The 57,671-nt window shown below is 54.1% G+C and carries 42 protein-coding genes and 1 pseudogene (1 of these 43 running past the window's edge); 21 read left to right on the top strand and 22 right to left on the bottom strand.

Features of this window, described 5'->3' with window-relative positions; translation table 11 throughout:
* The 6 genes from WKK33_RS05950 to WKK33_RS05925 all read right to left on the bottom strand — a co-directional run.
* Nucleotides 1–1,036, bottom strand: partial view of a M28 family peptidase gene (locus tag WKK33_RS05950; RefSeq protein WP_337468679.1) — the 5' portion only. 38 nt of this gene lie to the left of the window's left edge; only the first 1,036 of its 1,074 coding nucleotides appear in the window; its start codon is at nt 1,034–1,036; its stop codon lies beyond the left edge, outside the window.
* 2 nt (nt 1,037–1,038) lie between these two features.
* On the bottom strand, nt 1,039–2,937 hold the full coding sequence (locus WKK33_RS05945; protein WP_337932926.1) for a membrane dipeptidase: 1,899 nt from the start codon (nt 2,935–2,937) through the stop codon (nt 1,039–1,041).
* Between the two features lie 19 nt (nt 2,938–2,956).
* A complete protein-coding gene (locus WKK33_RS05940) occupies nt 2,957–3,421 on the bottom strand; it encodes an Lrp/AsnC ligand binding domain-containing protein (protein ID WP_215759286.1) in 465 nt (154 codons plus the stop codon).
* 128 nt (nt 3,422–3,549) lie between these two features.
* Nucleotides 3,550–4,551 (bottom strand): FKBP-type peptidyl-prolyl cis-trans isomerase, encoded by a 1,002-nt coding sequence (locus tag WKK33_RS05935; protein ID WP_337468677.1) that lies wholly within the window; start codon nt 4,549–4,551, stop codon nt 3,550–3,552.
* Nucleotides 4,552–4,570: 19 nt separating this feature from the next.
* The gene (locus WKK33_RS05930) at nt 4,571–5,449 is read right to left on the bottom strand and encodes an FKBP-type peptidyl-prolyl cis-trans isomerase (RefSeq protein ID WP_337468676.1); all 879 of its coding nucleotides are present in this window, start codon (nt 5,447–5,449) and stop codon (nt 4,571–4,573) included.
* 65 nt (nt 5,450–5,514) lie between these two features.
* A complete protein-coding gene (locus WKK33_RS05925) occupies nt 5,515–6,096 on the bottom strand; it encodes an FKBP-type peptidyl-prolyl cis-trans isomerase (protein WP_287769825.1) in 582 nt (193 codons plus the stop codon).
* 121 nt (nt 6,097–6,217) lie between these two features.
* Here WKK33_RS05925 and WKK33_RS05920 point away from each other — a divergent pair, with 121 nt between their 5' ends.
* The 9 genes and pseudogenes from WKK33_RS05920 to WKK33_RS05880 all read left to right on the top strand — a co-directional run.
* The gene (locus WKK33_RS05920; RefSeq protein WP_337468675.1) at nt 6,218–6,919 is read left to right on the top strand and encodes a Sir2 family NAD-dependent protein deacetylase; all 702 of its coding nucleotides are present in this window, start codon (nt 6,218–6,220) and stop codon (nt 6,917–6,919) included.
* Between the two features lie 794 nt (nt 6,920–7,713).
* Nucleotides 7,714–9,789, top strand: a complete 2,076-nt coding sequence (locus tag WKK33_RS05915; protein ID WP_337932922.1) for a S9 family peptidase — start codon at nt 7,714–7,716, stop codon at nt 9,787–9,789.
* A 95-nt stretch (nt 9,790–9,884) separates the two neighbouring features.
* Nucleotides 9,885–10,538: a hypothetical protein gene (locus tag WKK33_RS05910; RefSeq protein WP_337469493.1), complete on the top strand. Its 654-nt coding sequence runs from the start codon at nt 9,885–9,887 to the stop codon at nt 10,536–10,538.
* 3 nt (nt 10,539–10,541) lie between these two features.
* Nucleotides 10,542–12,113: an RNA polymerase factor sigma-54 gene (gene rpoN, locus WKK33_RS05905; protein ID WP_337469492.1), complete on the top strand. Its 1,572-nt coding sequence runs from the start codon at nt 10,542–10,544 to the stop codon at nt 12,111–12,113.
* Nucleotides 12,114–12,147: 34 nt separating this feature from the next.
* Nucleotides 12,148–12,759, top strand: coding sequence for a phosphatase PAP2 family protein (locus WKK33_RS05900; RefSeq protein WP_337469491.1), 612 nt, complete (start codon nt 12,148–12,150; stop codon nt 12,757–12,759).
* Between the two features lie 126 nt (nt 12,760–12,885).
* Nucleotides 12,886–13,392 (top strand): 5-(carboxyamino)imidazole ribonucleotide mutase, encoded by a 507-nt coding sequence (gene purE / locus WKK33_RS05895; RefSeq protein WP_330001672.1) that lies wholly within the window; start codon nt 12,886–12,888, stop codon nt 13,390–13,392.
* A gap of 16 nt (nt 13,393–13,408) precedes the next feature.
* Complete coding sequence (locus tag WKK33_RS05890) at nt 13,409–15,313, top strand: 4-hydroxy-3-methylbut-2-en-1-yl diphosphate synthase (protein WP_337932921.1); 1,905 nt, start codon at nt 13,409–13,411, stop codon at nt 15,311–15,313.
* Nucleotides 15,314–15,544: 231 nt separating this feature from the next.
* On the top strand, nt 15,545–16,561 hold the full coding sequence (locus WKK33_RS05885; protein WP_337932919.1) for an aldo/keto reductase: 1,017 nt from the start codon (nt 15,545–15,547) through the stop codon (nt 16,559–16,561).
* Between the two features lie 107 nt (nt 16,562–16,668).
* Nucleotides 16,669–16,884, top strand: a pseudogene (locus WKK33_RS05880) (transposase); the annotation flags it as partial.
* A gap of 386 nt (nt 16,885–17,270) precedes the next feature.
* Here the strand turns inward: WKK33_RS05880 and WKK33_RS05875 are convergent.
* From WKK33_RS05875 to WKK33_RS05865, 3 genes are all read right to left on the bottom strand, one after another.
* Nucleotides 17,271–17,834: a TrmH family RNA methyltransferase gene (locus WKK33_RS05875; RefSeq protein WP_337932917.1), complete on the bottom strand. Its 564-nt coding sequence runs from the start codon at nt 17,832–17,834 to the stop codon at nt 17,271–17,273.
* Between the two features lie 39 nt (nt 17,835–17,873).
* Nucleotides 17,874–18,299, bottom strand: a complete 426-nt coding sequence (locus tag WKK33_RS05870; RefSeq protein ID WP_215759300.1) for a SufE family protein — start codon at nt 18,297–18,299, stop codon at nt 17,874–17,876.
* Nucleotides 18,300–18,363: 64 nt separating this feature from the next.
* Nucleotides 18,364–19,611, bottom strand: a complete 1,248-nt coding sequence (locus tag WKK33_RS05865) for a peptidase U32 family protein (protein ID WP_337932915.1) — start codon at nt 19,609–19,611, stop codon at nt 18,364–18,366.
* Nucleotides 19,612–19,728: 117 nt separating this feature from the next.
* Between WKK33_RS05865 and WKK33_RS05860 the strand changes: the two genes are divergently transcribed.
* Nucleotides 19,729–20,787: a C1 family peptidase gene (locus WKK33_RS05860; RefSeq protein ID WP_337932914.1), complete on the top strand. Its 1,059-nt coding sequence runs from the start codon at nt 19,729–19,731 to the stop codon at nt 20,785–20,787.
* Nucleotides 20,788–21,200: 413 nt separating this feature from the next.
* Nucleotides 21,201–22,289 carry a tryptophan--tRNA ligase gene (trpS, locus tag WKK33_RS05855; protein ID WP_337932912.1) on the top strand — a complete coding sequence of 363 codons (1,089 nt, stop codon included), beginning with the start codon at nt 21,201–21,203 and terminating at the stop codon, nt 22,287–22,289.
* Between the two features lie 1,101 nt (nt 22,290–23,390).
* Here trpS and WKK33_RS05850 read toward each other — a convergent pair.
* Both WKK33_RS05850 and WKK33_RS05845 read right to left on the bottom strand, forming a co-directional pair.
* The gene (locus WKK33_RS05850; protein WP_337469516.1) at nt 23,391–24,902 is read right to left on the bottom strand and encodes an acetyl-CoA hydrolase/transferase C-terminal domain-containing protein; all 1,512 of its coding nucleotides are present in this window, start codon (nt 24,900–24,902) and stop codon (nt 23,391–23,393) included.
* A gap of 91 nt (nt 24,903–24,993) precedes the next feature.
* The gene (locus WKK33_RS05845) at nt 24,994–25,374 is read right to left on the bottom strand and encodes a helix-turn-helix domain-containing protein (RefSeq protein ID WP_337932911.1); all 381 of its coding nucleotides are present in this window, start codon (nt 25,372–25,374) and stop codon (nt 24,994–24,996) included.
* Between the two features lie 219 nt (nt 25,375–25,593).
* Here WKK33_RS05845 and WKK33_RS05840 point away from each other — a divergent pair, with 219 nt between their 5' ends.
* The 4 genes from WKK33_RS05840 (at nt 25,594) to WKK33_RS05825 (ending at nt 29,638) form a co-directional block, all read left to right on the top strand.
* Nucleotides 25,594–26,043 (top strand): cupin domain-containing protein, encoded by a 450-nt coding sequence (locus tag WKK33_RS05840; RefSeq protein ID WP_337932910.1) that lies wholly within the window; start codon nt 25,594–25,596, stop codon nt 26,041–26,043.
* Between the two features lie 120 nt (nt 26,044–26,163).
* Nucleotides 26,164–27,651, top strand: a complete 1,488-nt coding sequence (cysS, locus tag WKK33_RS05835) for a cysteine--tRNA ligase (protein ID WP_215759307.1) — start codon at nt 26,164–26,166, stop codon at nt 27,649–27,651.
* Nucleotides 27,652–27,784: 133 nt separating this feature from the next.
* On the top strand, nt 27,785–27,931 hold the full coding sequence (locus WKK33_RS05830) for a hypothetical protein (protein WP_337932909.1): 147 nt from the start codon (nt 27,785–27,787) through the stop codon (nt 27,929–27,931).
* Between the two features lie 729 nt (nt 27,932–28,660).
* Nucleotides 28,661–29,638 carry a DUF5030 domain-containing protein gene (locus WKK33_RS05825; protein ID WP_337932908.1) on the top strand — a complete coding sequence of 326 codons (978 nt, stop codon included), beginning with the start codon at nt 28,661–28,663 and terminating at the stop codon, nt 29,636–29,638.
* A gap of 156 nt (nt 29,639–29,794) precedes the next feature.
* On the opposite strand, the gene WKK33_RS05820 is transcribed toward WKK33_RS05825, so the two are convergent.
* Nucleotides 29,795–32,659 carry a family 43 glycosylhydrolase gene (locus WKK33_RS05820; protein ID WP_337932906.1) on the bottom strand — a complete coding sequence of 955 codons (2,865 nt, stop codon included), beginning with the start codon at nt 32,657–32,659 and terminating at the stop codon, nt 29,795–29,797.
* A gap of 241 nt (nt 32,660–32,900) precedes the next feature.
* Here WKK33_RS05820 and WKK33_RS05815 point away from each other — a divergent pair, with 241 nt between their 5' ends.
* The 3 genes from WKK33_RS05815 (at nt 32,901) to WKK33_RS05805 (ending at nt 37,330) form a co-directional block, all read left to right on the top strand.
* Nucleotides 32,901–34,412, top strand: a complete 1,512-nt coding sequence (locus WKK33_RS05815; protein ID WP_215759311.1) for a GH3 auxin-responsive promoter family protein — start codon at nt 32,901–32,903, stop codon at nt 34,410–34,412.
* A 150-nt stretch (nt 34,413–34,562) separates the two neighbouring features.
* Nucleotides 34,563–36,503, top strand: coding sequence for an Ig-like domain-containing protein (locus WKK33_RS05810; RefSeq protein ID WP_337932929.1), 1,941 nt, complete (start codon nt 34,563–34,565; stop codon nt 36,501–36,503).
* Nucleotides 36,504–36,514: 11 nt separating this feature from the next.
* Complete coding sequence (locus tag WKK33_RS05805) at nt 36,515–37,330, top strand: DUF3108 domain-containing protein (RefSeq protein WP_337569350.1); 816 nt, start codon at nt 36,515–36,517, stop codon at nt 37,328–37,330.
* A 677-nt stretch (nt 37,331–38,007) separates the two neighbouring features.
* Here the strand turns inward: WKK33_RS05805 and rnc are convergent.
* From rnc to WKK33_RS05790, 3 genes are all read right to left on the bottom strand, one after another.
* On the bottom strand, nt 38,008–39,117 hold the full coding sequence (rnc, locus tag WKK33_RS05800) for a ribonuclease III (RefSeq protein ID WP_337932905.1): 1,110 nt from the start codon (nt 39,115–39,117) through the stop codon (nt 38,008–38,010).
* Nucleotides 39,117–40,379, bottom strand: coding sequence for a beta-ketoacyl-ACP synthase II (fabF, locus tag WKK33_RS05795; RefSeq protein ID WP_337469281.1), 1,263 nt, complete (start codon nt 40,377–40,379; stop codon nt 39,117–39,119). The genes rnc and fabF overlap by 1 nt, the downstream gene beginning before the upstream one ends.
* Before the next feature lie 88 nt (nt 40,380–40,467).
* Nucleotides 40,468–40,704, bottom strand: coding sequence for an acyl carrier protein (locus WKK33_RS05790; RefSeq protein ID WP_215759316.1), 237 nt, complete (start codon nt 40,702–40,704; stop codon nt 40,468–40,470).
* Between the two features lie 220 nt (nt 40,705–40,924).
* Here WKK33_RS05790 and WKK33_RS05785 point away from each other — a divergent pair, with 220 nt between their 5' ends.
* The 3 genes from WKK33_RS05785 to nadA all read left to right on the top strand — a co-directional run bounded on the left by WKK33_RS05785 (nt 40,925) and on the right by nadA (nt 44,110).
* Complete coding sequence (locus WKK33_RS05785) at nt 40,925–41,533, top strand: DUF4254 domain-containing protein (RefSeq protein ID WP_215759317.1); 609 nt, start codon at nt 40,925–40,927, stop codon at nt 41,531–41,533.
* A complete protein-coding gene (locus WKK33_RS05780; RefSeq protein WP_337469279.1) occupies nt 41,530–42,573 on the top strand; it encodes a glycosyltransferase family 9 protein in 1,044 nt (347 codons plus the stop codon). Before WKK33_RS05785 ends, WKK33_RS05780 begins: the two co-directional genes overlap by 4 nt.
* Before the next feature lie 544 nt (nt 42,574–43,117).
* Nucleotides 43,118–44,110 (top strand): quinolinate synthase NadA, encoded by a 993-nt coding sequence (nadA, locus tag WKK33_RS05775; RefSeq protein WP_337932904.1) that lies wholly within the window; start codon nt 43,118–43,120, stop codon nt 44,108–44,110.
* On the opposite strand, the gene WKK33_RS05770 is transcribed toward nadA, so the two are convergent.
* The 7 genes from WKK33_RS05770 to WKK33_RS05740 form a co-directional block, all read right to left on the bottom strand.
* Nucleotides 44,107–45,069: an acyltransferase family protein gene (locus WKK33_RS05770; protein WP_337932903.1), complete on the bottom strand. Its 963-nt coding sequence runs from the start codon at nt 45,067–45,069 to the stop codon at nt 44,107–44,109. The two genes, nadA and WKK33_RS05770, sit on opposite strands and share 4 nt — an antisense overlap.
* Nucleotides 45,066–46,475, bottom strand: a complete 1,410-nt coding sequence (locus tag WKK33_RS05765) for a hypothetical protein (RefSeq protein WP_337932901.1) — start codon at nt 46,473–46,475, stop codon at nt 45,066–45,068. Before WKK33_RS05765 ends, WKK33_RS05770 begins: the two co-directional genes overlap by 4 nt.
* Before the next feature lie 8 nt (nt 46,476–46,483).
* On the bottom strand, nt 46,484–48,556 hold the full coding sequence (locus tag WKK33_RS05760) for a two-component regulator propeller domain-containing protein (RefSeq protein WP_337932900.1): 2,073 nt from the start codon (nt 48,554–48,556) through the stop codon (nt 46,484–46,486).
* 132 nt (nt 48,557–48,688) lie between these two features.
* Nucleotides 48,689–49,291 (bottom strand): non-canonical purine NTP diphosphatase, encoded by a 603-nt coding sequence (locus tag WKK33_RS05755; RefSeq protein ID WP_287768967.1) that lies wholly within the window; start codon nt 49,289–49,291, stop codon nt 48,689–48,691.
* Complete coding sequence (locus tag WKK33_RS05750) at nt 49,288–50,241, bottom strand: YitT family protein (protein ID WP_337469275.1); 954 nt, start codon at nt 50,239–50,241, stop codon at nt 49,288–49,290. Before WKK33_RS05750 ends, WKK33_RS05755 begins: the two co-directional genes overlap by 4 nt.
* Entirely contained in the window at nt 50,242–53,100 is a 2,859-nt protein-coding gene (gene leuS / locus WKK33_RS05745; protein WP_337932898.1) for a leucine--tRNA ligase, read from the bottom strand. It abuts the gene before it with no gap.
* A gap of 1,018 nt (nt 53,101–54,118) precedes the next feature.
* The gene (locus WKK33_RS05740; protein ID WP_337932896.1) at nt 54,119–57,001 is read right to left on the bottom strand and encodes an outer membrane beta-barrel protein; all 2,883 of its coding nucleotides are present in this window, start codon (nt 56,999–57,001) and stop codon (nt 54,119–54,121) included.
* Nucleotides 57,002–57,671 lie beyond the last annotated feature (670 nt).

Here is a 57,671-nt window from a genome sequence, read left to right as displayed (position 1 = left end):
CTACGGCCTTGAGCGTGGCGGGATCGATGTGCTCCATGTTGTCGTCCAAGGTGTGCCAGGTGGGTCCAAACGAGCTCTGCTCACAGTCGGGATAATAAGGTATGATGTCGATGCAGGGTATGTTAGCCACCTGATTGACCGGGATATGGTCGTCGGTGATCATGCCTCCACTACTCTTGGGGAAGTAAGAGCCGTAGCCTGCCTGTCGGGCGGCGCGCCAAACCTTCGCAACGATGTCGGAGGCAAACTGCAAAGACATGCCCTCTTGGTAGAACTTAGCGCCCTGGCCACCCACCATATCGAGCAAGATGCCATAGCGTGGCGCATAGTCGCCCGGCTTGTTCTTGGCCCAATGCTGTGCGCCAAGAGCCCATGAGTCGCCGTCGTCGGCCTGGTCGCTCCACTGCGGTATGCCCCAATCCTCGGCGTCGAAGCACACAAAGTCGATGCCCAACGACCGGGTCGCCATCAGCGTCTGTGCGGCGTCAGCGTCCGACGTTACCGCTGCGTCAGGGAGCTGGTTCAGCAAACGGGCCAGCTCCAGCATCACAGCCACACCACTTGCGGCATCGTTGGCGGCAAGGATAGGCTTGTGCCAGTTGGTGCTGTCGGGGTCGTTGTCGGCCCAGGGACGCGTGTCCCAATGGGCACAAAGCATGATACGCGTGGTGGCCTTGGGGTTCCAGTGGGCAATGATGTTGGTGCTCTTGAGCGTTGTGCCGTCGTATCCCTTCAGGTCGGCTTTCTGCGTGTTCACCTCGCAGCCATATTCCTTAAACTTGGCGATGATCCATTCGGCACACTTGTCGTGCCCCACGGAGTTCATGTCGCGCGGTCCGAAGTCGCATTGGGCCTTGGTGAAGGCGTAGGCCGAGTCGGCATTGAACGCCGGTCCGACAGGTTTCAGGCGCTCCATGGCGTCGGCCTCGTCGGCCTCAGCCGCCTTCGTGGCAGACAAAGGACCTGCCAGGAAGAGCCACGCCACAACGGCACAGGCAATAGCTATCACGATAATCAGAATTGTTTTCTTCTTCATTGTTACATGTTTTTAGCGGCTTGCACCTGCGCCATGACGCGCAACCAGTTGCCGCCCCAGATCTTTGCGATGTCGCGCTCGCTGTAACGGCGCTTCAAGAGATGACGGGTGAAGTTAATTAGCTCCGACGCATCGGCGCATCCTCGTACCGTTCCGTCGCCGTCGAAGTCGGTTCCGATGCCCACATGGTCGATGCCCATCACCTGGATAGCGTGCTCCAGGTGGTCGATGGCGTCGAGGATGGTGGCCTCAGGCGTGTCGACACGCAGGAAACCATGGTAGAGGGTGATGTGGGCCACACCACCTTTCTGCGCCAAGGCACGCATCTGGTCGTCGGTGAGATTGCGCGGCACGTCGCACAGCGCGCGCGAGTTGCTATGCGAACAAACGATGGGCGTACTGCTGATGTCCAACGCATCGTAGAACGATTTCTCGGCTGCGTGACTGAGATCCACCATGATTCCCTCCTCGTTCATGCGGCGAATGACCTTCTCTCCAAACGACGACACACCGTTATGGGTGTTGCATCCGCGCGCGCTGTCGCAGATATCGTTGTCGCCATTGTGGCAAAGGGTGATGTAAACCACACCACGCTGAGCGAAGTGGCGCACATAAGCCAAGTCGTGGTTGAGCGCCAACCCGTTCTCGATACCAAACATAATGGAGTGTCGCCCCATGCGTTTGTCCTCGTAAAGGTCGGCCGGCGTGCGTGCGATACTGACGTAATCGCTGTAATGGGCTACAATGTGCTCGAGCTTATCGAAGATCATATCAGCATACTGGGCGGGCGATAGTTGGGTTCCCAACGAAGCCAGCTCAGGGTTATGGCGTATGATTCCGGCGATGTCGACCTTCTGGGAGAACTGCTCTCCCATCTTGGGCTGGGGCAGATAGGCGGCCATAATGACAGCGTCCTGCCGTCCGTCGGTCATTTTGTGGAGGTCGTAGAGAATGCGATCGTCGCGCTGCCCAAACTGCACACCTTGCGGAAAGAACATCGGCGTGTCGCAATGGGTGTCGAGGGTCAACGTGCGCTCATGCACCTTCTTGGCCTTCCAGAAGAGGTTGGCCTGCTCAACAAGCCAGCGGAAGAGGGGCAATCCGTCGTCGCCCAACCACTCGGGATGCCACTGCACGCCCAAGATGGGCTTCATCTCGGTGCTCTCCAACGCCTCAATGACGCCGTCGGGCGCCCAGGCTGTGGCCTTGAAACGAGGACCGCCATGGCTCACCGCTTGGTGATGGAAACTGTTAACACAGAGCGTATTGGCCTCTTTACCATCGGCTGCGTAGATCGACGCCAACATCGATTGTGGCGACAGGCTGACCGAATGGGTAGCCAACGAGCGGTCGGCGTCCTGCGAATGTTTGATGGTTCGCACCACACCGCGCTGCGCCAATGCCGCACCGGCCTCGCCCACCGTGCCTTCTGTGGCCTCGGAAGGTACCGCCCCATGCTCCAACTCACTGATATCCTGGGCCACACCGCCCCCTAAGGCCAGCGCCAGCGTTTGCAAACCGCGGCAGATGCCCAACATAGGGATCTGGCGATTGAAGGCCAACCGCGTGATGAGCAACTCGGGCAGGTCGCGCGTGGCGTTGATACTGTGAAGAAGAGGCGACGGCTCCTGACCAAACCAAAGCGGGTTATGGTCGCCGCCACCGGTAAGCAAGAGGGCGTCGATGTGGTCGAGGGTGTTGACGATCACATCCTTATCGTCCACCGGCGGAATAATAACAGGAATGCCACCGGCTCGCACCACCTGTGAATAATAACGGTCGCGCAAGGTGGCGTCACCGTCAACGTAATTGGCCGTGATGCCAATGACGGGGCGGTGACCCGACTCAGGATAGGTCGCATACACCTCACGGAGATGCGACTCTATATGAAATGTCTCCATGATGAATGCCTTTCGACAATTAGTCGTCTAACGGAACGGGAATCTCACGCTTAATGCTTTGCTCCAGTGAGATGAGCGTCTCGGTCGACACCACTCCCGGAATGGTCTGCAATTGGTTGTTAAGCAAGTCCATGAGCTGTTCGTTATCGCGGGCGTAGAGCTTCACCAGCATGGTGTATGAGCCCGTTGTGAAATGGCATTCCACCACCTCAGGTATCTTGTCCAATCGCTTCACGACATCCTTATACATAGAACCGCGCTCAAGGTTGAGCCCCACATAGGTGCAGGTGCTGTAGCCAAGGCTCTTAGCATTGACGTCGAAGCCACTGCCCGTGATGACACCGCCTTCCACGAGATGTTGCACGCGCTGATGGATGGCCGCGCGAGAGACGCCACACTCTGCTGCCACGTCCTTAAAAGGAATGCGGGCATTCTTAGAGAGTATCGAAAGGATTTTCTTGTCTAAGTTGTCAATCTTATCCATTATCGTTAGCTTTCATAATATTAATATCACTGAGCAAAAGTAACGAAATTAAACGATACCAACAACAAAAATGCACGATTATTTTGCAATAACCGTGCATTTTGTCATAAAACGAGCGTTAGAAGGTGTTATTTCTTGCGCTTTACTGTCTTTTTGGTTGTGCCAGCAGCCTTTTTGGTTGCAGGGGTCTTGGCGGCGTTGGCGGCGGGAGCGGCCTTCTCCTCAGCCTCGATTCCCACCAGTTCAACGGTGAAGATCAGTGTTGAGTAGGGCTTGATCTGTCCGGCCTGACGCTCTCCGTAAGCCAGCTCCTGGGGGATATAGATCTCCCACTTGCTGCCTACGTTCATGCTTGTCAGGGCCTCTGTCCATCCCTTGATGACCTGGTCGCAACGGAACTTATCCGACTTGGCACCATTGTGGCGCTCGGTAGCGTCAAAGACCGTGCCGTCGATGGTCTTGCCTTCATACACCACCTCAACGGTCTGCATCTTCTCAGGCTTGGCACCCGTGCCGGTCTTGATGACCTTGTACTGCAGGCCAGAGGGCATAACCACGACACCCGGCTTGGTGGCATTGTTCTTCAGCCACACGGCGTTGAGCTCCTTGTAGGCAGCGTTCTTCTCGTCCTGAATGGCCTTGACACGCTTCTGCACGAAGTTGCCCACCGTTTTGATATTAAAATAGGTGGTGTCGGCCATCACGCCAGCCAAGAATCCCTCGTGGAAGAGGCCGGGAGTGATAGAGTCGTTGCTGCCCTCGAGTGTGCGCGACACGCCCGGCAGGATCTGCTTGTTGGCCTGCTCGGCGATGGTTGCGCCGGCGCTATAAGCTACGAAAGCTGGGTCGCCAGCCTTGGCGATGGCCTCACGATAGCCACGAACAAACTCGGCGATGTAAGCCGTGTCGACGTGCAGCTGGTGCTGCAAATAGCTCAGCAAGCCCTGTGTGGCGGCATAACCCGAAGCGTAGCTCATCGTATCGGATGACGTGATCAGCGACACGGGCTTAGCGCTCACCGCAACGGTGTCGGCTTGTACCTTTTTCTTCTTGTCTTTCTTGCCAGCCACTGCCGTGCTGAAGGTAGCTCCAGCGAGGAAGAGCATGGCGAACAATAACAGTTTCTTCATGTTGCTTCAGTCCTTTCTATTACTTGCCCACCTTGACAAGCTCAATCTTAAAGATCAGCGTAGAGAAAGGCTTGATCTGGCCAGCCTGGCGCTCCTTGTAACCCAGGTTCTGGGGAATGTAAACCTCCCACACTGAACCCTGGGGCATGTGGGTCAGAGCCTCGGTCCAACCGGGGATGAACTGCTTGGGCTGGATGGTCACAGGGCCACTGCCGTTCTCGTAAGAGTTCTCGAAGACCTTGCCGTCGATGGTGCGGCCCACGTAGTTGACAGTAACGGTTGTGGTGTCGGTGGGGATAGGACCATTGCCTTCCTTGATTACCTTATACTGCAAGCCTGAGGGCAGTGTGACCACTCCGGGCTTCTTCTTGTTGGCTGCCAGGAACTTCTCGCCAGCTGCCTTGTTAGGACCAAACTCCTTCATCATTGTGGCGGTCTTGATGGCCTCCATCTTGGTCTGGGCCACTTCCTGGGCCGTCTCGGGAGTCATCAGTCCGGGTTTGCCATACACACCTGTGACGAAAGCTGCGAGCAGGTTCTTCAGTGAGATGGTCTTGGTAGAATCGGAACCGAAGGCCTCATGGTTCACACTCTTTACAAGCTGAGAAGAGAGACCCTGACCGATCTGAAGGCCCATGATGTAAGCGGCCTTCTTCTTGTCGTCGCCGGCGTTGGCGCCCTCAATGATACCCTTCACCACCTCGTCGATGTAAGCGGTATCGATACCGGCCTGGCCCGACTGAATGACCTGGCGGATATACTGTGACTGGAGTGTACCGATGGCGTAGCTCATTGAGTCGACATCGGTTTTCAGGTCTGCCTTAGGGGTTGAGTTGCCACATGACGAGAGAGCGGCTGCGGCGATAGCCACGAGGGCTAATGATTTTAAGTTTTTCATTGTTTGATATTTGTTTTTTCTTAAATCTCTATGATTTGTGTTGGGGTAACTACTGCTGGCGGCTATTACTTCACCTTCACGAGCTCCACATCAAAGATGAGGGTGGCGAAGGGAGGAATGCTCTGGCCGGCACCACGCTCACCGTAGGCGAGGTGGTAAGGAATGAAGAAGCGATACTTGGCGCCTTCCTGCATGAGCTGCAAGCCCTCGGTCCATCCGGCAATCACCTGGTTGAGGCCGAATGTGGCGGTCTGGCCACGCTGGTAGCTGCTGTCGAACACCTGTCCGTTGATGAGCGTACCCTCGTAGTGGCACTCCACCTGGTCGGTAGCGGCGGGCTTGCGGCCATCGCCCTCGCGCAACACCTGATACTGCAATCCTGAAGGCAGGCTCACCACGCCCTCCTTCTTGGCGTTCTCGGCCAGGAAGGCTTCTCCCTCAGCCTTGGCGGCACCAGCCTGCTCCTCAGCCTTGCGCTGGAAGAAATCCTGCACGGCCTGCTGGGCCTCACTGTCGGTAAGGCTGGTCTTCGACGCAAACACATCCTTGATGGCCTGTGCAAAATCATCAACGTTCACTTCGGCGGCGTTCATCTGTTGCAGCTGACGGCCAATGCTCATACCAAGAGCATAACTTACTTTATCCATTCTTCTGATAATAAATTTTAATTTTATGCGCAAAGGTACTATTTTTAATTGTTTGCCGAACCATTCTATTCGAAAAATTACTATTTTTGTGCAATAATAACCTTTAATAACCCGTATAACAATGAAGAAGAAAGTGGTTTTCCTCACCGGCGCCGGCATGTCGGTGGAAAGCGGATTCAAAACCTTCCGAGGCAACGACGGCCTGTGGGAGAATTATCCGGTGGAGCAAGTGGCGTCGCACGAGGGGTGGGAGGCCGACCCCACGCTGGTCAACAACTTCTACAATATGATGCGGCGAAAGCTGTGGAACGCCCAGCCCAACGAGGGGCACCGACTGGTGGCCGAGCTCGAAAACACGTTTGACGTGAGCGTGCTCACACAGAACGTCGACGACCTGCACGAGCGGGCGGGCAGCTCACACGTCATCCACCTGCATGGCGAGCTCACCAAGGTTTGCTCGAGCCGCGACCCCTACGACGAGCGTTACATCCAACAACTCACGCCCGAGACCAACGACGTGAAGCCGGGCGCGCTGGCTGGCGACGGATCGCTGCTACGCCCCTTCATCGTATTCTTCGGTGAGAGCGTGCCCATGCTCGACGCCGCAGCACGCGAAGCGGCCGAGGCCGACGTGTTCGTCATCATCGGCTCATCGCTCAATGTGTACCCCGCCGCCGGCCTGGTGCGTTACACCCCGGCCCACTGCCCCATCTTCCTCATCGACCCCAACGCCGTGAGCATGGGCCAATACAGCAACATTACGCATATCGAGAAAGGGGCGTCGGAGGGCATGCGCGAACTCGTGAAACTGCTGAAGCCGTAGGCCAAGGGGGTGTAAAAAACGCAACAAAACGCCCCACAACCTTTCCAAGTATTTTCAATCACGAAAATATTTGGCCGAAATACGCGATTCTCAGCGATTTTACATAATCTTCTAACAATCAAACAGTTACAGGATTTAAGGCTCGTTCAACGCTTCAAATTCCACTTTTCACGTTGCGAAACATGCCTAACCGGGGTGCGAAACAGGGTCTTTCGAGATGCGAAACATGGCTAACCGCGCCTCGGTTAGGCATGTTCCGCAACTCAATACATGCCTAACGCCGAACGGCTCGCTCCTTTTCGGTGATCCGATCGCACAAAAAGGGCTTTTTCGCTCGCTAGATGACATGAGAATCCTGACAAACTTTTCGGATAGAAAACACAACAAAACGACAAGGCGATTGAAAGGACCGAAAACAAAGGTCGCAGCACTCTATTAATTGCTACCTAATCGCCCATTTTGCGATGCGCCACAAAAGGGCCCCAAACAGCATTTTGGAAGCCTTACGGAAGCTTAAAACGGCCCAAATCGCCAGATAAAAACCAGAGCGCTCTTCCACACTGCAAAATGGGGCGTTTTAAGGCGCCGCAAAAAGGAAAAATGCCGTTTTTCATACCCCCAAACGCCTTCAGGGTAAGAAAAGTGCCCTTAACCCCACGATTTGTAAAGTCAGAGTTATCACTTTTTTGTCGCACTTTGCGGTTTCTTGATATAGAAACCAACATTTATCCTACGGATAACCAACAATTCAACAGATTTTCGCTATCTTTGCATCTAAACTAATACAAATTGGCATGAAAAAGACACTTATAACGGCAATAGCCCTCACGGTAGGCCTCACAGCCACAGCCCAGAAGCGCGCTTTCACCATCGAAGACGTGTATCGCGTGCAAAGCGTATCATCGCCCACGGTGGCCAAGGACGGCACACTCGCCTACTCCACCAGCAGCTCGGATCTGAAGACACAGAAATCCACCAGCAACATCTGGGTGATGAACAAGAGCGGCAAGGGCCAACCCACCGCCATCACCACCAACGGAAAGAGCTACGAACCCATGTGGTCGCAGGATGGCAAAAGCCTCTACTTTTGTTCGTCGGTAGACGGCGCTGTCCAACTGTTTAAATACAGCGACGGAACAACCACCCAAATCACCGATTATGCGCTCGGCGTGCAGGGTGCGCAGGTGTCGCCCGACGGTCGCTACGTGGCCTTCGCAGCCGAGGTGTACCCCGAGATTGGCGGTGCCGACGGCAAGGCCAACAAGGCAGCGCTCGACAAACGCGCCAAGAACCCCATCCAGGCACATGTGGCCGACGCCCTGCTCTATCGCCACTGGACCGAGTATAGCGATGGGCGCTACTGGCACATCATCGTCTACAACACCGAGACCAAGACCTACAAGGACATCACGCCGGGACGATTCCACAGTCCGGTGTTCTCACCCAGCGGCCCTTCAGGCTTCGTCTTCTCGCCCGACTCGAAGGAGATATGCTACCTGAGCAACCACGACGACCATCCCGAGGCTTCCACCAACTGCGACCTCTGGACCGTGAGCGTCGAGGGAGGCGAGGCGCGCAACCTCACCGCCGAAAACAAGGCGTGGGACGGCAGTCCACAGTATAGCCCCGACGGACAGTGGATCGCTTACCGCTTCCAGCGCACACCGAGCTACGAGAGCGACCGTTTCGTGCTCGCCCTCATCAACCGCAAGACCGGAGAGAAGCGTGTGCTTACCGAGAATTACGACAACTGGGTGGACGAGTACAAGTGGGCCGCCAACTCAAAGAGCATCTATTTCCTCGGCGAGGAGCGCGGCTACCAGCCCCTCTACCAAGTGAGCATCAAGGACGGACGCCTCAACAAGCTCGTGGCCGACCGCGCCATTGGCGCCTTTGAGCCCGACGGCAAGGGCGGGTTCTACTACACCTACTCCACCACAGGCAAGCCCGTGGCCCTCTATCACACCGCCACTGCCGGCAAGCGCGGCAACCGATTCGCCGAGAAACAGCTCACACACCTCAACGACCAACTGGAGGCAGAGGTCGACATCCGGCCCTCTGAGGCCCACTGGGTGATCGGAGCCGACGGCGACAGCGTGCAGTATTTCATCGTGAAGCCACACGGCTTCGACCCCAACAAGCGCTACCCGCTCGTCATCAACGTGCACGGCGGACCACAGATGCAGTGGATGGACTCGTTCCGACCCGACTGGCAGGTGTTCCCCGGAGCGGGATACGTGGTGGCATACCCCAACCCACACGGATCGACGGGATACGGACAGAAGTTCTGCCGAGCCATCAGCGGCTCATGGGGCGGACGACCCTATGAGGACGTCATGAAGGTGACCGACCAACTGGCACAGCTCAGCTACGTCGACTCCACACGCATGGGAGCCATGGGGTGGTCGTATGGAGGCTACTTCATGAACTGGCTGCAGGGACAAACCAAGCGCTTCCGCTGCCTCGCCTCAATGATGGGTCTCTACGACCTCAACTCCATGTGGGGCACTACCGAGGAGCTCTGGTTCCCCAATTTCGAACTCGAAGGACAGCCCTGGAACTCGAAGCTCTATAAGAAATGGAGCCCGTCGGAATATGTGAAGAACTTCGCAACACCAACACTCATCATCACCGGAGAGCGCGACTACCGCGTGTCGTACACCCAGTCGCTGCAATACTTCAACACACTGCAGACACTCGGCATACCATCGCGACTCATCGTGTTTACCAACGACGGACACTGGCCCTCAGGACTCCGCTCCATGCCCCTCTACTACAACGCCCACCTCGAGTGGTTCCACAAGTACCTGGGCGGCGCACCAGCACCCTGGAACAGCGAGAAAATGGCCGACCAGGGCATAGAATGGTGACAAATCGCACCTAAATAGGGAAAAAGACGCGAAAAAAGAAAGCCGCGTCGGATAATTGATGTAACTTTGCGTAACACCGATCAAGTCTGATAAATATGGCTAAATACCCTTCTTGGCAAGACGAATACTGGCTCATGCTCATGCAGCTTTACCTGAAACGGCCGCAGGGCATGAAGCCGCTCTACAGCCGGGGCCTCGTAGACCTCGCACTGGAACTGCATTTCCCACCCGAATACCTGTATCGGAAGATGTTCAAGTTGAGGCAAATCGACACGCCCAACCTGCAACGATTGTGGGACACCTACGCCGACAACCCACGACGGCTGACGCGCGAGGTGAAGCTGCTCAAACGCATGAACGGCTTCGGAAACGCCAGCGAGTTCTACGCAGGAGTGGCGGTCAACGAGTCGTGGGAGAAAGACTTCAAGCCCCTGGAGGGAGTGGAGCCAGAAGGACTCACGCCTGTCATGCTTATCATGATTCTCGACCTCTACTTCCGTCTCACGCCCAACACCATGGTGGTGGAGACGCCCGAGGTGGTGAGCCTGGCCAAAAGCATCAAGACGAAGCCCGAGGAGGTGGTAGGAATCATGCAGGCATATCAGGTGTGCGACCCCTACCTCAACAACCAACACCCCGTGGCCCCCACCCTGCTCGACGCGTGCCAGCAGGTGTGGAAGCGCTTCGGAAACGAAGATCCCGAAAAAATAGCCGCACTGGCGGCACAACTCAAAGATTACTGGAAATAAGGAATGTCACAGAAACTCATTCAAACACAAACGCTGAGTCAGACCCAACAACAACGACTCTCACAGCAACAAATGCTGCAAGTGAAGTTGTTGGAGATGCCATTGGCAGAGCTGGAGCAAAACATCGATGTGGAACTCGACGACAACCCAGCCCTGGAGGCCACGCGCGACGATCTTGATGACATCCAAACGGACAACGCATCACACGACAACGAACCGCACGACGCAGCCGACAACGACGCGCAAGACAGCGCCAACGACGACAGCATGGAGACTGCCATGGCCGACGACAACTACGAAAGGAAAAGTGAGCGAGAGGAGCGCGAAGAGGCGCTCGACAACGCTCTGGCCAACCTGGGAAGCGACGACGAGATGCCACAAGCCTCCCCATACGCACAGTCGGACAACAACGACAACGCCGATTATGAGGAAACGGTGTGGGGCGACACCACGTCGTTCTACGACAACCTCAAGGAACAGATGGGAATGCTCGAACTGACCGACCAACAGCAGGAAGTCATGGAGTATCTCATCGGATCGCTCGACGACGACGGGATATTGCGTAAACCATTGGACGATATAACCGACGAGTTGGCCATCTACTACGGAATCGACGTCGCCGAGGCGGAGGTGGAGAACCTATTGCACAAGCTACAGACGTTCGAGCCGGCGGGAATCGGCGCCCGTTCGCTGCAGGAGTGCCTGCTATTGCAGGTGCAACGCAGGCCGGCAGGCAAGCTCAAGGACCTCATGACACGCGTGCTGAACGAGCAATACGAGGAGTTTACCAAGAAACACTGGGACAAGATTGCCGCCGCGCTCAACCTGACAAGTGAGCAGGCGCAAGCCGTACACCAGGAAATACTCAGGCTAAACCCCAAGCCGGGAGCAGCCCTGGGCGAGACCATGGGCCGCAACACCCAGCAAATCACCCCCGACTTCATCGTCGACACCGACGACGAGGGACACATCAGCTTCACCATCAACCATGGGCGCGTGCCCGACCTGAGGGTATCGGCCGACTTCGCCAACATGGTGGACCACTACAAGAACCACAAGCAGGCTATGACGCGCACCGACAAGGAGGCGCTGCTCTACGCCAAGGAGAAGGTGGAGAAAGCGCAAGGCTACATCGAAGCCATACGCCAGCGACACCACACCCTGTACGTAACGATGAAGGCCATCATCAATTGGCAGAAGAAATTCTTCCAAGATGGCGACGAGGCCGACCTCAAGCCGATGGTCCTCAAGGACATTGCCGAGAAGACAGGGCTCGACATCACCACCATCAGCAGGGTCAGCAACCAGAAGTATGCGCAAACACGCTGGGGCACATTCCGCCTCCGATTCTTCTTCACCGACAAATACATCACCAAGGATGGCGAGGAAATGTCGACGCGAAAGATCAAGCTCGCCCTCAAGGAACTCATCGACAACGAGGACAAGAAGAAGCCGCTCTCAGACGATGTACTGGCTCAGGAGATGAAGAAAAAAGGGTTCCCCGTGGCGCGCCGAACCATCGCCAAGTATCGCGAGCAGCTACATCTGCCCGTGGCACGTCTGCGCAAGGCATAGCGAAGGGCGCACTTCGATTCTTAGCAAAGCACAAATGAAAGAAAAAAACATCATATTGGCCGCACGAGTGATGAGCATGGTGTTCACCCCGTTCTACCTGCCCATCGTCGGACTGCTGGCCTTGTTTATCTTCAGTTACATGAGCTTGTTGCCCACAACCTACAAGCTCACGGTGCTCACCATGGTGTATCTTTTCACCATCCTGCTGCCCACGATGTTTATCCACGTCTATAGGCGCTACCAAGGATGGACCTCTTCAGAGATGGCGCAAAAGGAACGCCGAATGGTTCCCTATGTCATCACCATCCTCTGCTACTTCACCTGTTACTACCTGATGAGCCTGCTGCGCATCCCACAGTTCATGTCCAACATCCTCGTGGCGGCCTTGCTCATACAGATAGCGTGTGCCATCATCAACGTGTGGTGGAAAATCTCCACCCACAGCGCGGCCATAGGCGGCTTCGAGGGGGCACTGGTGGCCTTCTCCATCCTTTTCGCCTTCAACCCCATGGGGTGGTTCTGCACCATCCTCATCATTGCGGGCATGGTGGGAACGAGCCGCATGATACTGCGACAGCACAGCCTCTCGCAAATCATCGCCGGCTTTCTCGTGGGCATGGTGCTCGGCTTTTGGGCCATCATCTAACCCATAACCGAGGAGCCAACGGAAAGAAACATAGGAACAAGCAACGCAAATCGACAGGCGCAACGCCTGTATAACATCCGCCTGGGGCGGCAAAACATAACGACATACAACAAAACAACACATAGTATGAAACCATTAGTCAGCATCATTATGGGTTCGACAAGCGACCTTCCTGTCATGGAGAAAGCTTGCAAGTGGTTGGAAGAGCAAGAAATTCCGTTTGAGATGAACGCCCTCTCGGCGCATCGCACACCCGACGCAGTGGAGCAATTTGCCAAAGGTGCCAAGGCACGCGGCGTGAAGGTCATCATCGCCGCAGCAGGCATGGCTGCCGCATTGCCCGGCGTCATTGCAGCCTCTACCCCACTGCCCGTCATCGGAGTACCCATCAAGGGCATGCTCGACGGTCTCGACGCCATGCTTTCCATCATTCAGATGCCGCCGGGAATCCCCGTGGCTACGGTTGGTGTGAACGGCGCACAGAACGCCGCCATCCTCGCAGCGGAGATGATCGCCCTCGGCGATGAGGCCATTGCAAACAAGGTAGACGCGTGGAAGGCCAGCCTGGGAAAGAAGATCGAGAAGGCCAACAAGGACCTGGCCGAGATCAAGGACTACAAGTTCAAGTGCTAATTATCAAACGATCGACATGGATTTATTCAATTACCATAGGCGCGAAACGACCGTGGCGCATGTGGGTTCGCTCAACATGGGTGGCGACAACCCCATTCGCATCCAGTCGATGACGACAACCAACACCGACGACACCGAAGGATCGGCAGCCCAATCGGAGCGCATCATCAAGGCCGGAGGCGAGTTGGTGCGCCTCACCACACAAGGCATACGCGAGGCGGAGAACCTGAAGAACATCCAGGAAGCCATCCGACGCGACGGTTTCAACACGCCTCTATGCGCCGACATCCACTTCACCCCCAACGTGGCCGACGTGGCGGCGCGCATCGCCGAGAAGGTTCGCATCAATCCTGGCAACTACGTAGACCCGGCACGGAAGTTCGTCAAACACGAATATACCGATGAGGAGTATGCACAAGAACTGCAAAAAATCGACGAGCGCTTTGTGCCATTCCTCAACATTTGCAAGGAGCACCACACCGCCGTACGCATCGGTGTGAACCACGGATCGCTCTCCGACCGCATCCGCAACCGCTACGGCGACACGCCGGAAGGCATCGTGGAGAGCTGCATGGAGTTTCTGCGCATCTGCAAACGTGAGCATTTCGACGATGTGGTCATCTCCATCAAGTCGAGCAACACGGTGGTCATGGTGCGCTCAGTGCGCCTGCTGGTCGACACCATGGCCAAGGAAGGCATGAGCTACCCACTCCATCTCGGCGTCACCGAGGCTGGCGAGGGCGAGGACGGACGCATCAAGAGTGCCGTGGGCATTGGCGCCTTGCTGGCCGACGGCATTGGCGACACCATCCGCGTGTCGCTCTCCGAGGAGCCAGAGGCTGAGATTCCCGTGGCGCGCCACTTGGTCGACTACATTAGTCGCAAGGCGGGCCATATCCTCATTCCGGGCGAGGCTTACAGCGGTTTCGACTGGCTGCACCCCACCCGCCGCGCCACCGTAGCCGTGGGCAACATAGGAGGCGACCACGTGCCAGTGGTCATCGCCTCGCGCAACAGCGCCCAACAGGGTGCGACCGCTGCACCTTCGGCCAACCAAAAGGCCAAGGCCGACTATATCTACACGGGGTCGGAAGCGCCGACGGATACGCTCAACAACTATATCATAGACTATAACGTGTACGCCGAGCTCACCAACAACGGCACCCTACCCTATGAGCCGCAGGGCAAGGGCACAGGCGCCGCCACGCTCTACCCCATCTTCCCTGTCACCGCCATGCCTTTCATCGGCTTGATCAAGGCTCCCGTGAAGTTCCTTGTGTTGCAATTTGGTACACCGAGCGAGGAGTATTTGGCTTGCCTGAAGGCGCATCCCGAGATTGTAGTGATAGGAACAAGCCACCACCAGAACCGCTTGGGCGACCAGCGTGCGCTGGTGCATGAGATGATGAGGGCAGGCCTGACCAACCCCGTGGTCTTCGCGCAGATGTACAAGCTCAACGACAAGGAGGAGTTCCAACTGCAATCGGCAGCCGATATGGGCGCCCTGATGATGGATGGTCTGACCGACGGTGTGTGGTTGATGAACGACGGCAACATCGCCCAGGACGACATCGACGACACGGCATTCGGCATTCTGCAAGCCGCACGTCTGCGCACCTCGAAGACCGAGTACATCTCGTGCCCAGGATGCGGACGCACGCTCTACGACCTGCGTGAGACCATCGCGAAGATTCGCAAAGCCACGCAAGACATGAAGGGGCTGAAGATTGGCATCATGGGATGCATCGTGAACGGTCCAGGCGAGATGGCCGACGCCGACTACGGATACGTGGGCGCAGGCCCCAAGCGCGTGTCGCTCTATCGCAAACAAGTGTGTGTGGAGAAGAATATTCCCGAGGAAGAGGCTGTGGAACACCTGCTGGCGCTCATCCATAAGGACCAACGGGCAACGGGCGCATAACGCTGCCGCCACCCCACTCAACAGCTTACATAACCGCCAAGCCCATCGCTCGCATCGCCTAAACCCTGCGAAAGTGATGGGCTTGACTGCTTTCTGAACCTAACGACAATGGTTATTAACCCAAACCGGGCAACGGATAGCAGAGACGGTCCGCTCATATTGGCATCAATAACACACTGATAACCTTCCCATTTCGGTCTAAGAACCGATTGGGGATAGAACCCAACACGGATGGAAACACAAACTACAAAAGAAAAGGAACTGCCGAACCACTACACGGCGTCGGACAACCGCTACGACGACTCAGCCGACCTGTATCGGCGATGCGGCCGGTCGGGCGTGCTGCTCCCCAAGGTGAGCCTCGGCTTTTGGCACAATTTCGGAGGCGTAGACAGCTACGACCGAGCACGCGCCATTGCCCGTTGCGCCTTCGACAACGGCATCACCCATTTTGATTTGGCCAACAACTATGGCCCTCCCTATGGCTCGGCAGAGCAGACGCTGGGCAAACTGATGGACGATGACTTCCGCCCTTATCGCGACGAACTGTTCATTGCCACGAAGGCTGGCTATGACATGTGGCCCGGTCCCTACGGCAACTGGGGATCGCGCAAATATCTCTTCGCCAGTCTGGAGCAGAGTTTGAAGCGCATGAGGCTCGACTATGTCGACCTCTTCTATAGTCACCGCTACGACACCAAGACGCCGTTGGAGGAGACGTTACAGGCATTGGTCGACATCGTCAGGCAGGGCAAGGCGCTCTATATCGGCATATCGCGCTGGCCGCTTGAGGCACTTCGCGTGGCCCACGATTACCTAAAGGCCCACGATGTGCCCATGCTCATCTATCAAGGCCGCATCAACCTGCTCGACCGTGAGCCCATCAACGAGGGCATACTCGACTATTGCCAACGTCAAGGCATCGGCTTCATCAGCTTCTCGCCCCTGGCACAGGGATTGCTCACCGACCGTTACCTGCACGGAGTGCCCGACGATTCGCGCATGGCACGCAATCATTTCCTGAAGAAAGAACGGCTCACGCCCGAACTGCTCAACTACCTGCAGCGGCTCAACGCCACGGCAACGGAGCGCGGAGAGAGTTTGGCCGAGATGGCGTTGTCGTGGGTGCTGCATCAGCAAGGCATCACCAGCGTGTTGGTGGGGGCCAGCAATCCCGAACAGTTACAAAAGAACCTGCGCAGCGTTCACGCCCAACCATTCGACGAGAACATAGGGACGATAGTGTAGAAAGCCTACCAAGAGGCGACCTTTCTAACACAAAGACAAAGCGTAAACGCCCCTATCGCCTTCCTCCACGGCAAGGGGCATGAGTGTAATCGTCCTGAAAAAGAATAGTGTCGGGTAAAAAGGGAAGGGTGGAGACTTATTATGCGAACAAGAAACCGGTTGTGCTATTGACCAACAACTTTGACTTCACGGTTGAGGACATTGCTGAAATGTACCGCTTAAGATGGGCTATCGAGTCGTTATACAAACAACTTAAACAGAACTTCACGCTTCATTTCTTCTATGGGGACAGCGTCAACGCCATACAAATACAGACATGGGTTGTTCTGATAGCCAATCTGCTGATAACGGTTCTGTCGAGAAGCATCAAGAGGCATTGTGCATTCTCGCAAGTTGTTACCATGATACGGCTTATGCTTATGTGCTACGTCGATTTTATCGCATTTATGGAAAATCCCGAAAAACTTGGAATGATTTCCTTGCAAAGGAGATGCAAAAAGCACCGCCAGAACCAAGTCTTTTCGATTAGGGGGCTTACTTTTGAAAAATATACCCCGAAGTCCTATTTTACGGGACTTCGGGGAGGGTATTTATGCTCTTTGGAGTTTTACCGGACAGCAATACTAAATAATATAGCTTTAACCCATCGAAGCCTATTATCTCACAACTACCATTCTTCCCATTACGGAAGAATGGGGAACGCAGTAGGTCATTCTGTGAGGAAAGCTTTGGCGAACTCCCAGATCACAATGCCTGCCGTGGTGCTCACGTTCAGGCTGTGCTTGGTGCCAAACTGGGGTATTTCCAAGCATCCGTCGCTCATGTCGACAACGGTTTGCTTCACGCCTTTCACCTCGTTTCCCAAGATGATGGCGTAGCCTTCGTGAGCATGGGCATCGTCGGTGCTCATCTGGCTGAGCACCGATTGTATGTTCTGCAACTTGATGGAGTGCTCCACCTGCTCCACGCTCCACACAAAGAAGCCCTTGTCATGGAGCTCACGCACCGCGTCCTCGGTGTTCTCGAAGTAACGCCAGTCGACGCTGTCCTCGCCTCCAAGCGCCGTCTTGTGTATCTCCGCGTTGGGCGGGCAGGCCGTGATGCCACAAAGGTAGACGCCCTCAACACGGAAAGCGTCGCCGCAACGGAACACACTGCCTACGTTATAGAGCGACCTGACATCGTCGAGCACCACGATGAGCGGCAGCTTGTGGGCTTCCTTGAACTGCTCCACCGACAGGCGGTGCATCTCTATGGTTCTGAGTTTGCGCATAACTAATGGGGTTGGTGGATGGCCTATGGCACCCACGGGTTATTGTTTCACGCTGTATGCCAACGCGTAAGCCTTGATTTGCTTGATCATGGCGAGCAAACCGTTGGAGCGGGTGGGGGAGAGATGCTCGCGCAAACCAATGCGGTCGATGAAATAAAGGTCGGCGTCGAGAATGTCCTTAGGTGTCTGTCCGCTGAGCACTCGTACCAACAGGGCGATGATTCCCTTCACGATGAGGGCATCGCTGTCGGCCGTAAACACCAACTTTCCGTCAACATCGTCGCACTGTAGCCACACACGGCTCTGGCAACCGTCGATGAGGTTCTGCTCGGTTTTATACTTCTCGTCGAGCGGTTCGAGATCATTGCCCAGGTCGATGAGCATCTGGTATTTGTCCATCCAGTCGTCGAAGTCGCTAAACTCCTCAATGACTGCGTCTTGTAATTCGTTGATTGTTTGTGCCATAATACTTGAATCCTTATATGTTTATAAGCCTAAGCTGCTATTTCAAACGCCTGTTGCCACACGGTTAGGCGTCGGTATCGATGCGGAAAACCTTGTCGTTGGGACGCACCTTGTCGGGAACGGGCACGCTGACGAGCGTGTGTTGCGGAGCCTCGGGTATAACCCCGTTGTCGCCGTGAATCTCCGTGGCATGAAGATACATGGCTCCAGTGGTGTTGCCCGTGATGAGAAGCTTGTCGCCTTGCTTGAAGGTCGACGCCTGAACGGCAATCTCTCCCACGCCGAGACGGCTGAAATACTTGGTCACCTTGCCCACGAGCACCTTGCGCTCTGTGGCCAACGACCCATAGCTGTCGTTCCATTCGCCCATCGTCTGGCCCTGGTAATAACCATCCCAAAAACCGCGGTTGAACACGGTAGCCAGTCTTTCGTCCCACGCATCCTTACGTTCCTCTGTGAAAGAGCCGTCGAGCACGGCACGAATGGCCTCCTTATAACACGACACCACGGTGTAAACATACTCGGGACCACGTGCACGGCCCTCAATCTTAAACACCCTCACACCAGCGTCCATCATCTTATCGATGAAGCGAATGGTCTTCAGGTCCTTGGGGCTCATCACGTATTTGTTGTCGATCTCAAGCTGATGGCCCGTCTCATTGTCGGTCACGGTGTAGCTGCGGCGGCACACCTGCACACACTGTCCGCGGTTGGCGGAGCGGTTGGCAGCGTCGAGGCTCATGTAACACTTGCCCGACACGGCCATGCAAAGGGCTCCATGGCAGAACATCTCGATCCGAATGGGGTCGCCATTGGGGCCTACGATATGCTGGGCCTCTATCTGTTCGTGGATATGTTTCACCTGGGGCATCGTAAGCTCTCGGGCCAACACGCTAACGTCGGCAAACTGGGCGTAGAACTTCAGGGCCTCCACGTTAGATATGTTGAGCTGGGTAGACAGATGCACCTCCACGCCCACCTGACGGCAGTAGGCCATAACGGCCACGTCGGAAGCGATGACAGCACTGACGCCTGCCGTGCGAGCGGCATCAATGATCTGTCGCATGGTATCGAGGTCGTTATCGTAAATGATGGTGTTGACCGTCAGATAAGTCTTCATGTTGTGCTCCTGGCAGATGGCAACAATGTCGTGCAAATCATCGAGCGTGAAGTGATTGGCGCTGTGCGACCGCATGTTGAGTTGCCCCACACCGAAGTATACCGAGTCGGCACCTGCCTGAATGGCGGCCGCCAAACTCTCGCGCGACCCCACAGGGGCCATGATCTCAAAGTCTTCTATTCGTGCGTTCATGCTGCAAAGGTACTAAGTTTTTCTTACATAGCGTTTCTTCCACCCCCAGGATAATGAAAATAAGTTTATGCTTCTGCCCGCATGGTTCTTCTCTTTTCTTAGTAACTTTGCAGCGATATGAAGAAAATGTGGACCTGGCTGCTCATCATCGGCCTGATGACAGCCTGCTGCCGACCGGCGCCCAAGACGTCCGAGGCGACCCCAAACGAGTTTACCGACGAGGTGGTGCTCAAGACAACGCCCGTTCGCAACCAAGGGCACAGCGACCTCTGCTGGGCCTATGCCATGCTGACCACCATCGAAACCGACCGCCTGATGGTGGGCGACTCCATAACGCTCTCCACCGATTATGTGGCGCGATGCCTGTTGCAGGAAGAGGCGCGACGTTATTTCCTGTCGAAAGGAGGCACGAACATTTCGCTGCGGGGCATGTCGTCGACCCTGCTCAACTTGCTGGAGCGATCGGGAGCGCTGCCCTTCGACTCCTATTATCAGAACCAAGGAACCGACATTTACAACAGCGGCGTCAACTATAACGTGCTCTGTCGGAAGGTGAAAGATGTGGCGCGAGCCTCCGCTTCGCTCTCCATGCTCGACCAACACGTTACCGACCTGCTCGACCGCGAGGTGGGTTGCCTGCCGCGCATCATAGCTCTCTATGGCGCAACCTACACCCCACACGAGTTCGCCCATAGTCTCTGCCTTCCCGGCGACTACGTGGCAATGACGAGTTTCACCCACCATCCGTTCGGCAGCAAGTTTGCCTTGGAGACACCCGACAATCGTTTCGGCGACACCTTTCTCAACCTTCCCATCGACACACTCATGAAACGCATTGTGCAATCGCTTCAATCGGGCCATGCCGTATGCTGGGAAGGCGACACGAGCGAGGCGGGATTCCGCTTCGCCGAGGGCCGAGCCACCATGCCCGAAGGCACAAAGGCCACCCAAGAAGAGCGCCAACGACTCTTCGACCGACGCCAAACCACCGACGACCACTGCATGGAACTGTGTGGATTGGCGCGCGACCGGAAGGGCCAACGCTTCTTCATCGCCAAGAACTCCTGGGGCAAGGGCAATCGCTACAAGGGCTTCATGTATCTCAGCGACGACTATGTCCGACTGAAAACCATCGCCGTTTACATGCGCATGCCTATCGAACCCCTCAACCCTTAAACCCCAATCGGTCATTAGACCGAAATAGGTAAAATTGTAGGCTATTATTGATTCTTTCCAACTCTTGCCAGCGTTTCTTTCGGCATCTTGCTTCCATTCGCGTTTCGACATAGCCCGCTATGCCTTCAACGCGACTGTCGCAACCTGCTCGAAACAAACACTAACAAGAATTGAAATCTAATGACCGATTTGGGTTAAACCCAAAATAGGTTATGGGATTTAGGTTGACCGCTCGTCAATCGTGAGATAATTTATGGTGGAATACTTCCGTAATCAAATAAAAAGCACTATTTTTGCACCACATTCGGCGGCATACCCAGGCTAAGCGCCACACAAACCGCCACACCATGAGGCAAGGGGCGACCAACCGGACGCACCCGCCCAACAACCAACTAAACAGACAACAAAACAATATGGGAAAGATTATTTTGACAGGCGACCGCCCCACCGGCAAGCTCCACCTGGGCCATTACGTTGGCAGCTTGCGTCGCCGTGTGCAGTTACAGAACGAGGGCAACTACGACCGCATGTTCGTTTTCATGGCCGATGTGCAGGCATTGACCGACAACGCCAGCAATCCAGAGAAGATTCGACAGAACATCATTGAGGTGGCACTCGACTATCTCTCGGCCGGTCTCGACCCCTCCAAATGCACACTCTACATACAAAGCCACATCCCCGAGCTGGCAGAGCTCACCACTTACCTGATGAACATCGTCAGCGTGGCGCGTGTTCAGCGCAACCCCACGGTGAAGACCGAGGTGAAGATGCGTGGCTTCGAGAGCAACTCAGTGCCACTCGGCTTCTTCTGCTACCCCGTGTCGCAGGCCGCCGACATCGCCGCCTTCAAGGCCACCACGGTTCCCGCCGGCGAAGACCAGGAGCCCATGATTGAGCTGACGCGCGAACTGGTGAACCGCTTCAACCAGACTTACGCTCCCGTGCTTGTGGAACCCGAAATCCTTCTGCCCGAGAACGCTACGGCCCGACGCCTTCCTGGCACCGACGGCAAGGAGAAAATGTCGAAGAGCCTCGGCAACTGCATCTACCTTTCCGACGACGCCGACACGGTGTGGAGCAAGGTGAAGAGCATGTACACCGACCCCACCCACATCAATGTGTCCGACCCCGGACACGTGGAGGGCAACGCCGTGTTCACCTATCTCGACGCCTTCTCAACCGATCAGGACTTCGCCGACTTCTGGCCTGAGTTCCAGAACCTCGACGAGCTGAAGGCTGCTTACACCCGTGGCGGCATCGGCGACATGAAGTGCAAGAAGCTCCTCAACAACGTCATCAACCGCATGCTCGACCCCATACGTCAGCGTCGCGCCGAGTATGAGAAGGACATCCCCGAGATTTTCAACATCCTCAAGCAAGGATCGGAAAGCGCTCGCGAGACGGCCGCACAGACCATGGACGACGTCAGACGCGCCATGCGCATCGATTATTTCGATGACGCTGAGCTCATTCGCCAGCAAAGCGAGAAGTTCAAGCGCTAAACAAGGCTAATATCGCCATCAAATATGATGATAATGCCCCCTCCTTGCTTGTCAAGGGGAGGGCGTTTTTTTATGCCCATACCCATCCGTCGTGAGGCCATAAGGCATGGGCCGATAGCCCATCACACTTGACTCGACGCTCCATAAAGGGCCTTCTGACAGAAGAATAAGCCTTACGAAGCAAATGATGACATGTGATAAAACGCAAGAGCGAACACCATAAGACGCATGAAGAAACGTTATGAAGCCCATGAGAGAATGCAATAAGACGCATGAGAAAATGGCAAAAGTAGCTGAGGAAACATCAAAAAGCAGATGGGGAAACACCATAAAACGACAAACCCCAGTCTCTTCAAACAGAGACAGGGGTTTGTCATTCCTGAAATCAATCTACTAATTACCTAAAAAGTTACTAACAACCTAATGAAATAACCTAAAAACTTTAATCTAAAAACCTAAAAACTAAAAACCTATATGAAACAATCTACTAACCTTAAACCTATTGAATCGAATGTCTAGGAATTCACTTCTCTCGAGGTTACTTATTTCCTTTTGACGATGCAAAGGTAGCATGAAAGTCAGAATTCTGCAATACCTAAGGCATGGAAAATCGCATTTTTGGGCTCATTCTTGACCTAAATCAACATTTTGTGTGCGAACACAACACATTTTAAGACTTGTTTTACATTCATTAAGCACCCAAGCGGCAGTTGGCCTACTAACACAAGGCACAAAAGCAAGAGAGACCTGCGATTGCTATCACCGATTACCTATATAATAAGGAGCAATCCAAGGGCTCAAAAGCACGTATCCACCGAGGATGGGAACGACCTGTGGACAGATAAAGAAAGCATAGGTCCGAGAGAGACGGTCCATCGTATAGCAAATGGATAGAAAACGCAAGCCATCAACATAGCGTAGGTTGGCCATCTAAGAGAATAACCTTGGGTCCCCAAACAGCATTGCCCTTCCTTGCGCAATGACGACCTATGAAGCAAAAACAGCATTGTCCGTCCTTGTGCAATGACGACCCATGAGGTAAAAACAGCATAGGCCATCCTTTTTGTGGGATGGCCTATGCGGGTATGAAAGGGGGATGGATTATTTCAGATACTCAGCGAAATCGGTCAGGCGCATGTCGCCCTTGCGCAGGAAGGTGTCGTGGAAGGCCAGCGCAGCGGTCATGCTCTGGGGCTCGTGGCCCATGGGGGCGATGTGAGCCAAGTAGTCGCGCAGCAGCGGGCGGTACTCAGGATGAGCGCAGTTCTCTATGACCTCATGTGCACGGCGAACAGGCCCCTTGCCTCGCAAGTCGGCCACCCCCTGCTCGGTGACGATCACATCCACGTCGTGCTCGGTGCTGTCCACGTGGCAACACATGGGCACGATGCACGAGATCTTGCCGCCCTTGGATACCGACGGCGTAGTGAACACGCTGATATAGCCATTGCGCTCATAGTCGCATGAGCCACCAATGCCGTTCATCAGGGCCGATCCGCAGATGTGGCTCGAGTTCTCATTGCCATAGATATCACACTCCACAGCGGTGTTGATGGCGATGACGCCCAATCGGCGAATCACCTCAGGCGAGTTGGCCACCTCGCTCTGACGAATGGTGAGGTGCTTCGAGAAGTAGTCCATGTTGGCGTAAACCTCCTGCAAACACTCATTGGTGACGGTCATGGCCGTAGCCGAGGCGTCCATCACCTTGCCCTCAAGCATCCAGCGGATGGCCGCATCCTGCACCACCTCACTGTAAACGTTGAAGCGTGGAATGCGCGGATTGGATCCCAATGCGGCCAGCACGGCGTTGCCCGTGGCACCCACACCACTCTGTATGGGCAGGAACTGCTTCGGGATACGGCCCGCCTTCATGTCGTCGACGAGGAAGTTGGCCAAGTGGTTTCCGATGGCCGAGGTAAACTCATCCACCTCCTTGAAGGCGCGCGCCTCCTCGGGTATGTTGCTCTCTATGACGCCCACAATCTTCTTGGGGTCGATGCTGATGTAGTTTTCGCCAATGCGGTCGTAGGGCTTGATGACCATCATCGGTCCGCGTCCCGATCCGTTGTCGCCCGGCTCCCACGTATCGTGTAGGAATTTTGAGTTGGGATTGTGGAACGTATTGTGCTCCAGTATGACGCGTTTGGCAAGCCTCGCAGCGGTAGCGGCGATTCCTCCTGCCGACGTGAGGTAGGCACGGCACTCCGACTCGCCCTCCACAATGTCCGACACCTCAATGACCGCCCAGTCGAACTCTCCATAGAAGCCATGTCGCATGCGCTCGGCCATGTGTCCCAGGTGCATGTCCTCATAGTCGATCTCACCCAGGTTGGTGTGTGTGCGGAAGTCCTTGTTGGTAGAGAACGGTGCGCGGAAGAGCAACGCATGCGCATTGGCCATGTCGCCTTCCACACTCTGGCACGACGAAGCGCCCGTGTAGATGCCTACTGCAAAAGGTTTTCCGGCCTCGTGTTCCTTCACGGCGCGCTTACTCAGTTCACGGAAGATGGCCTTTGGATTGCCGTTGGGCGTAAAGCCGCCAAGGGCCATCTTGTCGCGGTCATTGATCATGGCCGCAGCCTCGGCTGCTGTGATTCGGGGGTATCTCATAATAAAGGTAATGGGGAATTTGCTGATTGTATAGCTGATTGTTCTGTTAATTCGATGGGGTTAATAGTTTCTCGCACCTTGGCAATGGCCGTCATGTGGTGTCGGGCTCGATGCCCTGCGCCCTGTCGCGCACAATGTCCGCCATGTTATCGGCCGCCCAGTTAATGAGCGAGTCGACCAATGGGATGAGCGTCAATGCCCTTTCGGTGAGCGAATACTCCACTCGCGGAGGCACCTCCGCAAACACCTTCCGGCAGATGAGCCCGTCGGTTTCGAGAGTGCGCAGGGTAGTGGTCAGCACCTTCTGCGATATGTCGGGGATGGCACGGCGCAGTTGGTTGAAACGCATGGGCGACAAGCCGTTGCGGTCCAGCGCATAGAGCACGAGCAACGACCACTTTCCGCTGATGCGAGCCAGCACGTTGCGGATGGGGCAATCCATAAAGACGGTTTCCTTAATGACCTTGGGCATGGGTTAACCAATGTTTTTCATTATTAGGCTACAAAAGTAACCTTTGGCAATGGAAGACAAAAGTCAAATGCGTTAATAATAGTTAAACATCCAAAACTTAACCTATTGTTGCTCAACAATGGTTACGCAGAGGTAACCATGTTACGCCAAAGTGCCTTCTTGTGGGAGCGTCCGAATTGGCTTAACTTTGCCATCGCAAACCAACAAAAACAAAACAACATGAAAGAAGCAAAGATTATCAAGTCGCTGACCAACGCCACGGCAGCAACGTTTGGCCCCATGAGCGAACTCAACCAGTATGAATTGCAACTCGGTCCGGAGGTGAAGATCCCCGGAAAGGTGTTTGGCGGCGCGCTGTTGGGCGCCACCGGAGGCGACTTCTCCTTCCAATCGTTCGCTCCAGGCAGCGAGACCGGTTTTCTCCACACCCACAAGACGCATGAGGAGCTCTATTTCTTCCTCAGCGGAACGGGCGAGTTTCAGGTCGACGGCGAGGTGTTCGCGGTAGGCGAGGGTAGTGTGGTGCGCGTGGCGCCCGCTGGCAAGCGCTCGGTTCGCAACAACGGAACGGAGCCGCTCGTCATGCTCTGCGTGCAATATCGCGGTGCCACATTCACCGCCGACGACGCCACCGACGGAGTCATTCTCGGCGAGAAGGTGGTGTGGTAACCCCCATGTCGCCACCTCTTTTAATGCTTTTTCCCTACAAAAGGGTATCGAAAGGTTCTGTTTCTCAAGATTATTAGCTACCTTTGCAACACCCAACACAGTAGCAAAACATTAGCAAGCATGAAACAGAATCTTTTGATTTACAATACGCTGACACGCTCGAAAGAGCTGTTCAAGCCTCTCCACGCCCCCCATGTGGGCATGTACGTCTGCGGTCCCACGGTTTACGGCGACCCGCATCTGGGCCACGCGCGCCCGGCCATCACCTTCGACGTACTCTTCCGTTACCTCAAACACCTGGGCTACAAGGTGCGTTACGTGCGCAACATCACCGACGTAGGCCACTTGGAGCACGACGCCGATGAGGGCGACGACAAGATTGAGAAGAAGGCACGCCTCGAGCAGCTCGAGCCCATGGAGATCGCGCAATACTACACCAACCGCTATCACAAGGCCATGGAGATGCTCAACGTGCTGCCGCCAAGCATCGAACCGCACGCCACCGGCCACATCATCGAGCAGGAGCAGCTCGTGCAAGAGATTCTCGACAACGGCTATGCCTACATATCAAACGGCTCGGTTTACTTCGACGTTGAGAAGTACGACCGCGACCACCACTACGGCATTCTCTCGGGCCGCAACCTCAAGGACATCATCAACAAGAGCCGCGAGCTGGCCGGCACGTCGGAGAAGCACAACCAAGCCGACTTCGCCCTTTGGAAGAAGGCGCAGCCCGAGCACATCATGCGATGGCCCTCGCCATGGAGCGACGGCTTCCCCGGATGGCACTGTGAGTGCACCGCCATGGGCCGCAAGTACCTGGGCGCCCACTTCGACATCCACGGAGGTGGCATGGACCTGGTTTTCCCCCACCACGAATGTGAGATTGCGCAGGCCGTTGCATCGCAGGGCGACCAGATGGTTCACTACTGGATGCACAACAACATGATCACCATCAACGGCCAAAAGATGGGCAAGTCGCTCGGCAACTTTATCACACTCGAGCAGTTCTTCAAGGGTGAGCACGACAGCCTGGAGCAGGCTTATTCGCCCATGACCATCCGTTTCTTCATCCTCTCGGCCCATTACCGTGGCACGGTCGACTTCTCCAACGACGCCCTGAAGGCCGCCCAGAAGGGTTACGACCGCCTGATGAACGGCATTGCCGATCTCGGTCGCGTGCAGGTGGCCAAGGGATCGTCGCCCGATACGCAAAAGGTGGTGCGCGCCTTGCGCCAGCGTTGCTACGACGCCATGAACGATGACTTGCAGACGCCGCTCGTCATCAGCGCGCTCTTCGAGGCTTGCCACCTGGTGAACCAGCTCGTCGACCACAAGCTCAAGATCTCTGCCGACGACCTGCAGGAGCTCACCGACACCATGAGCCTGTTCACCTTCGACGTGCTCGGACTGCAGAACAACCGCGGAGCCAACAACGAAGCCCGCGAGAAGGCCTACGGAACGATTGTCGACATGGTGCTCGAGATGCGCCAGAAGGCCAAGGAGGCCAAGGATTGGGCCACCTCCGACCAGATTCGCAACACGCTCACCGAAGCCGGATTCGAAGTCAACGACACCAAGGATGGCGTGACCTGGAAGCTCTCGTAGCCCCTTACTCGAGCTCATCGAGAACGCTTCCGAACACACAAAGGACACACATGAACATAAAAGTTATCCTTACAGCCATTGCGCTTGCAACCTTTACGGAGTTGCAAGCGCAATCTTTTTTAACCCACAGAAGGTGAACGGCAGCGGCAACGAGGCCATCGACCACACAACCATCGACACACCCAGCGGTAGCAAGCTCTACAACCTGCAAGGCCAAAGGCTCACCACACCGCCCGCCCACGGCGTGTATATCCTCAACGGGCGCAAGGTGGTGAAGTAGGCCAAGAGAGTTGCGACGGGTTCCATTCGTCCAGTTTTTTGGTTAAAAAGTTGTGTTGGAATTTTGCGCGAGATAGACAACGAAAATGCCATTTTTGCGCCATCGTAGCGCCAAAAATGAGAGATGCGCGTACCGTTAGGCATGTATCGGGTTGCGAAAGATGCCAAACCGAGCCACCGTTGGGAAGGTATCGTCTTACGATCGGGCATGTTTCGCAATGCGAAACATGCCCAACGGCAATGCGTGAGGTCAAACTCTGAGTGTAGAATTATCGGAAATCATCACAACCATTTGAACAACAACGTGTTACGTAAACACACCGGGAATTGCATATTTCGGCCAAATAGTTCCGTGAAAGAAAAGAAATGTGTAGTTTTCACTATAGATTGTTGGCTTAATTCACGTTCGTCCAACATTGGGCATAACGCTTCAACCTGATGCCTTCGCAGGCTTCTCCTACCAAGATTTCTCTCAGATTCATCCACATTGGAGTGATGAAGGATGCTTGTAAGTATTTACACTCAGAAGCGGTGAAGCCATCTGAAGCCAAAAACTGTCAGAAGTGAACAGAAGTTCAAATCATCTCTAAATGTCAGGTAAGTCCATTTTATTAACATTTACAATATCTAATAATTAAATAAAATGTTTATCTTTGCCCTCAAACTATATTATAATGAAGCTGATCCTGATGGGGATATATGCGAGTAAAATAACAAAAATCCTTTGGATATGTTAAATCGTTTTCTTTTAAAGACTATTTGGGTGGCAAATGTCTGCTTAATGCCGATAATCGCTATTGCCCAGAGCGACTATGTTTTTCCTGATTTAGGCATGGAAAATCAAGTTCGCATATACAATCACACTTGCCACCTTCAAGTACACAAATGGCTTAAGCAAAGTCATTTCAAAGACAGTGTTACTGTTAAGGAAATGAAAGAAGCCTTCTATCAGAACTACAAGTATGCCACAAGCAATAATCCTTATGCGGGATTCGATTCATTGACGGCCCCTTTTATTGGAGGAAACAATTATCCGGCAGTTATCATAACGGAAGTGATGAAATCATGTCCTGAAAAAAGATTAAGACCATTTAGGGGAATTTGGAGAAACACAAATCTACTATTACAAAGTCTAACAGATACAAAGGGACAGGAATGCCCAAAACACATTGCCCAAATAGCCAAACGTTGGCAACATTTGTCTGATTGGTATCATGGCGATGTCGTATGGCTTTTTTCGCCCAAGAATTACATGGGGTTCATTGTCTCCGGCCATCCTGCCGTTTCAAGTTTCTACGATGGCACACAGGTAGCATACAATTATTACTCTGGCCCCACAAACTTCTTCCAATGTTTCAACCAACGCGTTCTCGATGGCGACTGGCATGCAACAAGTGATATCAGCACATTCGCATTGAGCAACTTTCTTAATCTTGCAGTAGATATCAGAAACATCGAATGTCAGTTCTCTGTTCTTCTACACGAAAAGGCAAGGGGGGAATATACATTGGAGTTGTTGCTGCCACAAGAACCTGACCAGAACGTACGCATTGCATTTTCTGAAATGCGCTTTGAAATTGAACATTTGCCAACAGATTTTTTTCTACCTTATTACACAGCCGACTTCCGCACCATGATGGGACGGTATTATTTGGTTACGGTTAATAATAACGGATGGATAATAAAAGATTACATGGACATTCCCTAACAAGAAGTAGCCAAGAGATAGTGCCATTCGGATCATCGAAACCCACTTAACCCCAAGAGCTCCCCATCTTCCGAAGAGAGAAGATGGGGAGCTCTTTATCAATGTCGAAACATGGTAACGCTTACCGTCGTTTCCACGGGCACAATGCCCCACACGCTACTTCACAACATATTTCTTTCCGTTCTGCACATATACTCCGGGACGCAGACCGCTGAGCGACAATCCCACACACTGACCTTGGAGGTTATAGACCTTCGGGTCGGCGGTGGCTCGGCGGTTGGCGATGGGCGCCACGATGCCCGTGGGGGTGAAGTTGTGCTCGCGGTTGGCGGCCATGTTCAAGGCACGCACATCGGTGCGCGTCAGCACACGGTTGAATACCAACAGGTCGTCGAACGACGCCTCGGCCGATCCCCAGAACGATCCGTAACCCAAGTACATATTGGAGCAAGAGGCCACAAAGTCGACCAGTTCGTTGTAGTCGAACTGTGCCTTGGTGGTGATGCTTGTGCCGTTTTGCGAGCCCGCCACGGCGCTGAGGTTCTTCTGCGAACCATCAACATAGAGCTTCACACCGTCGGTGCGCGACACGGTCATGGTGACAAACGCCCACTTGCCAGCATTGAGATAGCCCGTCGTAACGGTCGATGGATGGTTGAGGTCGATCCAGTTGCCCGTATTGTTGTTGTAGCCCACATAGGCGTTGCCCGTCATGTAGAAGCGCGCCTGCGATAGGGGGTTGAAGAAACTGAACAGGCAGTCCCACAGGTTCTCGTCGGTGAGCCGTGTCCAATACGACACGGTGAAGCCATCGGTGAGCGTGGCACCGTTGAGCGGGTTGTCCATCTGCACATAGCTGGCGTGTCCGCTGGCGCCAAACTGGGTGTGGACAAACTGTCCGCTGCGCTCGTGGTCGGCCTGCAGCGAGGGCACGGAGGCCCCCGACTGGCCCTTCATGCGAGCCACCTGGGCCGAATCGAAGGCGTTGACGATCGGACGGTTGTCGAAGTTGTAATAAGCCACGGTGCCGCTCTCTATGTCGGCCTGGTCCGGAATGGTGGTCTTGCGCACGTTCACCGAGAAGGTGTCGACACACTGCCAGTCGCCCGAGGTGAGCGTCATCACGAGGTCGACAGGCATGTTGTCGGCCGTCATGGCCTCGGGGTTGTAGTGTCCATCGTCGCTGAGGATCGTTGGGTTCGACGATTTCCACGCGACGCTCACATTGTCGTAGCCTTGGGTAACGCCATAGAGGTTCACGTTGCTGTTGACGGTCTTGCCTTGGCCCACAGGCATGGTGGCCGTGCGGAGCAGGTACGACAAGGCATAGGCGTCCGCCATCTTATAGCCCCAAACGGTGGCCGCCGTGCCCACTCCGGTAAAGGCGATGGCCTTGATGGTATAGGGCTCCATGTGCTGCTCCACCACCACGGCCTGGTAGGCGTCGCCTCCAGCCTTGAGGGTCATATACGAGGTGCCTTCGGTGAGGCTCCAGGTGCCGGTGAGAGCGCCCGTCACCTTACCGTCCTCGGTGAGGGTCACGGCGATGGGTTTCACCGTCTCGCGGTTTTTATAGTCCACTCCCTGCTTATGCACGAGCACCTGATAGGTTCCGGCCAACTCGTGGGCGCTGAAACGCTGGCGCGTGGCAATGCTGTCGTCGTTGACGGTCTCGCCCGTAAACTCGAAGGGGGCGGCGGCCAACCAGCCGTTGCTCGTGGTGAACAGTTGGTGAACACGCACCGTGTGGCCTTCCGACCCGTCGTTGAAACGGGTGTGGTAAATGAGGAAACTGCGGCCCTGCGCATCGGTGATGGCCGAGTTGTGGCCCTGCGACAGCTCGCCTGGCGTGCTGAAGGAGGTCTTCTTTCCGGTGGTCATGAACCCCCAGTTCTCATAGTTGCCGAGAATCTTCTCGCCGCGGAAACTGCCGTTCGTGCCATAGTTCAAGAGATAACGGTCGAAGAGGGCCGATGTGCCCTTGGGGTCGACATAGGGCCCGTCGGGGTTCTTCGAGCGAAACACCTCCATCTCGTAGCCACCATCGGAGGTCAGTCCACCGTAGGACATGAAGAGGTAATAGTAGTCGCCAATGTACTGTATGTACGATCCCTCGCCCGAAGCGTAGTAGCCACCGGCTATCTTCTTGCCGAAATAGGGGTCGGAGGTGTAATTGGCGCCACTTCCGACAAGGGGATAAGTGGCGTCGTAGTCGCGCAAACCGGTCTTGGCGTCGAGCTTGAGCATGAATATTCCGCCCGACCATGAGCCATACGACATCCACAGCTGGCCGTTCTCATCGTAGAACACGCAAGGGTCGATGCAGTTGGGCCATGTAACGCCCCACTTGTCTTGCTTGTTGTAGCGGCTGGGCAACGAGGCCTGTGTGCCTACGACCTGCTCGAGGTCGGTGTTCTTATACGAGTTGGCGTTCTTGCCATTGAACCCGCCAATGACCACCGGCCCTTGGTAAACATAGGGACCATTGATGTTGTCGGCGGTGAGCAGCACCACGCTCGAAGCCCAGTTGTCGCCGTTGATGCTGAGGTATTGGCACCATTTGTTCATCACCGGATTGTAGATGATATCGGGCGCCCAGAGGTTGCCGTCGACATTATAATCCTTGGAAGCCAGGGCCGACCAGGCCGCCGCATCGAAGTTGGGCAGGCTGATGGTACGGCCTGCGGCGGTGGTGAGGCTCGTTACCTGCGGATGGGCAAAGGCCTCCTGGTTGGTGGCTCCCGGCACGATGGCCCCACCAACGACCGTTCCCCAGGGTATGGCGGGCGCTATGTGGGTCCATTGGTAAAGGTCGGCCGTGCGGGCTTGCGCACGGTGCGAGCCAAAGATGTAATACTGCTGGCTCTGCGTGTCCCACACCACCGAGGGGTCATGAACCGAAACGCGCTTGGGCGCCTCTGTGGTGTAGAGGGTCATGGCTTCGGAGCGCGTCAGCGTGTGCTGGGCCTGCGAAGTGAGCGACAAAGCCGAAAGGAGTAGAAGGGTAGATAATTTCGACATATAGCTTAGTTTTTTAGATAGCTTGGTTGATGGTTGCAAAGGTAAGGCAAAATAACCAAACGGAACAAAAGAAAGGCGAGAAAATAAGTGTTTTTCTACGTTTATGCCATTCCAAACGTTATGGTCTACAGGTCGGTGGGGGAGAGGGGGCAATCGTTTCCAATCATTAAAATAACTAAATTTTACTATAATATCAAAGTTTTAGGGTAACTTTGCACCTTAAATATAAGTCATTAAACGCATGAGTTTAACAAAAATAGTGGGCCAATTCTTTAAGCCCCGCCAGTATGCACTGGAGAAACACTACACCCAGCCCGAGGCTTTGCAAGAAGCCGTGCTGCGCCACTTACTGGAAAGAGGCTCCAACACCGAATATGGCCGCAACCACCTGCTGTCGCCCAAGAACAGCTATGAGGAGTTTGCCAAGAATGTTCCGATCAACACCTACGAGGAATTGAAGCGCGACATCGACCGCATGCGCCACGGAGAGGCCGACGTGCTGTGGCCCGGACAGGTGCAATGGTACGCCAAATCGTCGGGAACCACCAACGACAAGTCGAAGTTCATACCTGTCTCGGCCGAGGGATTGCACGACATCCACTACCAGGGTGGCAAGGACGTGGTGACCTTCTACCTCCGCAACAACCCCAACAGCCGACTCTTCGACGGCAAGTCGCTCATACTGGGAGGCAGCCACTCGCCCAACTACAACGTGGACGGATCGCTCGTGGGCGACCTCAGCGCCATCCTCATCGAAAACATCAACCCGCTGGTAAACCTCATGCGAGTGCCCAGAAAGCGCACGGCGCTGCTATCAGACTTCGAGGTGAAGCGCGACCGTATCGCACAGGAGTGCCTGCATAAGAACATCACCAACATATCGGGTGTGCCCTCGTGGATGCTCAGCGTGCTCGTACGCGTCATGGAGCTGTCGGGAAAGAAGCACCTCGAGGAGGTGTGGCCCAACCTGGAGGTGTTCTTCCACGGAGGAATAGCCTTCACCCCCTACCGCTCACAATACGAGCAACTCATCACCTCTTCGAAGATGCACTACATGGAAACATACAACGCCTCGGAGGGATTCTTTGGCATACAAGACGACCCCACCGACCGATCGATGTTGCTCATGCTCGACTATGGTGTGTTCTACGAGTTTATTCCGCTCGAGGAAGTGGGACGCCCCGACGCCACGGTGGTGCCGCTCGAAGGGGTGGAGATTGGCCGCAACTACGCCATGGTGATAACCACCAGCTGCGGATTGTGGCGATACATGATTGGCGACACGGTGGAGTTCACATCCAAACGACCCTATAAGTTCATCATCACAGGACGAACAAAATACTTCATCAACGCCTTCGGTGAGGAGCTGATCATGGACAACGCCGAGAAGGGACTGGCCTACGCCTGCGAGAAAACGGGCGCACAGGTGCTCGAATACACCGCCGCACCGGTCTACATGGACAAGAACGCCAAGTGCCGGCACCAGTGGCTCATCGAGTTTAGCAAAGACCCCGACAACCTGGAGCGGTTCGCACAGGCGCTCGACGAGAAGTTGCAGGAGCTCAACTCCGACTACGAGGCCAAGCGTTCGCACAACGTGACGTTGCAGCACCTGGAGGTGGTGAAGGCCAAAGAGGGACTGTTCAACGACTGGCTGAAGCAGAAAGGACGCCTCGGCGGACAACACAAGGTGCCCCGACTGAGCAACTCACGAAAGAACATGGATGAGCTGCTGGAGATGAACAAGGGCTAAAAACCCATGGGGAAACGGCAACCGCCATCGTGGGGAAACGGCCACACAGCGCCGCAACCCACGGATAATCAGTAAGAAAAAGCCAATTAGAAGATGAACAACAAGACAGATAACAGCAAGCAGCTACGAAAGGAAAAGCAGACGGTGACCATGCGCGCAATCAGCCTGCTGACACTTTTCGTCGCCACACTCATGCTCATGTCGTGCGCCAAGATGGGCAGCCCCGACGGAGGATGGTACGACGAGACGCCGCCACGCGTCATCGGTTGCTCACCCGCCGACAAGGGCGTCAACGTCAACCGAAGACATATCTACATCAACTTCGACGAGTTCATCAAAATAGACAACCCCTCACAGAACGTCGTCGTGTCGCCACCGCAGCTCAACCAGCCCGAAATAAAAGGGCAAGGAAAGCGCATCAGCGTGGAGCTGCTCGACTCGCTGAAACCCAACACCACCTATACCATCGACTTCTCGAGCGCCATCAGCGACAACAACGAGGGAAACCCCATGGGCAGCTACACCTATAGCTTCTCAACGGGCGACCATATCGACACGCTCGAGGTGTCGGGATATGTGGTGGAAGCCAGCAACCTGGAGCCCGTGAAGGGCATTCTCGTGGGACTCTACGACAGCATCTCGAACGACTATTTCAAGAAGAAGCCCATGCTGCGCGTGTCGAAGACCGACGCCAGCGGACACTTCACCATCAAGGGCGTGGCGCCCGGAACCTACCGCATCTACGCCTTGCAGGATGCGGATGGCGACTTCGTGTTCAGCCAAAAGAGCGAAATGGTGGCTTTCCAGCACGAACGGGTCGTGCCCTCGTTCAAGGAAGACACACGACAAGACACCACATGGCTCGACTCGCTACACATTGCCAGCATCAAAACGGTGCCCTACACCCACTTCCTGCCCGACAACATCTGCCTCAGGGCATTCAACGAGGTGATGACCGACAGGTATTATCTCAAGGCCGAACGAAAGGAGGCCGACCACTTTACGCTCTTCTACACCTACGGCGACAGCATTCTGCCCAGCATCACCGGACTGAACTTCAACGCCAACAACGCCTTTATCATCGAACCAACGGAGCATAAGGACACCATCACCTATTGGCTGCGCGACACCACATTGGTGAACCAGGACACGCTGACCATGGCCCTCACGCACCACATCACCGACACGCTCGGAACGCTGCAGCTGCAAACCGACACCATCAAGATCATCTCAAAGGAACCCTACGCCAAGCGAACGAAGGACCTAAAGAAAAAGATGGAGCAATGGCAGAAGGAGCAAGCCAAGCTGAAAAAGCGCGGGGAACCCTACGACTCCATCATGAGGCCCGAGCCCTTAAAACTCAACATGGCGCCCCTTGGCGAGATGGATCCCGACCAAAACATCTGGATAACGGCCAAGAAACCGCTCAACGACGTCGACACGGCCCACATACACCTCTACTCGCACCAACCCACCGACTCGCTATGGTACGCCGAGCCATACCGCATAGACCGAAAAGACTCGCAAACCTTCGTGCTCAAGGCGGCATGGAAACCCGAAATGGAATACAGCCTGGAGATTGACAGCGCCGCCTTCCAATCCATCTACGGACAAGCCTCGATAGCCATCAAGCAGGGGGTGCGCGTCAGGTCGCTCGACAAGTACGCCACGCTCCTCATGACCCTGCAGGGCATGGAGGGAAAGCCTGTCATCGCACAGCTGCTCGACGGATCGGACCAAGTGGTCAAGGAAGCAACGACCCACAACGGGCAGGCGGAGTTCTTCTACCTCAAGGCGGGCAAATACTACATGCGAATGATTCTCGACGAAAACCAAAACGGCAAGTGGGACACGGGCGATTACGACGCCGACCGGCAGCCAGAGAAGGTCTACTACTATCCCGAGACCATTGAGTGCAGGGCCAAATGGGACCTCACGCTGACATGGAATCCCAACGCGCGTCCCTTCAACAAGCAGAAACCCGAGCAGATAACCAAGCAGAAAGGCGAAAAGGCCAAGAGCATCAAGCACCGCAACGAGGAGCGAGCCAAGAAGCTGGGCATAGAGTACATACCAAACAACAACTTGTAACACTAAGTATCATGAAACAAGCGAAAACATTTCTCCTGGCATGCTGCCTCATGCTGGCCATGCTGCCGGCAAAGGCGCAGTGTGGGTTCCATAACGACGCATTCAAGTCGGGCGAGTTTCTGTCCTATAATCTTTATTACAACTGGAAATTCGTGTGGGTGAAGGCCGGAACGGCTTCGTTCTCAACGGTTCAGAGCAAGCGCAACGGACAGCCTGCATGGCGCAGCAGCCTGATCACACGAGGCAACCAAAAGGTCGACAAGATGTTTGTGTTGCGCGACACCCTGCTGTGCTACAACACGCTCAACCTGGAACCCATCTACTACCGAAAAGGAGCACGCGAGGGATCGCGATACACCGTAGACGAGGTGTTCTACAGCTACCCCAACGGCAAATGCCACGTGAAGCAGCACCGACAGCACGGCAACGGAACCCACTCGTGGGAACAACACACCTACAACGACTGCGTGTTCGACATGATGAGCATCTTCCTACGCGCACGCTCGTTCAACCCAACGGGATGGCGGAAAGGGCACGACGTGAACTTCCCCATGGCCGACGGAAACGGGCGATACCCCGCCCGGCTGCGCTATGAGGGCAAGGTGAACGTCAAGACCGACGACGGACACACCTACAGATGCCTCAAACTGGCATACCTCGAGAACGAGAAAGGGGAGGGATTCAAGAAAATTGTGGACTTCTTCGTCACCGACGACAAGAACCATGTGCCCGTAAGGCTCGACATGCACCTCCGCTTCGGATCGGCCAAGGCGTTCCTCACAGGAATGAAAGGAACCAAGAGCCCCATCACATCAAGGGTGAAATAAGAAGGATAAAAGCGGCCTTGTAGACCGCCTGAAGCCCCAAAACGAAACGCCACAAGCATCAGAACATTGCTGATAGCTTGTGGCGTTTTACGTGGTTTATAGGCGTTCGAACCCTAAACCACAAACGGTCATTAGACCGATTTGGGTTAAAAGATATCCAAGAGCCTGACATCAAACTCTTGCGCAGTGCCTGAAACTTGATATATCTTATGCAAAAGAAACTGCCGCGTTTTCGTTATGAAAGAGGTCGTCTTTCCCATGATGAGAGCTATTTCGGATGGTTTAAAGCCGTAGCGAATCAAAACGCATAAACGGTAACAGTCTTTCGAAATCTGCTCAGTCTCAAATCTTACTATCCGAAAGTTTGGTATGGCACATTCCAGGTTTGCTATTAATTCTTCCCAATCAGCATCAGCCAACAATGTCTTGGATGGGTTGTTCAAGAAAGAGACAAAGCGTTTGTAAACGGCAGTTTGCTATATTGAGATAAGCAAAAACAAGTAAAAGCTTTCCTATAATGCTATTTATAAGCACCATAGGAAAGCTTTACTTGATTTTTTTCAACTGCACAATATGTTTATCGGAACGTGCGCGCTTTATGGTTGGAGCACTACGCACACTTCATCAGATACTGATAATAATATTTACAGCTTAGTATTTTTTGATGATAGTGGCCATCATGCCTCATGGGAGCTTCCGAAGGCTTCCTTCTCGGCGGCCGCAATGATGTCCTCACGGCTTTGAGCCTTGGCGCTGATGTCGCTCAGGTCGAACTCGTTGTCAGCGTTCTCGGTGCCGGCCATCGAATGGTTTTCGGCGTCACCCATCTCGCTGACGGCGGCCCTACGCTCGTCAACGGCACTTTCCCTCTCGGTGAACACACGCTCGCGGAAGGCCGTCTCGTGCTTCTCGTCGGCAACCACTTGGGTGCCATCCGTCACGATGAACGCGGAGCTCTCGCAGGTATCGGGCAACGCCTGCACAGGCTCCTCCTCCATCTTCGTGCGCTTGCCCTTGGCGGCAAACACGGCGTCGATGAACTGCGGCTCGCGTTTCAGCTTGTTGAGCGTGTCCTTCGAGGCCTTTTGCTGGCTTTCTTTCTTCGAGAATCCTTGTCCCTCGCAACCTGCCACGCCCTCCATGAACACCTGATAGGTGAACGTTGGACTGCCGCTCTGGTCTCTTCCGGTGCTGATCTCGCGGAACTCCATTTTCACCTTGTTGCGCTGCGTCCACTCGATGAGCTTGCTCTTGAAGTTCACCTCCTTGTAAGCCACCTTGTCGATGTTGATCATCTGCGACAGGATTCGCTTGTTGAGGAAGCGCATGCAGGCGTCGTAGCCACAATCGAGGTAGATGGCCCCCACGAGCGCCTCAAAGGCGTTGCCGCCCATATAGCTGTTGTGCGACATGGAATGGCCGCTCGAAAGGATGAGCTTGTTGATGCCCATCTCCACCGCCAGGCGGTTGAGCGTCTCGCGAGACACCAACTTCGATCGCGTGTTGGTGAGGAATCCCTCGCGCTTTCCGGGGAAATGGTGGTAAACGATGTCGCCCACAGCGGCGTCGAGAATGGCGTCGCCCAGAAACTCCAGGCGCTCATTGTTGACTGGTTTACCCTTCTTGTTGCGGTGCATGACGCTCTTGTGCATGAGCGCCATCTTGTAATAGCTGATGTCGCGTGGAACGAAACCGATGATGTCGCGTAAAGACAAATAAAGCTCCTTGTCCTTTCGGAAAGGGAGCCTTATTGTTTCTATCAAGTCTCTGAAAACAAACACGTTCATTATTCAGCGTATTTCTTAACGATGATGCAAGCGTTGTGACCGCCAAAACCGAAGGTGTTTGACAGCGCAGCGCGCACCTCGCGCTTCTGAGCCTTGTTGAATGTGAAGTTCAGGTTATAATCGATCTCGGGATCCTCGTCGCCCTCCTCATGGTTGATGGTAGGCGGAACGATGTCGTTCTTCACGGCCATCACACAAGCCATGGCCTCCACAGCGCCGGCGGCGCCCAGCAGGTGACCGGTCATGCTCTTGGTGGAGCTGATGTTGAGCTTGAAAGCCTGCTCACCGAACACGTCCTTGATGGCCTTGGCCTCAGAGATGTCGCCCACGTGTGTGGACGTTCCGTGCACGTTGATGTAGTCGATGTCGTTGACCGACATACCAGCGTCCTCGAGCGCTGCGTTCATCACGAGCTTGGCTCCGAGACCCTCGGGGTGCGACGCGGTGATGTGATAAGCGTCGGCGCTCATGCCCTCACCAGCGATCTCAGCATAGATCTTGGCGCCACGAGCCTTGGCGTGCTCCAGTTCCTCGAGCACGAGGCAACCTGCGCCCTCAGCCATGATGAATCCGTCGCGGCTGGCGCTGAACGGACGGCTAGCGTGCTCAGGATCGTCGTTACGTGTTGAGAGAGCCTTCATGGCGTTGAAACCGCCCACGCCAGTGGCGCAGATGGCACTCTCGGCACCTCCAGAGACGATGACGTCGGCCTTGCCCAGACGAATCAGGTTGAATGCGTCTGCCACAGCGTGCGTCGATGATGCGCAAGCGCTTGTCGTAGCGTAGTTGGGGCCATGGAAACCAAAGTGAATGCTGATTTGTCCGGCAGCGATGTCGGAAATCATCTTCGGGATGAAGAAAGGATTGAACTTCGGACCAGCCTCGATGTGCTGACCATAGTAGACCACCTCCTCCTGGAACGTGTGGATACCGCCGATGCCCACGCCGTAAACGACGCCGATGCGGCTCTTGTCCACCGTCTCAAGGTCGAGTCCCGAGTCCTTGACACCCTGGATGGCGCTAATCATGGCCAGCTGCGTGTAGCGGTCCATCTTGCGCACCTCCTTGCGGTCCAGGTAATCGCAGACATTGAGGTTTTTCACCTCGCAGGCGAACTTCGTCTTGAAGTTCGTCGTATCAAATTGTGTAATAGGTGCTGCGCCGCTTTTACCAGCCACGAGGTTCTGCCAGGTCTCCTCAGGCGAGTTACCGACTGGAGTAATGGCACCCAGACCTGTTACTACTACTCTCTTTAATTCCATTGATTGAAAATGATGTTAAAAGTTTAGCGTTTAGTGTGGTGACAATCTGTCGAGACAACACTAAACGCTAAACGGGATGGCTATCAACTTACTTGGCGTTCTCCTGGATATAGTTGATGGCGTCCTGCACGGTCTGAATGGTCTCAGCCTTGTCGTCAGGAATAGAGATACCGAACTCCTTCTCAAACTCCATGATCAGCTCGACGGTATCCAGTGAGTCGGCGCCCAGATCGTTAGTGAAGCTTGCCTCAGACTTAACCTCAGCCTCGTCTACACCCAGTTTGTCAACGATGATTGCCTTAACTTTTGATTCAATTTCTGACATAATTGTAAATTTTAAAATTGATTATTATTAGTTTCTTATCAAACAGGCTGCAAAGTAACTGATTTTTTGGTAAATACGCAAATATTTTTGAATAAAAGTGACTCTCGCTTGCACAAACACCCATACATTGTGCAAATATCTGTCACTATTTTATCTGTTATTTGTTGCATATCTCGAAATTAATAGGTATCTTTGCACGAAATCTAAATCACTATAAAGAATGTCATTTACAGCTCATTGCAACGTTATTTTTAACAAGGCCATCGAAGACTACCACGTCATCGACAACGTTGACACGCCTATCAACAACCCCTATGATCGCGATGAAATCGACAACCGTTTGTACCTGAAATGCTGGATTGACACCGTGCAATGGCATCTTGAGGACATCATCCGCGACCCACACATCGACCCCATTGAGGCTTTGGCACTGAAGCGCCGCATCGACCGCAGCAACCAGGACCGCACCGACCTTGTGGAGCAAATCGACTCTTACTTCCGCCAGAAGTACAGCGACGTCAAGCCTAAGGACGACGCTCGGCTGAACACCGAAAGCCCCGCATGGGCCATCGACCGCTTGAGCATTCTCGCCCTGAAGATCTACCACATGAAAGAGCAGGCCGAGCGCCACGACGCCAGCGAAGAGCACCGCCAGCGCTGCCAGGACAAGTTGGCCATCCTGTTGGAGCAACAGAAGGACCTGGGTACTGCCATCGACCAGCTGCTGGAGGACATTGAGGCTGGAAGGAAGTACATGAAAGTGTACCGCCAGATGAAGATGTACAACGACCCCAGCACCAACCCTGTGCTCTACGGGAACAAAAAATGAAGACAGACCACATTCTTGTCATACGCTTCTCGGCCATGGGCGATGTGGCCATGACCGTGCCTGTGGTGTGCGCACTTGCCCACCAATACCCGCACGTGCGCATCACCGTGCTGTCGCGGCCCTTTGCCCGTCCGTTCTATGAGAACCTTGCGCCCAACGTGGGGTTCATGGGAGCCGACACCAAAGGCGAGTACCATGGCATCAAGGGGCTCAACGCGCTCTACCGCAGGCTCACGGCGAAGAACTTCACAGCCATCGCCGACCTCCACAACGTGCTGCGCTCCGACTACCTGCGTATGCGATTCAACCTCGACCGCTACCGTGTGGCCCACCTCGACAAGCACCGCCCTGAACGCCGACAACTCACCTCGGCCAACAACAAGGTGCTCGAGCCGCTGCCCACAGCCTTTGAGAACTACGCCCAAGTGTTCGAGAAGTTGGGCTACCCCATCGACATGAGCCAAACCTATCCGCTCATGCCCACGGCGGCCAGCCTCAGGCAGCTACCAGCCGAGATAGGCGAGAAGAAGCCATTCCAGCAGTGGATAGGCATCGCGCCATTTGCGGCGCACCGCGGAAAGGCATATCCCATCGAGAAGATGGAGCAAGTGGTGGCCACCCTGATCCACAACCACCCGTCGTGCCGCATATTCCTCTTCGGAGGAGGCGACAAGGAGAAGCAGCTCATCAGCGGCATCACCGAGCGCCACGCCAACTGCGTGAACGTGCCGTCGTTGCTCAACGGACTCACCGAGGAGCTCATGCTCATGAGCCATCTCGATGTCATGGTGAGCATGGACAGCGCCAACATGCACATGGCCTCGCTCGCGGGCACCACGGTGGTCAGCGTGTGGGGCGCCACGCATCCCTATGCCGGTTTCTTGGGCTGGAAACAGTCGATGGACAACGCCGTGCAGCTCGACATGCCCTGCCGCCCCTGTTCCATCTTCGGCAACAAGAAATGCCTCAGGGGCGACCATGCCTGCATGATGACCCTCGACCCCCAGCTTATAATAAATAAGGTGGAGGCCAACCTGTAAGCCACATCTATCCTTCCCACATTTTACACTACGCCACACTCGGACCGATAGGATTCACACCGTGAACCTACGGTCCGAGTGTGGCGTTTTTTATTATGCTTGTTTGTTGCAAACAGGTTGTTGATAACCCTGTGGATAACTGGCTGAAAAGCGTAGGGATAACCCTGTGCATAACCTCGGGGTTATCCACACTTCAGGTCCACACCCTGAAAATCGTGGATATCAACAGGGTTATGCAAAAGATTATAGTCATTTTTCCACAGTTTTTGATGGGGAAAAGATATAAACTTATTAACTTTGCATACATAACAACAATTGTGGATAAACGGCTAAGGGATTGATAATCAACCGGAAGATATGATTGACGTATGTGGATAAGCCCACCCATTGTGTGGATAGCAGGAAAGGCGCTTTTGGGGCGTTTCAGTTATCAACATTTCCACAGGCTATCATCATACTCTTTTATTTTTTCTTTTAAAATAAAAAAAGAAAGATAATAATAAAAGGGCGTTGAAAACCATCCCGGCATGAAACGAAAACAGATATGGTAAAACAAAGCTGGAAGGAGAAAGGATTCGTAGATGAGCCTGTCGATAGCTCGCTCGACCTGAAGAAGGAGATTCGAAAACTGTGCCAAGAGAAGGATGCCATCATCCTGGCCCACTACTACACCACCGGCGACATACAGGACATTGCCGACTTTGTGGGCGATTCTTTGGCTTTGGCGCGCAAGGCTGCCGAGGCCAACGCCAAGGTGATGGTGATGTGTGGCGTGCATTTCATGGCCGAGACGTGTAAGTTGCTCTCGCCCGACAAGACGGTGCTCTGCCCCGACCTCACCGCGGGCTGCTCGCTGGCCGACAGTTGCAAGGCCGACGACCTGAAGGCTTTCAAGGCCGAGCATCCCGGCTATCAGGTGGTGAGCTATGTCAACACCACGGCTGCCGTGAAGGCGCTCACCGATTGTGTGGTGACCTCTGGCAACGCCAAGAAGGTCATCGACAGCTTCCCCGCCGACGCCAAGATCATCTTTGGCCCCGACTATAACCTGGGCAACTACATCAACTCGGTGACGGGGCGCAGCATGCTGCTTTGGAATGGCGGTTGCCATGTGCACGAGAAATTCTCGGTATCGGAGATCGTGAAGCTCAAGGCCGAGCATCCTGAGGCCGTTGTCATGGCCCATCTGGAGTGTAAGGCGCCTGTGCTGGCCGTGGCCGACGTGAAGGGGTCCACCGCCACCATGCTCAAGTATGCTCAGGAGCATCCCGAGACGCGCTCGTTTATCGTGGCCACCGAGGCGGGCATCCTCCACGAGTTGCAGCGCACCTGTCCCAACCAGGAGTTCATTCCCGTGCCTCCCGAGGTGTCGGAGGGCTCGTTGGGCTGTTCGTGCAACGAGTGCGAATACATGAAGAAAAACACGTTGCAGAAGATCTACAACGCGCTGAAGGAGGGATGGCCGGCCATCGAGATCGACGCCGACGTGGCGCGCGACGCCGTGAAACCCATCAAGCGAATGCTCGAACTGAGTTAGTGGCGCAGCTTCCGCCAGGCTTTTTTCATGGCCCACGGTCCGTAGAGGCCCATGAGGAAGGCCAATGGCACATACACCACCGGGGGCAGGCTCACAAAGTGGAGCAGCACCTGGAGGGCCGCAATTTGGAAGAAGCCGCTATAAAGGTAAATGGTATAGGTGTACCCAAAGAGGTGGTCGAGCGCATGGGCGCCGCGGCGCTCGTAGAGCAGCGCCAGGCCGATGCTCATCAGAATGCCGTTGAGCGCCATGAGCAGGTCGGTCAGCGAGCCTTGGGGCACATACATCAATAGGACAGACAGAGCCAGTGTCGTGATGAAAACCATCGCGGCATTGGCTTTTTTGATGGCCGTTTCCACGCGCGACGCTTGGTACTGGTAGCCCAAGGCGAAATAGAACAGGTAGAACACCACGCCGACGATGTTGAGCAGGCTGTCCTTTGCGAAGGGCATCAGGCAGTCGACCACGCCCAATGCGCCCAGCGCCACCATGCCGCCCGTGGTGGTGGCATGCCGTCCCAGGGTCTTGCGCGCCAAGATAAACACGGTGAACACGAGAAACAACGTGGGCATGAACCAATAGGCGCCAAACACGTTGTGGTAGGGAATGAGCAGCTGGTCGAGGTAGTCGTGAAGGTTGAGTTGGATGGGACGCACGCTATAACGCGACATCAGGGCCTTGGGAACAAAGAACAGGCTGCTGATGACCACATAGGGCACCAACAACCGTCGGGCCTTGCGCGCCATGTATCCGGTGCGCCCAGAGAGTTGCAGATGGGCCAAGTCGCCATGCACATACTTGAGCAGGTAGCCCGATATAAAGAAGAACAGGGGCATGTGGAACCCGTAGATCCATCTTATGAAGGGTGTGTCGCTGGGAAATTGGTAGAAGGAATGGCCCAGCACCACAAGGATAATGCCGAACGTTTGTAGGAACAATATGTCGCGTAGTTGCTTCATCGCTCAATGACTTGAATGTTTTTCCCATCCACAATCCACACGTGGTCGTAGCCCTCGCGTAGCTTTTCCTGTGCCAACTGTTGTGGGTTGTTGTCGGGTGTCATTATGGTTGCGTGCAGTTCTTGCGGCCATTTGCCTCCCGTTTGCCACACCACGGCGTTGCCCCATCCGTAGGAGTCGTAGGGTATTACGCAGAAACTCGAGTATTTGTGCTCTCCATGGTCCACACAGATGCAATGCACGCGGTGTGTGGGCTTGTGCGTCTGCCTGATGGTTTCGAGGGCCATTTGGTAGCCGTCCATGCCCGATTGGTACGCCTTTTCCCAATGGCGTGCGCCGACGGCGATCGCCGACACGACATAAAGAATCAGGGCGCCCAGTGCCGTCCTCCTGATGTTTCCCTCCTTGGGCATGAGCCATCCGGCCAGCAAGGCCAGTGGGGCCAGTCCGGCATAGGCGTGCATGGTGCTGAAGAGGGTTAGCAGGTGGGGGGCGACGGCCACAAGCGAGGCTGCCAACAGGCCCCACAACCGCCTGTCGCAGCGCCTACGGTAGGCGTTGAGAAGGTTCAGCGCGAAGTAGGGTGCCGACAGGGTGAGTGTGAGCAAGAGGTAAGGCACGTTGCGGCTCGGGCGATGGAACACGCTGACAAAGTCGAAAGAGGTATAGGATAACAGCACATATTTGGCCACGTTGGATAGCCTTCCGGCCAGGGGAATGTTGAAATACGCGTTCTCTTCCTTTTCATAGCTATTGGGCAATGCGAGTCGGAGGGTTCCGTAAACGATGAGCAGGCCCATCGCCCACGCCAGATGCCGACAGGCTTGTCGCCCCGATACCTTGTTGAAAAGCCAGCCCACCCAAGGGCTAATGAACAGCCACATGGCGCCGTTCTCCTTGCACAGGGTGGCCGTGGCGCACAGCAGGAGCCACGAGGGAATGGCGTGGCGCTTGCCGCTGAGGTACACCCACAGGGCGGCCAAGCCCCAACAGGAGGCGTACGTTTGGTTGAGCGAGTCGATGGAGAGCAGTGTGCCGAGGATGGCGGGCGACACATAGTGGATCGTGGCTGCCGTGAGGCGCGCTGCCGGGTGGAAGTCCAACCGTCGGGCTATGAGCCAAACCCACAGCGTTGCCAGGGCGTGTCCGAGGTAGACGCAGAGGTGGTTGAGTGTGGGAAACCAACGGTCGCCCATCGCCACGACATAGCCGAACGCACCGTCGAAGGGTCGCCAATAGTCGCCATACGGCAGGAGATACTTCCAAAAGTCGGGGTCGGTGTTGGGATAGGTGGTGTAGGTCCAATCGTCGAAGGTGGGACGTAGCAGCGTCAGCGCGTAGACCACGGCGGGCGCGGTAAGCAGCATCAGCGCAAATGCGATTCTCTCTTGGCGGCTTGTGGGCATGGTCGTGGTTAGTTGATGATGGCCACCTTGCATACTACCCCTGTCTCGCCATCGGCCGTGGCCACCGCCACCATGTAGACGCCACTGGCCACACGGCGTCCGTCGCGGTCCAATCCATACCATTTGTATTGGTTTCCGTTGGCTTTTCCTTCGCTCACGAGCGATCCGTTGGCCGTCAGGATCTTCACGTCGGCGTTGTTTTCAAGGCCCGTAATGGTGATGGGGCCAGCGTAGTCGGGGCGCACGGGGTTGGGATAAGCATACACGTTGTCCTTCGTCATGCCGTCGCCGCTGGGGATGGGTGCCGTGTAGGAGCATAGGCCTTTGTCGGTTCCTATGAACAGCTCACCGCTTTTCTCGTCGAGGGCCAGCGCCAGGATGTTGTCGGATAGGAGAGGGCTGTTGCTGGCCGTGAAGTGTTGCAGCTGCGATATGTTGTCGCTGCCAATGAGATAGATACCCGCCCCTCCCGTTCCAAACCACTTTCGGTTGGCCTTGTCGATGACACAGGCGGTGATGTCGGTGCCTGCCAGCAGGTAGTCGGCGTAGTTGGTACCGTCGTTGCGGGGCACTTTCACCTGCGTCATAATCGGGATGTTGGCCGTAATCTGGTCTGTTTCGAGCATGAGCGGTCCCTGGTTGGTTCCTATCCACATGTTTCCGTTGGTGTCTTCGGCGATGCATCGCACATTGTTGAGCATCACCTCGGTTCCGTCTTGGTTGGTGAACGACTTGTAGCTGTTCATGCCATTGTTGGTGAAGTCGTAGGCGAAGAACGAGGGCGTGACGTGGTTGTTGTTGACAAACCACATCAGTCCACGACTGTCGATCGTCATGTCTTTCAGGTCGCCGAGGCTTTTGTTGCTGAATCCGCCATCGTTGAGTCCCATCAGTTCCGGCCGGTCGCGCGTCACCCACTCTCCATCGGCGGTGAGCTCTATCAGCGACCGCGATGGCGCCTGGCTGTTGAGCATCCACAGGTTGCCGTCGTTGTCATACTTGAGGCCCGTCACCATTTGGTATTCCTTGTCCGAATTGTTGTACGATTGGATGGGCGAGTTCTCGTTGTTGTAGTAGGCCACGAAGCGCCCATTGCTGAATTCGTAGAGGCCGTTGCGGCCTGCCGCCATGATATGGTTGCTGTTCTTGGGGTCGACGTCTATGGCGAGAATGTCTTGGTAGCGTCGTCCTGTGATGGCTTCTATGTCGTCTTGGTAGATGGTCCATGTGTTGTTTTCGAGCACCTGTATGCTTCCGGGCTTCACATCGAACGTTCCATTGCAGCTGAACAGCTTGTTGCCGTAGAGCTTTAGGAATCCGCAGTAGTTGGTCTTTGGGCCCCCAGGCGCGAGCGTCTTCACGATGTTGAGCAATTCCTCGTCCATGGTTTTCTTACGCCACTTGTAGTTTCCCGATCGCGTCCATTGGTTGGGGTCGAGGAGGTTGGCCGTGAGCGGTGCGCGATACATGCCGTTTGCCATGCTGGCGGCATAGAGGTATCCGTCCTTGATGTAGCTGTAGTTCACCTTGAATCCCAGTTGGTAGGTGTCGCTGATATTCCCATTGGCCACGTTGATCTTCACTATGCCGAAGCCCGTCGAGAGGTATGCGTAAGCGCCGTCTACGTAGATGTCGTTGACGGTCTTGTCGGTGGTCATCGTCTTGTTCATGTAGTCGGCCATGTTCACCACGTTGCCGTTGGCCTCCAGCAGGTCGATGTTGTAATTGGAGTAGACTATGACGAGCCGTTTGGCTTTCTGGCACCATGCTATGTGGGCAATGCCGCAATCGGAGAGCGCATTGATTTTGTCGTAGGTTTGCAGGCTCTGGTCGCTCGTGTCGTAGCTGTAAAGGCCCTCTGAGGCCAGCACATAGATCATGTTTCCCGATGCGCGCTCTATCTCCGTGGGCTCGCTGTAGGCCAGGTAGCTTTTCCATTGTGCGTTGGCGGGTAGCGAAACGAGGGCCGACAGCATCGTGATGCAGATGCTGGCCCATAGCCTTTGGCCCCAAGATGCAGGCTTGTAGGCTAACGCGTTGGGGCGATGGGTATGTTGGTTGGTGGTGAAAAGATGAATCATAATCGTTGTATTACATATATAATATGTAAACGAGAAAACCTCCGTTCTATTGTTTGAAAGCCTCGTTGGGGTGATAAAAAAAGAGCAGTTCGTTGGTTGGAACTGCTCTTTATATAGGTAACATGTTTGTGTCTATCCCTCGGTCTTGAGCCATTCGGCCAGTTTCTTCACAGCCCTGGCGCGGTGGCTTATTTGGTTTTTAATTTCCTCGCCGAGCTCCGCAAAGCTCTTGTCGTAGCCTTCGGGAATGAATACGGGGTCGTATCCGAAGCCTTCCGAGCCATGCTTCTCGCGGTCGATCCGTCCTTCCACGACGCCCTCAAACTGGTATTCGCGGCTACACACGGGGTTTCCGCCTTCCATCTGTATGAGTGAGATGACGGTGCGGAATCGCGCCTTGCGGTTGTCGTTGTCGCCCAGTTCACGGAGCAGCTTGGCCATGTTGGCCTCGCTGTTGTGGTCGGTCCCCTCGGCGTAGCGTGCCGAGTGCACACCGGGAGCGCCTCCCAGGGCGTCGACCTCCAGTCCTGTGTCGTCGGCGAAGCAGTCGATGTGGTAATGGTCGAAGACATACTCGGCCTTTTGATGCGCGTTGGCTTCAAGGGTGTTGCCCGTTTCGGGAATATCCTCGTGGCAACCGATGTCGGCCAACGATAGGATTTCAAACTGGTCGCCCAAGATCTCCCTGATTTCCTGGAGCTTGTGCTGGTTGTTGGTTGCGAACACTATTTTCATTTCGCTGCTAATTTTTTGTTTTTCTTATCCTTGGGCAAGCTCACCTTGATCTTGTCGAATCCCTCTCCATACACACCGATGACGGCCGATTGCGATACGAAAGCGTTCGGGTCGATCATCTTGATGAGTCGGAAGATGGTGGTGCTCTCCCGCTTTTTGGCAAGGATACACAGCACCTTCATGTCTTGTCCGGTGTACCAGCCGTGTCCGTCGAGAATGGTCACTCCATGGTCCATTTCCATACCGATGGCGTTGGCTATCTCTTGGTATTTCTTGGAGAATATCATGAACTGCACCGATTCGCGCCGTGCGTTCATCACATAGTCGAGCGTGAAGTTCTCGATGGCCATGGTGCATAGTCCGAACACCACCATGTGCACGCGGTCGAGGCCCGCTCCAAACTGCGGGATGAACAGGCAGGATCCGATGATGATGAAGTCGACACCGATGAGCACTTGTCCCAACGACAGGTTATAGTACTTGTTGACCGATGCGGCAATGATGTCGGTTCCGCCCGTCGAACCATTGTTCATGAACACGATGGCGAGCGACGTTCCTGTGAGCGTACATCCTATGAGGAGCGACATGAAGTCTTGGCCCTCGCCTAAGATCTTCACATAGCTGCCGTCGGGATTGGTGGGAGCGATCGAACCAGCCAGCCAGAGCAGGAAGGCGAGCACGAAGATGGCGTAGATGGTTTTCAGCAGAAACTTCAGGCCCAATATCTTCAAGGCCACCACGAGCAGCAATCCGTTGATCACCATGTAGGTGTCTTGGATGGGTATTTTTGTGGCGTAGAACACGATGGCCGCCGTACCCGTCACGCCACCCGTCACAATCTTGTAGGGCATGAGGAAGATTGTGAAGGCGAAGGCGTAGAGCATGAGGCCGAGGGTGATGAAGACGTAGTCCTCTACCTCTTTCCAAATGAGCTGGTTCTTGATCTTCATTTACTTGATAACGATATTGATGATTTTACGGGGTACCACGATGACCTTCACGATGTTCTTGCCCTCGGTGTACTTGTTGCTTCTCTCGTCTTCGAGTGTGGCCTTCTCGATGTCGTCCTTCGTGGCGTTGGCGGCAAACGTCTTTTGGAAACGCGCCTTGCCGTTGAAGCTGACGGTCATCTGGATCTCGTTCTCCACAAGATACTTCTCGTTCCACTCGGGCCACTGTGCGTCGCAAACGGTGGTTTGCTCGCCCAGCTGGTGCCACAGCTCCTCGGCGATGTGGGGAGCGAACGGTGCGACGAGGATGACCAGCGTGCGCAGCAACTCGCGGTTGTGGCACTGCTGCTGGCCCAACTCGTTCACGCAGATCATGAAGGCCGAGATCGACGTGTTGTAGCTGAACGACTCGATGTCTTGCGTTACTTTCTTGATGAGCTTGTGCACGCTCTTGAGCGACTCCTTCGAGGGCTCCTGCTCGTCGACGATCCATTGGTCGGTGCGGTTGTCCCAGAACAGGTTCCAGAACTTCTTGAGGAAGCGGAAACAGCCGTCGATGCCGTTGGTGTCCCAAGGCTTGGAAGCTTCTACTGGGCCGAGGAACATCTCGTAGAGGCGCAGCGTGTCGGCGCCATAGTCGTTCACGATGTCGTCGGGGTTGACCACGTTGTACATCGATTTCGACATCTTCTCGATGGCCCAGCCACACACATACTTGCCGTCCTCGAGGATAAACTCGGCGTTTTTGTACTCGGGGCTCCAGTTCTTGAAGGCCTCGATGTCGAGGATATCGTTCTTCACCAGGTTCACCCAAGCGTGGATGGGTGTCACATCCTTGTAGTTCTTGCGCAGGCCGGCCGACACGAACACGGGCTTCTCTGCCGTGCTCAGCTCGTTGACGCGGTACACGAAGTTGCTTCGTCCCTGGATCATGCCCTGGTTGATGAGCTTCTGGTAGGGCTCCTCCTCGCAGCTCACGTTGTAGTCGTGGAGCACCTTGTTCCAGAAACGCGAGTAGATGAGGTGACCTGTGGCGTGCTCGGTGCCGCCCACATAGAGGTCTACATGGCGCCAATACTCATCGGCCTTCTCCGACACCAGTTGCTTGTCGTTGTGCGGATCCATGTAGCGCAGGTAGTAGGCCGACGATCCGGCGAAGCCAGGCATGGTGTAGAGGTCGATGGGAAACACGGTCGTGTTGTCGATGAGGCTCTTGTCGACCACCTCGTTCTTGGTGGTGTCCCACGCCCATTTCTCGGCGCGTCCCAATGGTGGCTCACCGCTCTCCGTGGGCTTATATTCCTTGATCTCAGGCAGTTGGATGGGCAGGCACTCCTCAGGAATCATCTGTGGCATGCCATCCTTGTAGTAAACGGGGAAGGGTTCGCCCCAGTATCTCTGTCGGCTGAAGATGGCGTCGCGCAGGCGATAGTTCACCTTGACGCGTCCGAGGTGGTGGCTGGTAACAAACTCCTTGGTCTTGGCGATGGCCTCCTTCACGGTGCATCCGTTGAGGCTGAATCCGTCGAGCGTCTCCTTGCCGGCCACGGGCGAGTTCATAACGATGCCCTCCTTGGCGTCGAAGCTCTCCTCCGACACGTCGGCACCCTCGATGAGGGGAATGATGGGCAGGTTGAAATGCTTGGCGAAGGCGTAGTCGCGCGAGTCGTGGGCAGGCACGGCCATGATGGCGCCCGTGCCGTATCCGGCAAGCACGTATTCGGAAATCCACACGGGGATGTTCTCGCCGGTGAAGGGATTGACGGCGTAGGAGCCGCTGAACACACCCGTCACCTTGTGGTCCGACATGCGGTCGAGCTCGGTACGGCTCTTCACATAGTCGAGATACTGGTCGACCTCGGCCTTCTGCTCAGCCGTGGTCATGGTGGCCACGAGCTCGCTCTCGGGGGCCAGCACCATGAACGTAACGCCGAAGATGGTGTCGGCGCGTGTGGTGAAGATGGTGAACGACTCGTCGGTGCCGGCAATCTTAAACTGCATCTCGGTACCCTCCGAGCGTCCGATCCAGTTGCGCTGCGTCTCCTTGATCGAGTCGCTCCACTCTACGGTGTTGAGGCCGTCGAGCAAACGCTGGGCGTAGGCCGACACGCGGAGGCACCACTGGCTCATCTTCTTCTGCACCACGGGGAATCCGCCGCGCACCGATACGCCTTCCACCACCTCGTCGTTGGCAAGCACGGTGCCCAGTCCGGCGCACCAGTTGACCATCGTCTCGCCCTTGTAGGCGATGCGGTAGTTCATCAGCGTCTCTTCCTTTTGCTTCTCGCTCATCGCCTTCCACTCGTCGGCCGTGAACGAGAGCTCCTCGCTCTGCGCCACGTTGAGGCCCTCGGTGCCCTGCTTCTCAAAGTGCTCCACCAGTTGGCTGATGGGCAGTGCCTTCTGCTGGTCGTTGTCGTAGAACGACATGAACATCTTTTGGAAGGCCCATTGTGTCCAGTGGTAATAGCCGGGGTCGCATGTGCGCACCTCGCGGTCCCAGTCGAAGCAGAATCCGATCTTGTCGAGCTGCTCGCGGTAGTGGTTGATGTTTGCCTCGGTAGTGATGGCCGGGTGCTGGCCGGTCTTGATGGCATACTGCTCGGCGGGCAGTCCGTAAGCGTCGTATCCCATGGGGTTGAGCACGTTGAAGCCACACTGGCGCTTGTAGCGTGCGTATATGTCGCTGGCAATATAGCCTAAGGGGTGGCCCACATGCAAGCCTGCTCCCGACGGATAGGGGAACATGTTGAGCACGTAGAACTTCTTGCGGTTAGCGTCCTCTGTAACCTTGTAGGTCTTCTGTTCTACCCAAGTTTTTTGCCATTTTTTCTCAATCTCTCTGAAATCGTAGTTCATTGTGTTATTGTGTTTTTGTTTTTTTTTCTGTATAAATATAACTGCTGCTATAATTAAAGATGTCTGCAAAGATACTTTAAAATGCAGAGAAATCAAAGCGAAAGGATGAGTTTTTCTTGGTTCATCAGCTATTTGGGGAGCAATTTGCGGGGTTCTTTCTTCGCCACGCTTTGTAACCGCCAGCTTGAATGTTGCGCCGCACCATCCCATGTGGCCAATCATGCTCCATGGGGGTGTGGCAAAAGTCAAACTATGCGGACAGAAAGCCCAATGCTCTCCTTATGAGGGATGTGTCAACAGTTAAACTATGCAGGCTGAAAGCCCAATGATCTCCTTAGCACAGGGCAGCGCCCTGGGTAGCGCCACGCCCTGTAAGGGAAAAAGTCCACACAACACGCTCCGTTTCAACGCTTTTGCTATTTCGTAGCACTTGGCTCATCCATTGCTATCCACCGCAGAGCGTTCTTGTTTAGGCAAGTGGCAGAGCCGAGCGGCCGCGTCTGAGTCTCTCATGTGTGTCCATTATCACTCCAAATGCCGTCTGAGCCCTAAAAAAGCCAACAATCTATAGCCCAAACTACACGTTTCTTTTCCACGACGGAAATGTTTGGCCGAAATACGCCATTCTCAGCGCATTTATGTAATTGCTTAATAATCAAAGCGTTGTGGTGATTTGTTAGCATTCCGCACTCCCAATTTCGCATTTCCCCTTGCGGTTAGGCATGTTTCGCACCCCGAAACATGCCCGATCGCAAGACGATACCTTCCCAACGGTGGCTCGGTTAGGCATCTTTCGCCACTCGATACCTGCCTAACGGCACGCGCACCTCTCATTTTAGGTACTGCGATAGCATAAGAATGGCTTTTTCGTGCTCTATTTCACGCAAAAACACGACACAACTTTTTAACCAAAAAACACAACAGTGAACCTCTCCATTGCTATCGGTAATCGTCATCATAGTCCAATGATTGATACCGTTAGACCAATAAGTTGGCGTTTGAAGGCCAATCGTTTGTTTTACTTTTTGGTTTTCTTACTGCTGAACTGCCAGATGAAATGGAACATCACGTGGCGCCTAAGCACATTGCTGACGCTTTCGGTCGTGGCTTGGGCTGTAACGACCTTGTAGATGTTCTTGCGCTGGCCAAGGATGTCCACTGCGTTTAGGCTCAGGGTGATGTTGTTTCTGAAAGATTTTGTCAAGCCTATGTTCCAAATAAGTTCATTGTCGTTCATGGAGTGGTCGCTATAACCTCTTCTTGATTCGCTTTTAAACTCAGTGTTGAAACGGATAGACGCAGGGAGTTCGATGCGGGCAGAGGCCTGCAAGCCATATAAAAAGGCATTGATGCTCTCAAAGCCCAGCCTTTGCGAAACACTTCTGTGAAATGTCAGATAAGGTGCAATCGTGCCTATGCATTTTGTATTTCTCGACGTGAACATATATTCCAACTTCTCCGAGACGACCGAATTGTGCACAGTGCTTTTGTTCTCATATTCCTTTTCTGATGCGCCGCTGAAATCGATGCTCTGGATATAAGTGTATGAAAGGACGTTGGATAATTTGTGTTTATAGCTCTTGTCCAAGTAGAACGAATTGTTTAATATGGCAGAAAAATCCTGGTTGCCGTTGATATTGCGTGGCGTGTAGAGATATTTGCCGTTCGTTTTGTCGTAATAAATAGCTGTGGCAACTTTGTTTCTGTAATAGTTATACGAAACAGAAATCGCGTGGCTGTGCATCAAGACCGGGCGCCAGTTGTATGAGCCGTTTAACGTGTAGCTGGTTGTGTTCTTCAGATTTTCATTACCCTGCGTAACGGCCACCTCGTATATGTCGTTGCGCTGATTGACAAGATTGAACAACGCGGGCATGGACTTTTTGGTTGAGAAGTTAAGAGAATAGCTACTGCCTGTGTTTCCGCTCATCCATTTTCGCAATTTGATGGTGATGTCAGGTGAAAACATTCGCCGGGTCACGACTTGTTCGTTGTCTCTTTGGTAAAAGTCGAGATTTCTCCTTTGCAAGGATAGAGGTACAGACACCTCGAAAGTATGCCCGTGAAATTGCAAAGCATAATTGATGCCCAGCGTGTATTTGTTCAAATGTTCTCTATATGAATAGGAATTATTCCTTTCTATTGTCCCCAAAAGGGCTTGTTGAGAAGGAAGCATACCCAACTCATATTCAGTATCCATGCCCCAGCCCGACAAGGATGCAAGGTTGTAGCAGTCTTTGTCAACATGAGATGTTTCATGGGCAAAGTTGACATTTACATCAATCGTGTGGATTTTCTTTAACAATGTGGTATAGGATGCTTTGGCCGACCACTGATAATTTTTAATACCATTATCTGTGAATAGGTTTTTCCATTTATTGGCGTTTTGGGAAGAGGCTATGTAATCGATGCCAAAGGTTTCATAAGTGTCAGTCGACAGCGTGGTGTACAGTCCGGTCAACTCCAAGCCAATCATGTCTGGTGTGTGAGGAATGTTATAAGTTTGGTTTACATTAAGCGACATCTGTGTGGAATGCGTTGGTGTGTATTTCTTGTTCAATACTCTGTTCACTCCATACATCAATAGATTCTCTCCAAGTGTCTTGGTCCTGATGCTATCGGCCCAGTTACCGCCAACCACATTGGCTATGTTTTCATTGGCGTTGAGTAGGGCTATATCCACATCGCCCTTCGACCGAACATGCACAAAGGCCGGCGTGATCGTCAGGTTGTATTTCTTTCTTGGGAACAGATCAAACGTATGGCTTGTTTGAACTGAAAAATTACGCGCTTTCGTGTTTCTTGATGTGAACGTATACGCATCCCCATCGCTTAGGAACGCGTCATACACTTGTCTGTAGGTTTGCTTTTCGTCGCTTCCCTGTATTCTAAATTTTCCTTCAACCCTATAAGCTTCTGATGGACTATCAACATTGTAATTGACGCCAGCCACGTGGAACTTCTTGTCGCCTGTACCGTCATCCATATTGTAAAGTTGTCCATTGTGGTCGATTTGCTCGTTATGGTTGGTGTTGTTTGATACGGCGTAGGCTGTCCATCGATACATGTCATGGATGCGCATGCCAAACAATCGGCCGTAATAGCGGTCGTCTGTGCCTATGCCTAAGTCCACGTTGCCCACAGTGGTTGAGTTGTAACCTTTTTTGAGCTTGACATCAAGAGCAAGAGGAGGCTGCTTGTCGAGCGACTTAAGCAACTCCAAGGAGTCGACATGCTCATAGATCTTGATGTTCTTAATCATATAAGCGGGCAGATTCTCAATAAGCGTCTCTCGGTCGCCATTGAAAAAGTTCTTTCCATTTAGCAAGAGCTCATCGACTTTTCTTCCGTTCGAGTAGATCTCATAATTGGGTCCAACAGAGATTCCTGGCATTTTTCTCAGCAAGTCATTTAGCACGAAGCCATATTGGGTGGCAAAGGTTTCGGCGTTATAAACCAGCGTGTCATTGCTAAAATAGAATTTCAACTTGGTAGCCTCCACCAACACTTCTGGCAGATCAAGGCTCTTGGATATCTTCTTCTTCAGACGGATGTCCTTGCCTTCTATTTCGTCTTCGCGCTTGTAAAACTTGATGCTCAATGGATAGTATGCCGTCTCACAATTAGGATTGGTGCACTTAATGATGTAATCACCTTCCCGTTCAACTTGAAAATAATACTTAATCTCTGTCTTCCCTGTTTTTATGTTGCCCTCGGGCCCCACATATCCACTGTCTACCGTAGTGCTATCAGAAGTAAGAAGAAACACTTGGGTGAGTGTATCCTGGTAAGCTTGATTGGTATAATAGTCTATGATCCTTCCTTTAAGAAGTTTTTGAGCGTAGGAGGCCTTCGCAAAAAACATCATACATAGGAATAAATACAGTAACTTTTTATTCATAAGGTTGGTTGATAAGATTATTTGAAATTATATTCAAATTGGCAAGGCCAACATTGTTAGCCATGCTAATCGGATTGTTGCGCTGTTAAAGCAAAGTACTTGTGCAAGTTATTTTTCCTGCTTTGTGGGCAATGGGCTTGATTTGGGTACAATGCATAGTTCTTTTCCATATCATTAGAAATGTCTTTTGTGGCATCTTGGGTCATCAGCCTTCTTTTGGCTCACAATAAGAACACCTGTATCGATTATTTATAGCATCACTAAAGCCACTCCCAATCTGCCATATAATAGGCCTTGATTAGGATAATCCTTGGAATGTAACATCATGTGATGCAACAGTCGTTGTTCGGTAGAGAAGTGTTTTCTAATAACTTTCATGGTTAGTTGTTTTTAGGTTAATGCATAGCAAATGATTCTTATGGAACTATTTGTTATACCTTCCTTAGGGTTACAAAGTTATAGTATTTTTTTCGTATTTGATGTATACAAAAATCAGAAAATTCTACCAATTTCTTAGATAGCCTTGTTTTTTTCAATGTATGTATTATATTTGCACATAATTAAAGTTCAGGGGTTATGGATACTTCCTTATTTCGGTCTAATGACCGATTTAGGTTTAGTACTGATGCGATAAAATCGTAACTATTCAGCGAAAGGGCATGGCGGGGTA

The sequence above is a fragment of the Hallella sp. genome, from assembly GCF_037460745.1.
GTDB classification, from domain to species: domain Bacteria; phylum Bacteroidota; class Bacteroidia; order Bacteroidales; family Bacteroidaceae; genus Prevotella; species Prevotella faecis.
This window is presented reverse-complemented; position numbering and strand designations above follow the sequence as displayed.

Bases quoted from the DNA above. Each gene is read 5' to 3' on its own strand.
- WKK33_RS05945 (WP_337932926.1), bottom strand. From the start codon at position 2,937: ATGGAGACATTTCATATAGAGTCGCATCTCCGTGAGGTGTATGCGACC.
- WKK33_RS05940 (WP_215759286.1), bottom strand. From the start codon at position 3,421: ATGGATAAGATTGACAACTTAGACAAGAAAATCCTTTCGATACTCTCT.
- WKK33_RS05935 (WP_337468677.1), bottom strand. From the start codon at position 4,551: ATGAAGAAACTGTTATTGTTCGCCATGCTCTTCCTCGCTGGAGCTACC.
- WKK33_RS05930 (WP_337468676.1), bottom strand. From the start codon at position 5,449: ATGAAAAACTTAAAATCATTAGCCCTCGTGGCTATCGCCGCAGCCGCT.
- WKK33_RS05925 (WP_287769825.1), bottom strand. From the start codon at position 6,096: ATGGATAAAGTAAGTTATGCTCTTGGTATGAGCATTGGCCGTCAGCTG.
- WKK33_RS05920 (WP_337468675.1), top strand. From the start codon at position 6,218: ATGAAGAAGAAAGTGGTTTTCCTCACCGGCGCCGGCATGTCGGTGGAA.
- WKK33_RS05915 (WP_337932922.1), top strand. From the start codon at position 7,714: ATGAAAAAGACACTTATAACGGCAATAGCCCTCACGGTAGGCCTCACA.
- WKK33_RS05910 (WP_337469493.1), top strand. From the start codon at position 9,885: ATGGCTAAATACCCTTCTTGGCAAGACGAATACTGGCTCATGCTCATG.
- rpoN (WP_337469492.1), top strand. From the start codon at position 10,542: ATGTCACAGAAACTCATTCAAACACAAACGCTGAGTCAGACCCAACAA.
- WKK33_RS05900 (WP_337469491.1), top strand. From the start codon at position 12,148: ATGAAAGAAAAAAACATCATATTGGCCGCACGAGTGATGAGCATGGTG.
- purE (WP_330001672.1), top strand. From the start codon at position 12,886: ATGAAACCATTAGTCAGCATCATTATGGGTTCGACAAGCGACCTTCCT.
- WKK33_RS05890 (WP_337932921.1), top strand. From the start codon at position 13,409: ATGGATTTATTCAATTACCATAGGCGCGAAACGACCGTGGCGCATGTG.
- WKK33_RS05885 (WP_337932919.1), top strand. From the start codon at position 15,545: ATGGAAACACAAACTACAAAAGAAAAGGAACTGCCGAACCACTACACG.
- WKK33_RS05875 (WP_337932917.1), bottom strand. From the start codon at position 17,834: ATGCGCAAACTCAGAACCATAGAGATGCACCGCCTGTCGGTGGAGCAG.
- WKK33_RS05870 (WP_215759300.1), bottom strand. From the start codon at position 18,299: ATGGCACAAACAATCAACGAATTACAAGACGCAGTCATTGAGGAGTTT.
- WKK33_RS05865 (WP_337932915.1), bottom strand. From the start codon at position 19,611: ATGAACGCACGAATAGAAGACTTTGAGATCATGGCCCCTGTGGGGTCG.
- WKK33_RS05860 (WP_337932914.1), top strand. From the start codon at position 19,729: ATGAAGAAAATGTGGACCTGGCTGCTCATCATCGGCCTGATGACAGCC.
- trpS (WP_337932912.1), top strand. From the start codon at position 21,201: ATGGGAAAGATTATTTTGACAGGCGACCGCCCCACCGGCAAGCTCCAC.
- WKK33_RS05850 (WP_337469516.1), bottom strand. From the start codon at position 24,902: ATGAGATACCCCCGAATCACAGCAGCCGAGGCTGCGGCCATGATCAAT.
- WKK33_RS05845 (WP_337932911.1), bottom strand. From the start codon at position 25,374: ATGCCCAAGGTCATTAAGGAAACCGTCTTTATGGATTGCCCCATCCGC.
- WKK33_RS05840 (WP_337932910.1), top strand. From the start codon at position 25,594: ATGAAAGAAGCAAAGATTATCAAGTCGCTGACCAACGCCACGGCAGCA.
- cysS (WP_215759307.1), top strand. From the start codon at position 26,164: ATGAAACAGAATCTTTTGATTTACAATACGCTGACACGCTCGAAAGAG.
- WKK33_RS05825 (WP_337932908.1), top strand. From the start codon at position 28,661: ATGTTAAATCGTTTTCTTTTAAAGACTATTTGGGTGGCAAATGTCTGC.
- WKK33_RS05820 (WP_337932906.1), bottom strand. From the start codon at position 32,659: ATGTCGAAATTATCTACCCTTCTACTCCTTTCGGCTTTGTCGCTCACT.
- WKK33_RS05815 (WP_215759311.1), top strand. From the start codon at position 32,901: ATGAGTTTAACAAAAATAGTGGGCCAATTCTTTAAGCCCCGCCAGTAT.
- WKK33_RS05810 (WP_337932929.1), top strand. From the start codon at position 34,563: ATGCGCGCAATCAGCCTGCTGACACTTTTCGTCGCCACACTCATGCTC.
- WKK33_RS05805 (WP_337569350.1), top strand. From the start codon at position 36,515: ATGAAACAAGCGAAAACATTTCTCCTGGCATGCTGCCTCATGCTGGCC.
- rnc (WP_337932905.1), bottom strand. From the start codon at position 39,117: ATGAACGTGTTTGTTTTCAGAGACTTGATAGAAACAATAAGGCTCCCT.
- fabF (WP_337469281.1), bottom strand. From the start codon at position 40,379: ATGGAATTAAAGAGAGTAGTAGTAACAGGTCTGGGTGCCATTACTCCA.
- WKK33_RS05790 (WP_215759316.1), bottom strand. From the start codon at position 40,704: ATGTCAGAAATTGAATCAAAAGTTAAGGCAATCATCGTTGACAAACTG.
- WKK33_RS05785 (WP_215759317.1), top strand. From the start codon at position 40,925: ATGTCATTTACAGCTCATTGCAACGTTATTTTTAACAAGGCCATCGAA.
- WKK33_RS05780 (WP_337469279.1), top strand. From the start codon at position 41,530: ATGAAGACAGACCACATTCTTGTCATACGCTTCTCGGCCATGGGCGAT.
- nadA (WP_337932904.1), top strand. From the start codon at position 43,118: ATGGTAAAACAAAGCTGGAAGGAGAAAGGATTCGTAGATGAGCCTGTC.
- WKK33_RS05770 (WP_337932903.1), bottom strand. From the start codon at position 45,069: ATGAAGCAACTACGCGACATATTGTTCCTACAAACGTTCGGCATTATC.
- WKK33_RS05765 (WP_337932901.1), bottom strand. From the start codon at position 46,475: ATGCCCACAAGCCGCCAAGAGAGAATCGCATTTGCGCTGATGCTGCTT.
- WKK33_RS05760 (WP_337932900.1), bottom strand. From the start codon at position 48,556: ATGATTCATCTTTTCACCACCAACCAACATACCCATCGCCCCAACGCG.
- WKK33_RS05755 (WP_287768967.1), bottom strand. From the start codon at position 49,291: ATGAAAATAGTGTTCGCAACCAACAACCAGCACAAGCTCCAGGAAATC.
- WKK33_RS05750 (WP_337469275.1), bottom strand. From the start codon at position 50,241: ATGAAGATCAAGAACCAGCTCATTTGGAAAGAGGTAGAGGACTACGTC.
- leuS (WP_337932898.1), bottom strand. From the start codon at position 53,100: ATGAACTACGATTTCAGAGAGATTGAGAAAAAATGGCAAAAAACTTGG.
- WKK33_RS05740 (WP_337932896.1), bottom strand. From the start codon at position 57,001: ATGAATAAAAAGTTACTGTATTTATTCCTATGTATGATGTTTTTTGCG.